Genomic DNA, 57,671 nt, shown 5'->3' with positions numbered 1-57,671 from the left:
CGCTTCGCCGCATTGCTCGATACCGGCAACGGCAGACTGGACCTGTCAGGCGGAACACACCGATCCCGCACTGGCACCTCCATCTCCGCCTACGACGCTCCGGTTGCACTCTACTTTGGTCATTACGACGGATCGCTGATGGGTACCAGCACGCTCGCTCATGAGGGCGGCCACGCTATTCACCGTGAACTAATGAATGTGAGCGGCATTCCTGTTTATGAACGGACGGGCCCGCATTATCTCTTTGAGGGCTTCGCTATCTTCAACGAATTGCTTCTCCTGGACCACGCGATCCAAATCGCAAAGACACCCACAGAACACGAGTATGCTCTGGAGCGATTGCTATGGAAACTCTCAGCTGAACTTTTTATGTCGGCTGAGGAGACTACGTTTGAGAAAAGTCTTTATACACAAGCTAACGGACATCCTTTACTCGACAGAGACAGCATCGACACGATTTACCGAAAGTCCATCGCACCGTACGAGTATTGGCCCATCGAAGAGGTAGGGATATCACGCGAGTGGATGCGCAAATCCCTCCTATTTGACGATCCGCTTTACCTCGTCAACTATCTATATGCGGCAGTGGTCGCAGTCGCGCTGTACGATCGAGCGCACACCGACCCGGATTTCGCTTCAAAGTACGAAGCTCTGCTCCGTCGAGGATTCGATGCAGACCCGCAAGCGATGCTTGCGCGAATGGGTATCCAGCTCGATGATCCGTCGCTGGTCAAAGCAGCAGCCCGGCTCCTACAGACGAAGACGGACGAACTACAGCGGCTTTACCAGGCCGAAGGCCAACCGTCCCAATAAAGGCTCGGGCGGAGCTGACTCCGCTTAGCAAGACGTCTTATGACAGGCGTCATTACGGATGAATGACGGGCAAATCGGAAGTTGAATCGCAGTTGTCCATCATCCGGCGTGAGCGTTGAAAAACTCACCCTCAGCCAATGCTTCGGCACTACTCCGTTTTGTCAGAGTTCGTGCTGGTCCTGAGGTGTTCGTCGATGACTGGTAGGGTAGACGCGCTGGTTGGGGTTGCACCGAGTATCTGCACCAGCGGAGCGGGCTTGGCTGCGGCAGCCTCTTCCATCGCGGTGTGTGCTGCAGGTGGTGCGACCACTACCGCATAGGCTGCGGGAACAATGGGCGCATGCGTGTACTCCCAGGCATAGTCGCGGGTCATGCGATAGAGTACGGCCATTCCAACTGCCAGGACGACAACGGTGAACAAGGCACCTTCAGGGCCGTAGGCTCCGCCGGTCAGCCAGTTCGGCCCGCTGCTGTCCGTGGTTACGAAACTCGTGTAGGTTGCCAGCCCGGCAACAGGCAGCCCCAGAAGAACGGCCGTCGCTGCATTCCAGGCGAAGTGCAGCCCCCAGCCCAGCCATACGGCATGCGTGCGGAGATAGGCGAGCGAGAACAGAATGCCCAGGAGGAAGGTGATGCAGAAGCTGAGGCCCGTTGCGTTGGGATGGAAGCTCGAAAGCACGGCGTAGATCAAAGACAGCAGGAGCGTTGCCAGCACCGGCCCGATGGCGGCGATGAGTTTGATATAGAGGTAGCCACGGAATGCGACCTCCAGGACGAGAGCACCTGCGGCGAGAGCGGCGAGCGAAAGCAGCGTAAGACCCCAGGCTCTCGGGGCAAACCAGAACTGCGGATGCAGCTCGCCGGCGATCACCATGGGAAGCACAGCGACGAGCAGCATGGCCCAGCCTAGCGCCACGCCCAGTTGACCTTCGCGAAGAGCTGTCGCTCGCTTCGGCAGAGCGTTATCTTCGCGGAGGTTTCCGCTTCGCGTGGCGATCCAGCTCAGCGTTGTGAACCCAACCAGCAGCAGAAACAGGCAAAAAACTTCGCTCAGAAGCGATTCAATCGAAGGGAGGTTCAGGCGATTCGCAATTCCCTGCGCAGAATGTTCCGCGACCGAGTGCGAGGCCAGGAGCCAGAGCAGTCCTGTAATGAAGAGAACGAATTGCATGGAGCGCGGAAGCGGACGCTGAGGTTGGGTGGACTGCAACAGAGACGGGCTCCTTCTGAACGGCCGCGTTCAGGCGGTCGTGTAAAACTGCGCGATATTGCGGAACTTTGTGTACCGTGCAGCGAGTAGATCGTCGATCGAAAGACGTTTCAGGTCGGCGAGATGCCGCTCCAACCGTTCATTGACCAGTTCCATCGCATAGGCCGGATCGTTCTGGGTGCCACCTTCAGGCTCACGGATCACATCATCCACGCAGCCTAGCCGTTGGACGCTATCGGCGGTGTATCGGAGAGCTTCAGCGGCCAGCTGTTTCTTGCTGGAATCTTTCCAGGTGATGGCGGCACAGCTCTCCGGCGTGATGACACTGTAGATCGCGTTTTCCAGCATCAACACGCGGTCGGCGACGGCCAGAGCCAGAGCTCCGCCGGAGCCTCCTTCGCCGGTGATCGTGGCGATGGTGGGGACCCGAAGGCGGGACATCTCGCGGATGTTGCGCGCGATGGCTTCGCCCTGTCCGCGCTCCTCGGCGCTGAGACCAGGATAGGCGCCGGCAAGATCGATGAAGGTGAAGACGGGGTGACCAAACTTTTCCGCTATCTTCATGGCGCGCAAGGCCTTACGGTATCCCTCAGGGTCGGGCATGCCGAATTTGCGAGCGGTGCGCTCTTTGAGGGTTCGGCCCTTGAGATTGCCGACCACCAGCACAGGTTCGCCGTGGAAGCGGGCCATGCCCGCAGTCATCGCGGCGTCGTCGGCGAACTGCCGGTCGCCGTGGATCTCACTGAAATCGGTGAAGAGCGCTTCGATATAGTCCATGGGATAAGGACGCTGTGGGTGCCGCGCGAGCTCGGTCTTGATCCAGGCCTCGGGCGGTGGTGTGGATGTACTGACAGACTTCTGCTGAATATTTTCGGCCATCTTTGTACCTTATCGATTGTATGCGATGGCGCGCCGTTAGAACTAGGAGCTGTTCCGGCGACTGAGAAGCGCAGGCCAGGAAAGATCGTAGCGCTCTCGAGCAAAGAGCAGGATGAAAAGCACGAGGCCGTACATCAGTTGTTGCGTCGCCACATTCCAGTCCTGCTTGAGGGTGATCCCGAACAACAACACGAACATGAGCAGAAAAGCGAGTGTAAGAGCCAAGCGGGTGAAGAGGCCCAGCAGAAGCAAGACTCCGATGACCAGTTCAACACATGGAACAACATAGCCAGTGGCGAGAGTGAGCGAGGCCGGCAGCGGGGTCGAGGCCATGTTTTTGACCATGCCCTGTGCGAAGCCCGGGAGGTGCGAACCGGTGAAGATTCGCGCAAACCCGTGGCCGAAGAAATCCAGGCCCGTGAGAAGACGGAAGAGGACGTATGCCTGATGTTGTTCGCGAGTTACAGCCGGATCGTTCATGAATGGTTGGACGATGAATTACTGATCCGGGATACTACAACTTCTACGGATATTGCAGGATCACACGCAGGCACTGTGCTCCTGCACTCAGCTGCACTGAGCCATTCTCATTGGCAGGCAGCCAGATCGTGTCTCCCGAAGCAAGGGTGTGTTCGTTCCCGGGAGTCTGGACCTTGGTCGTTCCAATGGAGACCAGCAGCGAGCGCTGGCTGGAGGCCGGTATCGTGCAAGGCGCGGTCGCAGGACACTGTGTCCGCTCGATCTTCAGAGCAGCGTCCTGAAACTCGGCTTTAGTGCCGGGTGTTGAGGGTTGAGCTGGAGCTTCGCTGCGAAAGACCTCTTTGAGATCGTCCGATGGAATGCGTTTCAGCTCGATGCGCAGAAAGTCGGAGGGGACATCGCCCTGGTTGGTGACACTATGGCGCTCCGCCATGCCAGGGCTAATGCGAAAGGCTCCCGTGTGCGTGGGCGGACGATGAGCCGTGAAACCATCTGCCCCCTCGTGCTTAAGATCGACTACTCCGGAGTCGTTCAGATACACATATACCGTCGGATAGGCAGAGTGGTCATGCATCGGCACGAACTCGTGCGGTGCGTAGTGCACGTGCATCACGATGATGTCGGGATTCTCAAAGGTCGTCTTGTAGTTTGGCGGCAGGGACTGAGTCTGCGCGAACCCACTACTGACGACCAGACACGCTGTGAGGGACGTCAGTATCTTCATCTTCATCAGATTACCTGTACCGCGCCGCGGCCGACGAGCGCTTCGACGCCTTCAATAAAGGCCACGTCAGCGGCGACATGGAAACCACCCGGTTCGAGCACAGCACAGAACTGGCCGGGCTCTTCCAGGTTGAGCAACAGCTTTCCGTTGCCCGGAGAACTAAGAAAGAGCGTGTGGAGCTTGTCCAACAGAGTCTCATCGTGGCTGTGCAGAGGAATCCGGATGCGAAGAGCATCCGGGAGCTTGATCTTGACGTCTTCAAGCGCCTGGATGCTGGAGATGGCTAGCTTCGGCGCAGAGTCCTCTTCGCCGCGCAGCGAGCCGCGGACGAGGACCGGGACGTCGATGCGGAGTTTTTCTGCGAGCTTCTCGTAGCTCTGCGGGAAAGCGATGAGGTCGATCTTGCCGACAGTGTCTTCTAGGAAGGCCTGCGCATACATCTCGCCAGAGCGTTTGGACTTTGCGACCTTCAGCCCGGTAATGACGCCGGCAATCTGTATCTCGTTTCCCTGCTCCGCCTGTCCGCGGCGGAAGACTTGGGGTTCAGGCTTCATCTCGCAAGCGGTCGCGGTGTCGACGACCTTCATGTTGCGGAGCTTCTCGCGGTACTTGTCCATGGGGTGACCGGAGACGAAGAAGCCGAGTACATCCTTCTCATTCTGCAGGCGAGTGTGCTCATCCCAGTCGGGTGCGGGCGGAAGCGCGTCTTCGCCACCAGCGGCGGAGGCGGGGCCGGGGTCGTCGAACATGCCGAAGAGACCGGACTGTCCGGCAGCAGCATCACGCTGCGACTTCTGCGCGCGCTCCATGGCTTTGTCGATCGCGGCGTAGACCCGGGCACGAGGGCCAAAGGTGTCCAGCGCTCCCGCTTTGCATAGCGACTCCAGAACACGCTTGTTCATCAGGCGCAGGTCGACCTTGGCGCAGAACTCCCACAACGACGCGAAGCCCTGATTCCCTGCCGCCTGCAGCTCTTCGCGAGCCTTGATGATCGAATCGATGGCGTTGTGGCCGACGTTCTTGATCGCGGCGAGGCCGAAGCGGATGCTGTCGCCTGCAGGAGTGAAGTTAGCGGCGGAGATCTGCACGTCAGGCGGAACGACCGGGATGTTGATCTCGCGGCACTCGCCGATGTACTTGACTACGTTCTCCGGCTTAGAGGTTTCCGAGGTCAACAGCGCAGCCATGAACTCAACCGGATAGTGAGTCTTGAGCCAGGCCGTGTGATACGCGAGCAAGGCGTAGGCCGCGGAGTGCGACTTGTTGAAGCCGTAGCCTGCGAACTGCTCCATCAGGTCGAAGAGCTGACCGGCACGATCCTTGGGGAACTTGCGCTGAGCAGCGCCGGCCATGAATAAGTCGCGCTGCTTGGCCATCTCCTCGGCGTTCTTCTTACCCATGGCGCGGCGCAGCAGATCGGCGCCGCCCAGCGAGTAGCCGGCGATGACGCTGGAGATCTGCATGACCTGCTCCTGATACACGATGACGCCCAGCGTCTCGCGCAGCAGAGGCTCAAGCTCCGGCAGAAGGTACTCAACTGCGCGGCGGCCCCACTTGCGTTCGATGAAGTCGTCAATCATGCCGCCCTGGATAGGGCCGGGACGATAGAGGGCGTTGAGCGCGGTGAGATCTTCGACCGTGGTGGGCTTGTAGCGGCGCAGAACGTCGCGCATGCCGCCCGATTCAAACTGGAAGACGCCGCTGGTGAGTGCGCGATGGAAGACCTTCTCGTAGGTCTCGACGTCGTCCAGCGCTATGGTCGCCATATCGACATCGACGCCGCGGTTGGATTTGATCAGCTTGAGCGCGTCGTCGATGACGGTGAGCGTCGTCAGGCCGAGGAAGTCCATCTTCAGCAGGCCCATTTTCTCGACGGCCTTCATGTCGTAGCTGGTGACGATGGCGTCGTCCTTGGTGCGCGTAACGGGGACGAGTTCGGTGAGCGGCTGGGGCGCGATCACAACACCGGCAGCGTGAACGCCCGCTCCGCGCACGAGGCCTTCGAGGCGCAGGGCGGTGTCGATCAACTCCTTGATCTTGGGATCTTCATAGGCCTGTGCCAGAGGAGGCGAGTCCTTCAGCGCCTGCTCGATGGTGATGCCGATGGTGGCGGGGATCAGCTTGGCGATGCGATCGACTTCGCCGTAGGGCATGTCGAGTGCGCGACCGACGTCCTTGATGGCGGCCTTCGCCGCCATCGTGTTGAACGTGATGATCTGCGCGACCTGGCCTTCGCCGTACTTCTCACGTACGTACTTGATGACCTCGCCGCGGCGATTCATGCAGAAGTCGATATCGACGTCAGGCATGGAGATGCGTTCGGGATTAAGGAAGCGCTCGAAGAGCAGATCGTTCTGCAGAGGGTCGATGTCGGTGATCTCCATCACGTAAGCGACCAGCGACCCTGCAGCGGAACCACGGCCAGGGCCTACAGGGATGCCCTGCTGCTTGGCATAACGGATAAAGTCCCAGACGATCATGAAGTAGCCGGGAAACTTCATCTGCTTGATGCAGTCAATCTCGCGATTCAGGCGCTCTTCATACTCGGCCAATGTCTTGCGCAGCTTGCCGGTGTTTTCAAGGTGCTTGATGGCCGTATCACGACGATGGCGCCAGCCGGCGCGGCAGACCTGCTCGAAGTAGCTGTCAAGATCTTCGCCTTCAGGAACGTCGAACTTCGGGAACGGGTTCTTAACGGCCTTGAGCTCAAGCTGGCAGCGTTCCGGAAACTGCATCGTCCGGGTGCAAACCTCAGGAGCGTGCGCGAAGAGACGGTGCATCTCGTCGGCCGACTTGATGTAGAACTCCTGCGTGTCGAACTTGAACCGCTTGGGATCGTTCATGGATCCAGCGGTCTGCACGCAGAGCAGCACCTCGTGGGCGCGCGAGTCCTGGTCCTCGATGTAGTGCGAGTCGTTGGTCGCAATGAGTGGGATGTCGAGGTCTTTTTCGAGACGGAACATGGCCTCGGTGACAGCCTTGTCGGGTTCGAGACCGTGGTCCTGGATCTCAAGGAAGAAGTTGCCGCGACCGAACATCGTCTCGTAGTCGCCGGCGGCCTTCTTGGCCTTCTCGTAGTCCCCTTCCATCAGGTGCTGGCTGACCTCGCCGGCGAGGCAGCCGGAGAAGCCGATAAGGCCTTCCGTATGTTTGGCGAGGAAGTTTTTGCTGACGCGCGGCTTCTTGTAGAAGCCATGCAGCGCGGCTTCACTGGTCAAGCGGACGAGGTTGCGGTAGCCAGCTTCGTTTTCCGCCAGGATCAGCAGGTGGTTGTACTTGGAATTGGGATCGGCGAACTCGCGGCGATGGTCCTCTTCTTTGCAGACGTAGAGTTCACAGCCGAGGATAGGCTTGAGGTTCTTCTTCTTCATCGCGTCGAAGAAGTGAACCGCGCCATAGATGTTGCCGTGGTCGGTCATGGCAGCCGACGTTTGGCCGATCTTAGTGAGGTGTTTGGCCAGCTTGTCGACGTCGCAGGCTCCATCGAGGAGGGAGTAATCGGTATGAAGGTGGAGGTGCGTAAACTCAGCGGCCATAGGGCTAGTTTACTGCTTAGTCAATGCCCAGCTAACTGAGGAAAAGGTAGCCAATTCTTTCAAGAGGTTATCGAGCTTCGTTATGACAGCAAGTTTCAAGCAGCAATAGCGGAAGATTCTTGATGTTTCGGACGGCCTCCCTTGCGACCGTTCGCGCGTGAAGACCTCCTCTTTGCGATGCTAGTTGCGGCGCCCCCTTTGGCCCCAATTTCTGCCATCCACTTTCGGGTTCCATAGATGCCTTGCAGAAGTGCGGGAACATAGAGGTCTACATCGAGAGCCGACCAATGCAGCCCCGTGCCATTACCGAGAATCTCAATCTGCGAAAGCTGCTGTCGTGTCGCTCCCTGCAATCCTTGCAGGTCTTCGCGCGGGAGAACGCAGCGATGCCCGTCACTCATCTGCAGTATCAACAGATCGAGTCCTGGCCCTGGCCGATAAACCACACTGATTACTCGCGGTTCATTCGCCAACGCTTTCGCGCGCGAGATCGCCTGATCGATTTGAGTGTCCGTGGTAACTACCCTATGCGTTGTCATGATTCTTCTCCCAGAGTTCCACCAACTCGTCAAAGTATGCTGCTGCTGCGGACAATATCTTTTTCACATCCGAGCGCTTAGCATTTGGCGGGCGAACCGCGTCTGCACGCTCCGCCAATGCCGCATTCCCATCGAGCAACAAGTCTACGATTACCTCAATCCCACCCGTAAATCCATGCACGTGGCGTGGCAGATGGTCGTTTGGATATGCCACGAAGAGGACACCGCCAAACTTGGTGGAACCCATGAATATATCCTAACCTAAGCAGCTTGGGTATTGCCGTACTTTAGCTAGACAAGGCGTTTCGCAAGCTGGACATAAAGATCCACGCATTCCAATAGCTCTTTCTTGCTGATCTTCTCGTCCGGCGTATGCGCGACATGGATGCTTCCCGGCCCCAACAGGAACGGCTCACCCCAGTTGGTCAACGAGGGGATGTCAGTGGTGAACTTCGCGACCATTGTCTCGAAGCCTTCGAGGGTACGCATCTGGATGAACGGCAGCTTCAGTGAGAAGTTCACCTCGCAGCGGCCAGCAGCAGCCTTGAGGATTGCAGCCTGAGTCTCTTCCGCTGGACCGACAAGACGGATCAGCAGGTGCGCTTCGGCTTTGTCGGCAATGACGTTGGGAGCTACGCCGCCTTTGATAATGCCGACATTCATCGTCGAGTCACCAATGCCCTCGATCACGGGCAGCGGAAGCGCCTGAATGTCGTGCAGCGCCGCAAGCAGCTTGTCGATGGCGGAATCGCCGAGCTCCGGGTAGGCGGAGTGCGCCATCTTGCCGTGAGCATAGAGCTCGACGCGCAGGCAGCCCTTGGACGCAACGGCGAGACGGTTGTCAGTGGGCTCGCCGTTGATGAGGAAGCGCGAACCGCGCGGATTCTCGTTGGCGATCTTCGCGCCGGCTGAGTCGCGCTCTTCGCCGACGACGAAGAGTAGACCCACGCGGACACCCGCGGCACGGAGCTTCTCGGCAGCGGCAACCTGCGCGGCGATGATTCCCTTAGCATCACAGGTGCCACGGCCATAGAGAAAGTCGGCGTCCTCACGGCAGGGGCCGAGGAATGGCGGGACGGTGTCCATGTGGGTCGAAAGCACGATATCCGGGGTAATTCCCTGCTCAACGGCGTAGACGTTGAAACGCGGGCCATTGCCACCCCCGGGAGTTTTTGCAGGGTCGGGCTGGGGAACGGGTTGGCGTTCAACTGCGTAGCCCGGCTTCGCCAGGAAATCGGCGAGGAATTCGCCCGCCGGAGACTCATAATAGGTGGTCGATTCGATGTCGACGAGTTGCCGCGTAAGTTGGATAGGATCGATTGCCATGCGAGTTCAGAATACCCGAGGCGGCGTAAATGAAAGTGAATGCGGCGGGGATGGGCTGCAATGCTGCTGCCAGCACCTTTTTCTAACGCAGAGGGCGCGGAGGAAAACGCAAAGGACTCAGAGGATTCCGTGGCGGCCTCCGCGAAACCTCTGCGCCCTCTGCGTTAAGGATTTTGCGGTTGCTTGTTCTTCGTTCGTGTTTGCGTGGACGCCCGATAAACTAGTCGTATGTCTGAAGCCGTTCCGTTCCAATCCCATGTGAAAGCTGTCGAAGACCTGCGCGGACCAGCAGGTCGGCTTGAAGCCATCCTCAACACAGGTAGCGAGAACGCGCTGTATGCCGCAGTCGTGGCTCATCCGCATCCACTGGGCGGCGGTACGATGCACAACAAAGTTGTTTACCACGCCGCAAAGGCGTTCTCCAGCTTCGGTTTGCCTGTGCTGCGGTTCAACTTTCGTGGGACTGGCCTCAGCGAAGGGGTGCATGACGAGGGGCGTGGTGAAGTCGACGATGTGCGCGCAGCGCTCGACTGGATGGTCGATAGATATCGGCTACCCATACTGTTTGCGGGTTTTTCTTTTGGGTCGAACGTCGGCTTTCGCGCCTGCTGCGGGGATGCGCGTGTTCACGGGCTGGTAGGCCTGGGGCTTCCGGTAAGAGCGGAAGGGCGTGATTATAGCTATGGTTTTTTACCCGCGTGCGGCGCCGCGCCGAAGCTCTTCATCAGCGGCGACCACGATGAATACGGCCCTAAAGACGTGCTGGAATCGGTATTAGCCTCGGCGCAGGAACCTAAGCGTGTGATTTGGGTAGAGGGGGCGGACCACTTCTTTGCGGGGACTGCTCAGTCGCCAGCTTCCAAGCTGGGCACCATGAACGCCGGAATCCGGCTCTGGCTCGCGGAGGAGTTTGGCTTGTAGTGCGGGGCCGGTGTTTCGGTCCGCGACATCCAGGCGGCAATCAAGCCTGCGGTAAGCTCGGGCTGCTCTTCGGCGGGACGATGTCCGACTCCCGGCATGACATGCAGCTCCGACTGCCGCAAGTGCTCACGGAGCTTTGAAGCTGTGCCCACCGGAACAGCCCGGTCGCAGTCCCCCCAAAGAATAAGCGTGGGTTGCTTGACCGGCTTGTGCAGCAAACGGCGAAGGTCTGCCATATCTTCCTGCCACGTACCGAGGAGGCGCAGTAGATGCGACATGGTGCCGCGGGTGCGCAGGTTTTCGCGATAGGGCTTCAGGCGCTCGGGAGTATCCCAGCTCTGCGGTCCCGCCATGCGGCGCAGGCCCATCATCTGGAACCACTCTGGGAACCAGGGCATGGTGTAGGCAAAGAGTTTGCCCGGAAGCGTGAGATAAAACCGAATCAATGGGTTGGCGTCTTCGAAGTACGGATGCGCCGGGCCGAGAAGGACCAGCGACTGAACCCGATTAGGAGACGTGCGTGCGAGGCGCAGCGCGACGGCTCCACCGTGTGAATGTCCTACCAGGCAGGGCTTCTTGAGGTCGAGCGCATCGAGAAATCTTTCGATGAAGGCGGCTGTTGCAGGCATGCTGGCAGCAAGGTCGTCGCGGCGTTCGGAGAGCCCGGAGCCGGGCATATCGAGCGCGATAACGTGCCAGTCACGCGGCATTTCGGCGAGCAATGGCTGGAAGGTTTCGGCCGACCCCATAAGCCCATGCAAGAGGACAAAGGTCTGCGTCCCCTCCGTCGCTGCACCCTGTTCGAGGTACGAAAGACGTAGGCCGTCCAGATGTAGATGGCGGCGTTCCAGCATGCGGCTTACGATCTTTGGATTGAACTGCGACGGGAACCAGCACTTCGGCGTTGGCCGTACTTTGTTTCTGCGCAGACGGCGAATGTAAATTTCCATCGCTCGTTATGTTAAGAATACGTGAAATTAATTCAGTCGCCAAGTACATATATTCACCCTTCCGATGCAGCAGGAGAGCGGAGTTGGGGTCAAGCGGTTTTGGGAGGTGCAGAATCACATCGGATTCTGCAAAATAAAGACGACAAAATACGGCAAAATAGAAGAAGAAGTGGAACTTAGGCTACCGAAAACCGTATTTGCTTATGAATCCACGAATATCGTTATTCAAAAACCTCGTAAGTATTCGCCATTGCAACAAAAAGGCATTTGGCCCCTTGGTTGCTATAAAGAAATTGATGTTCGTTGTCGGTTAAGAGTGTCCGTGTGAAAAGTGGGTCCCAAACTCGTCTGTTGGCCATACTGCTCGCGGTGGTTACGCTCGCCGCGATTGGGCTGTCAGTTGCCAATCTGATGCAGTGGCGCAGCTACGATCCGCCCACAGATGGGGTTCACTGGACAGAGACAGACGGCGGTTTGCGGGCATACATTGTTCCGACCGGCACACCGGGAGACCGTGCTGGTATCCGCAAGGGAGATATGCTTGTCTCCATTCGTGGTGACGATGTCCCCACCAACGCCCCAGGAACCAATCTTCCTCTACCAAGATTTGGCACCAGCTTTCGTCATGGTGAGGACATCACTGCTACTAGCGGGACTGACCTTCCTACCCCCAAACTTGGCAGCTTTCGCGGCGGCGATGTTCTTCCTACCGAAGCCGACGTGCCTACCCCCAGGCTTGCCCCCTATGAGCGAGAGATCGAGCACATAGGCGTCTGGAGAAATGCGACCTACTCTCTGCTGAGAAAGACGAGCAAAGACGGCAGGCCGGTGATCCAAACGATTGCTTTGACCTTCACCCTAGAACCAACCGATCAAATCGACGGTTATGTTCTACGGTTTATCGCGCTGGTGTATCTCGCTATTGGTCTTTACGTTCTGTTCCGGCGCTGGACAGCTCCGAAGTCCACTCATTTTTATGTCTTCTGCCTGGTCTCATTCATCCTTTACGCCTTCCAGTACAGCGGCGTTTTTGATGGCCTGGACCATGTGATTTTGTGGACGAAGTATCTGGCCACGGCGCTGCAGCCAGCGCTATTCCTGCATTTCGCAGTCAGTTTTACGGGGGAGGGTTCACGGCGAAGAAAGTGGCGGCTTTTCTATGCGCTGCTCTATCTGCCGGGTGCAGCGTTGTTGGTGTTGCGCTACCTGTCCTTTTACAGGTGGTCGGCGACCGAGCAATTACAGCATCGTCTCGACCAGATCGATTACGGCTACCTTGCCGCCTATTACATCATTGCGGCCTTCGTTTTCTGGATACGCTATCGGCGTGAACAGCAGCCACTGTCGCGGCAGCAGCTGAAGTGGCTCTCCCGTGGAACCTTGATGATGGTGGTTCCCTTCACCGCCTTCTACGTGATTCCGTTCCTGTGGAATGCGAATGTTCCCAGCGCGCTCGCGAAGGTCGCGATGCTGTCGATCATCCTGCTGCCGCTGACGTTCAGCTGGGCGATCGTGCGGTATCGCTTGATGGACGTTGACCTGATCTTCAAGCGCGGCGTCACCTATACGCTGGCGACCGCCGCGCTGGTAGGCCTTTACTTCGGGGTCGTGGGCATTACGGCGAAGATGGCGTCCGCCATGGCAGCCGATCGTATCCCGCAGAGCCTTCGGGAATGGGGTCTCGTGGCTGCCATCATCATCGCAGCGTTGATCTTCGATCCACTCAAGCGGGCCATCCAGGGGCATGTCGACCGCATCTTCGACCAGAAGCGTCTTGATTACCGCGAGACACTGGTTGCGTTTGGCCGCGAATTGAACGCCCAGACAGATCTCGGTACGCTCGTAGGGTCCATCGTCGAGCGTCTGCCGCAGACACTACTGCTGACGAGAGTCGCCGTATTCCTGGCCGACGACGATCTGCCGGGAATACGTACGAACTTCAAGCTGATTGCCTCGCACGGTCTGTCGACCGCAATCCGTGGCGCCAGCGGCCAGTTCGACCTGGAGTTTCTTGACTTCGATCGTCGTGACGCGGACAGTCACATCTTCTTTGAGAGCCCGCAGGCGGTACTCCGGCTGCCCGAGACACAACGCCAGACCGCAGCGACGCTCGATCTCAATTACTACGTTCCCTGTCGGGCCGCGAGGCACGAAGGCAGCGGACTCAGCACCATCGCAGTGCTTGGCCTGGGGCGTACGGGCGAAGGTGATTTTCTTTCCAGCGAGGATGTTGAACTGCTCGAATCGCTGGCCGGCTACATCGGTATCGCGATTCAGAACGCGCAGCTCTACCGGCGGCTGGAACAGAAGATCTTTGACTTTGAACGCCTGCGCGACTTCAACGAGAACATCGTCGAATCCATCAACATCGGTGTGTTTGCCGTCGATCTGGAGGACCGGATCGAGAGCTGGAACGCGCAGATGGAAGTGATGTACGCAACGCCACGGGCCGATGCGTTGCGCCGGCCGCTGAACGATGTCTTCCCTGCCGAGTTCCTGCAGGAGTTCGATCGTCTGCGGGCCGAGCAGGGCGTCTGTACGCTCTACAAGTTTCGGCTTCCAACACCAACCGGCGAGTCCCGCACAGCGAACATTACGATCGCTCCACTGCTCAATCGCGACTTCCATGCCGTAGGCCGCATCATCATCATCGATGACATCACCGACTCCATCAACATGGAGAAGCAGCTCACGCAGTCGGAGAAGTTGTCCTCCATTGGCCTGCTGGCGGCGGGTGTCGCGCACGAAGTGAATACGCCCTTGGCGGTTATCTCCAGCTACACCCAGATGCTCGGCAAGCAGCTTCGCGGCGACGAAGCCAACCATGCTCGCTTACAGCCGGTGCTGGAGAAGATTACGCAACAGACCTTCCGTGCCTCCGAGATCGTGAATGGTCTATTGAACTTCGCACGCATGGGGACCGTGGACTTCGCGCGTGTCGATCTCAATGCCATGCTGCGCGATACGTCGCTACTGCTTGAGCACCAGTTGCGCTCAAGCCGCGTTGTCGTCGAGATGAACCTCGACCCGCAGCTGCCGGCCATCTCCGGCAATCTGGGTAAGCTGCAGCAGGTCGCCGTCAACATGATCATGAACGCGAAGGATGCCCTGCAGGACAAAGGCGCGGGCCGCATCAAGATTTCTACCGCGCGAACGTCTGATGGAATAGAAGTCCTCTTTGAGGACGACGGCCCGGGGATGCCTCCTGAGGTATTGCGCAAGATCTACGATCCGTTCTTCACCACCAAGAACAATCCCAAGGAAGGCCAGCGCAAAGGCACAGGACTTGGACTCGCAGTGACCTATGGCATTGTGCAGGAGCATGGCGGAACGATTGAAGCAGTCAGCACGGTTGGCGAAGGTACGGTCTTCAAGTTGTTGTTTCCCGCCATCGATAACGAGGGTCCGCGCCCCAATGGGACCACCGCCGGTCTGGAAGGAAAAATAGTACATGTCTAATGCCGCTGTACCAGAACGAATCGCACCTGAGTCTACTTATGCAGGAGGTGGTGCGCGCAGTCAGCGGATTCTCATCATCGATGACGAAGCGGGTATTCGCGACTCGCTGGAGACCCTTCTGACGCTGGAAGGTTTTACGGTCGAACTCGCCCCAGACGGTCCTTCGGGACTCGATCTTCTGGCGCGCCACGCGTATGACCTGTTGCTATTAGACCTTGCCTTGCCCGGCGATAGTGGCATCGACCTGCTGCCACGCATCAAGTCCCTGGTGCCAGAGCTCCCGGTCATCATGATTACGGCCTACGGCACGGTGGGCAATGTCGTTGACGCCATCCGTGCTGGAGCTTCCAACTTCGTCCAGAAGCCCTGGGACAATGAGAAGCTGCTGGCCGACATTCGTGCTGCGATCGGCCGCAACGTTGCCGAGCAGGAGGTAGTACAACTCAAGCGCACGCTGAAGCAGCGCTACTCCTTCCAGAACATTGTCGGCAAAAGTGATGTCATGCTGCGACTCTTCGACATGGTGGCGCAGGTGGCCCCCAGCCGTTCTACTGTGCTAATCCAAGGCGAGAGCGGTACGGGCAAAGAGCTTATCGCGAAGGCCATTCATGCGAATTCGCCACGCCGCGATCACGCTTTTATTCCGGTCAACACAGGTTCTGTGCCATCGGACCTGTTGGAGTCCACGTTGTTCGGCCATGAGCGTGGAGCCTTCACCTCCGCGGTCGCCGCGAAGAAGGGCCTCTTCGAAGTCGCCGATGGTGGAACGCTCTTCCTCGACGAGATCGGCACGATGAGCATGGACATGCAGGCCAAACTGCTGCGTGTGCTCCAGGACCGCCGCTTCATGCATCTGGGCGGAACGCATGAGATACAGGTGGACGTTCGCATCGTCGCTGCCACGAACGTGAACCTGCAGAACGCGGTAAAGGAAGGCCGTTTCCGCGAAGACCTCTTCTATCGCTTGAACGTCATCTGTCTTGACCTACCGCCACTTCGCGCTCGGAAAGAAGACATCCCTTTGCTCGCGGTGCACTACCTGAAGTTCTATGCGGAAGAGAACGGCTTCCCTGCACGCGTGCTTTCGCCTGAAGCTCTGCGCGTGATGATGGACTACGAATGGCCCGGCAATGTGCGCGAACTAGAGAACGCAATGGAGCGTGGGGTCGTGCTCTCGAGCAGCACAGAGATCACGCCAGAGCTGTTGCCCGCACAACTCCGCGGCACAAGCTACTCGACGAGCCTGCTGGAACAGAAGCCCGACACATCGCTGTTCGATGTGATGGAAGAGATCGAGCGTCGCATTATTGCCGACCGTCTTGAGCGCTGTAACTGGAACCAGACCGAGGCAGCGGAGTACTTCCGCATTCCACTCTCGACGTTGAACCAGAAGATCAAGCGACTCAATGTAGAGGTCAAGAAGCGCGTCCGGGATTAATGGTGGGCTGCACTCGATGACGCACCGCTAGAGCGGAATCCCTATAGATGTACCCAGTGACGATCATTTGATGGGCACTTTTCCCCTCGGAAAGTGCCACTTCTAAGCTCTTTCCGAGGGGATAGGAATAGGGATTCTGCTCTAGTTCAATACCCAATGCTGTGGTGCCAATCCATTATCAGTCCATATCTCTAACTGTGTTCCTGGAGTGGACGAGCCGCCTGTGTCGTCCAGGGGCAAACCGCCTGCGCTGTTCTGGAGCTTGTACTGGCCGTCTCCGAGATCCATGAATAACCAGCTTTGATTATTGTTCCCCACGCAACCCCACAAGCTGACCAGATTGCCGGGCGTAGTACTGCCACCCGTATCGTCCACGCACAAACCTGTGTACTGGTTCTGAATGCTGAAGTAGCCGTTACCTTGGGCATGCACAACCCAGTTCTGGATGGTTGAACCTGTGCATGTCCAGAGGTCAGCCGATGTGTTGTTTGTCGTGCCCCATCCATAGTCATCGAGGCATAAGCCTGCCTGCTGGTTCACAAAGGAATGAGTAGAACCGTCAACCGGCTGTTGATTCCAGGCTTCGCTACCGAAATAACTTACGCACTGGTTGCTGCTGTTGTAGGCGCTTGCCAACTCGAGGATGCTTGATCCGTCGGTAGCCGGCAGAAGAGCTGAGGAGTAGTTCGGGCAATAGTTGTCGTAAGCGTTAGGAACCTGGACCGGCGCAGCAATCGTATACCAGGGGCCCGAGCCATCACTGCTGAGATTTGCAAACAGTACCTGGCCATTTTCAGCAGACTGGGCGCCAGTTGACTCAAACATTACCTGGCCCACCAGCAGGAGTGCCCCATTGCTTGAAATGACGGATGGGCTCCATGCATTTGTGGGCGCGTGTTCGAAGTACTGGCCTGAAGCTGTCTGGACCTTCGTTCCTGTGTTTGAAGCTGTCCCAAAGTTCCAGCCATCTGTCGAAGTTCGATAGAAGACCGTGCATGCCGCCGGGCCGCATAGTTCATAGCTCATAAAGTAGGTGCCACTTGGCAGCTTCGTCACAACTGCCATTCCTGGCCGGTCGGACGATACGGTGCTTGCAACTGTGTTTGTTTGATCTTGCCACGAGGTACCGTTATACGTACGAATCTGGGCCAGCTTCTGACTGCAGCAGCTATCTGTTTCGTCGGACCAGAACATCGCCAGGGCACCATCATCCGCAATCTCGAACTGCGGCTCCCACAATCCATGGGAAGAGTCACCGCCTTCAACAGGCATAGAGGAATAGGCCCAGCTATTTCCCTGGTCGGTGCTGGTGTACACCTCAATTGCCGGTGTTGAGCCCGCAAAATAAGAGGCTGCATACAGCAGCGTTCCTGCCTGCAGGCTTCCCACGGTTTGCGGCACCTCATATAGAGTTCCGCAGCATCGTTCCGTGCTACCGCTCTGCGTGGGCACAGTTCCCAGGAAATTGAAACTACTTCCCCCGTTCGTACTCAGGAAGATATTTCCGTTGGTGCTAGCCACAATCTCACCGTTCACAGCGGGAGAGCCATGCGCCAATCGCACCAATCGAGGATACAAAGTGCTGTTCGGAAGGAAAGTTCCTGTTGCAGCCTGAGCATGCGCCAGCTTCATTGGAAGCAGACTGAAGAGGATTACAGCAAACAAGGTTTTTAAGAAGCTGGTACAAGCGTTGTGTCCCATGGTCGGCATCGTCTCTCCGGGTTCAAAATGTCCGAAGCGCTCGCAGCCCTCAAAAGAATTCAGGATGCATTACTGGGAGCGCCTACTTTGACCTGACAAGTTAACGCCGCGATTTCGCCACTGACAATAGGGCATGTGTACTGTATTGCTGTAGGAGGGGTCACTACACCAAACGTCAAAAATCGTACGCTAAGGAAATCGGATCACTCGTTGGAGGCTGCAAAGGGTCGCAACGGTCTGAAGGCACCTTTCCTGAGCCGTCCTGTAGCCTGCCAGGTGTAGTCACCGATCAGGTTGGACGTGCTCCCAGCCGATGGGTGAGAGATGGGCCAGGGCCTCGTCGATGGCAATCCCATGGCCTTTCAGGGCTGCAATAGCGCGTTCCAGATAGACCGTGTTCCAGAGGATGATGGCAGCGACCATTAGATTGAGTCCACTCGCCCGATAGCGCTGGTTCTCGAAGCTGCGGTCGCGCAGGTCGCCTTGGCGATTAAAGAAAACCGCGCGGGCAAGCGCATCCCTCGCCTCGCCCTTGTTGAGGCCAACCTGGACACGCCTGCAACTCGAAATGTTGGGCTTTGAGCCTGCCCTGAGATCATTGCGTAAATGATCGTTTGCGCAACACCCGGGATGTATTCCTGTGGCTAGCCTTTCAGTTCCAGGTGTTCTAGCTCCTGCAGTTGATGTGCATACCGTTTCGCAAAGCGCAAATTATTCGGTATTGCGAGCAGGGCGAAGAAGAAAAAGAGCGCTAGCTGAATGGTCTGGCTGCGAATTGCGGATGGGTCAGCAACCATGCCACCGATGCAAAGTAGGATAAAGCCAGGCATTACGACGGCTAGACGTGACCAGAATGAACGACCGCGATGAAAGTCACGCTCGCGCTTTAGCTCGGACCTGTAAAGGTTGGTTTGAGCGGCCAGGTCCGCATTCGGTGCGATGTGCTTCGGCCTCCCGGTCACAAGCTGAAACAGCATGTAGAGCATAGCGACAACGAGCAGAGCGCACCCTGTTTGCTGCAGAGCATTTGGTGCATGTAGGAAAAACCTCCCGAAGAAGAGCGCCATCCCCACAACCATTACGCAGCCTAACCGAGTTCTCTGATTCATTCTGTCGGCAAGCACCTTTGCCGCAGCAGGAATATCGGAAAGACTTGCAGGTCGAATCGTCTGGCGTACAAAGAGCACTCGTACACTTCCGATTGCCCAAAAGAACGCTTTCCACTCACTGCTAATGGAATCCAGTTCGGCTAGCATTGCCTTCGCCCAGCTCTGCGTAGCGGGTGAAGATAGCCAGACCACAGTTCTTAGCGTGTTCACAGCCAGCCGTCGAAGAATGGTCATTAGGCTATTACCTCGTTGTACCCCAGATCACGCCCAGGAGCACCCTGAGAAATTATCTGCTCTTGCGCATAGCGCAAACCGTCTTCTGTGAGCTTGTAGAGATGACGAGGAGGTTTGCCAGTCTCTGCCATCTCCCAGCTCGTTTGCAATAGTCCATGGTCCGCCAATCGCATCAGGATGGGATATAAGGTGCCGGACTTCAATCCGGTGTTCCGGCTGATGTCGTAGCCGTATTTCCAGCCCCGAGGATCTTCCAGAAAACCACTCAAGACGATCAACGTCTGTGGTGACTTGCGTATCTTCATAACTGTAACTCTACATATGTAGACTTACAGCTGTCAACTGTCGGGGATGTGCTCAGTTCAACCGAAGGGTTAGCGTACGATTTTTGACGTTTGTTGTGGTGCCCCCTAGGACCACCTCACAAACACTCTATGGCTAGCACTGTAAGCTGCTGCAAAAAAGATGCCCCTTCAGAAGTCTGTCTATGCGCCAGACTCCTGAGAGGGCATCCGTATTGGTCAAAGCTTTTGGTAAGGCCACCGGCTCTTCTGCTATGAGGTTGCCACCGTATGCTCGAGGACGGCTGTAGCGGAGTCGTTCTTGTAGAGTGATCCTTCCTTCATGATCACGTGGAGGTTTTTTGTATGCACCACAAGATCGATATCCTTTAGCGGGTCGCCATCGAGCAGAAGCAGATCGGCGATATAGCCTTCCTTCACCTCACCGAGCTCTTTGCCCAGGCCCATTACCTGCCCACCGATGCGCGTGCCGCACTGCAGAGCTTCGTTGGGGGAGAAGCCGAGCAGATCGACGAAATGCTTGAGGTCTCGCGCATTGTCGCCCTGCGGTGACTGCGCGAATCCATAGTCGCCTCCGATGAGAATGCGCACTCCCCGCTTGCGGAGTTCCGTATAAACTTCCGCCGTGGTGTCGATTACGCGCTGCATCTGCCGGCCAACTTCGGAGTCGCGGTGGAAGCCGAACTTCTCGCCCTCATAGAGCGTGCTGTAGATAATCCCTATCGCCGGTCCCACGAAGATCCTATCCTTCGCAGACTCCAACAGGTCGATCGCTTCCTTGTCCGCCGACTCGCAGTGATAGATCACGTCCACGCCGCAGCGAACGGCACGCTTCACGGATTCCGCCGACCGCGCATGGCAGTTCACCTTCTTGCCGAAGTCGCGTGCCACATCGACGGCCATTTGTATCTCGTCTTCGCGCATCACGGTAAGGCCGCCATGCGCTGCTGGACTGAGATCGTCCCCTGAGATGTTCACCTTGATGTTGTCTACTCCCTCACGACAACACAGGCGAACGACCTTCTTGATGTCTTCGACGCCGTCGGCGATCATGCCAAAGCTTTCGTAGTACATATGCGCTTTGCGTTCGTCGCCTAAGCCTCCGGTGACGGTGATCTCCGGGCTTCCCGCGCGGATGCGTGGGCCAGGAAACTCTCCCGCATTGACGGCATTGCGGATGACGACATCAAGCCGCAGCTTTGAGGTAGCCGCGCTATAGGCGCTGGTAAAGCCATGGTCCAGCAGGGTCTTCGCATTCCGTGCCGTCAGCAGCATATGCTCTTCCGGCGGGATGTTCCCCAGATCGGAATCATTCACAGCGCCGCCGAATGAGATGTGCGCATGGCCTTCGACGAGGCCTGGCATCAGCGTTCTGCCGCGAGCTTCGATCACGGTAGCGCCATCTGTGGCAAGCCGCTCAGGCGCGCGGGCGATGGTCTTGATCCTGGAACCTTCAACAAGGACGTCTGCCAGAAATGCGGGAGCGCCGCTCCCATCCCATACACTGGCACCGCGAAAAAGAACTCGATTCATACTATGTACCTCCTGCGACTGTGATGATTGACGTTACTGATCTGCGACATAAGCGCCGATACGATGTGCGAGGCCCGGTGATAGCCGTGCGATCACCAGGCCATAGATGAGGGAGAGCGCGAGAACTCCCAATACGATCCAGGGCAAGACATTGAAAGGCCACGCCTGGCCGGGCTGGACAAAGCCCCAGAGCGGAAACAACATGACCAGCGTACCGACGATCGGCATAACGATATGGCGAACAACATTGAGTTCGCTCCGGCGATACCGCACGATGTAGACCGGAAGCGCGAGGTTGGTGAGCATGTAGGTGAGGATGACCGGGATCATGCCGAGCGTGCCGGCGAAGCCGAAATATTCCATGGGTGCGACTCCGCCCAATAAGCCAAAGCCGAGAATAAGAGCAACAGCGAGGATGAGGAACACCCACATCGCACTATGTGGCGTCTGATGCCGCGGATGAATCTTGCCAAGAAACTCTGGCAGCAGGCCTTCGCGGCCGGAGTTGAAAAGAATACGCGCCTGGGAGTTCACAAGGCCAATCAGTGAACCCAGAATACTGGTGACACCAGCGAGATAGGCCACTGCCAGCAAGGCCGGCGCGGACGTTTTTAGCCCATCAATAAAGGGCAGTTGCGAGGCGCCAAGGGCATGCGCATCCATTTTGAATCCGACCGCTGTTGCATAGGCGAGGAAGATATAAAACAGGCCGATCGACAATGTACCGGTAACCAAGGCCCGCGGAATGTTGCGACGTGGGTTCTCCGTCTCTTCCGCGAGGGAGGCAGAGTTCTCCCAACCGATGAAGAGATAGATGGCCAGCGGGAATCCCGCTCCAAGACCCGCGAGACCTCCGGTCAGGCTTGAAAGCCTGAAGGGCGCGAAGGTCAGGGAGTGGGGATGGGCAACCATCATAAGCACGCTCCCCAAGACCAGAAGGCCAGCCTCGAAGTAGAAAAAAATGCCGGACCAGCGCGTTGAGAGACCAATGCCCCGCATGACCAACCAACCCGTTGCAGCCGATAGAGACACGGTAAGAATGGCCCAGTTGACCGATAGGTGAAGAAAGAGCCTCAGCGTCTCGGAGATCCAGACGCCGGCAACGGAGACGATCGTCGATGCGGCTACGATATAGCCGAATATGACGAACACCGAGACAGCAGCGCCAATCGAAGGACCAAACGCCTTCCCGGTAAAGGTGACGAACGATCCCGCGGAGGGGATGAATTGGGAGAACTGCGCGATGGTGTTGGTTAGAAACAGAATCCCCACCATAGCGGTAAGGATAGTCAGCGGCGCTGCAAGTCCGGCTCCTTGCACGATCACCGCAAAGCCGAAGAAGAAGCTCATCGCAGGCGCGATGCCGGCAAGGGTGGTTGCCACGATGTGGCTCAGGGAAAGAGTATTGCGCCTGAGCCGCGTCTCGTCACCGACTTGTAGGGTAGATACCGTTTCACTAACCGACATAGTGCCCCTTGACTAGGTGGTTGGCGTTTATGCAGCGCTGGCTTCGCTGCGGGGGGACCATTCGTCTTCGATTTTATTGCGCAGTATGCCGATTCCTTCGATCTCAACCTCGCACACGTCGCCATGCTTCATGAACAGCGGTGGTTTTCTCGCTGCGCCAACACCGGACGGGGTGCCTGTCACAAGGATGTCACCGGGAGAGAGTGTGATCGCCTCGCTCAGAATCGAGATCAGCCGCGCCACGCTGAACACCATGTCATCCGTCGAGCCATTCTGGACGACGACACCGTTGAGGCGAGTCTGGAGGCTCAATCCTTTCGCGCCGGGCGAAAGCTCATCGGCTGTTACCAGATACGGGCCGAACGCGCCGGTATCGTCGAAATTCTTTCCGATGGTCCATTGCGGAGATTTTTTCTGAAAGTCGCGAACGGAGGCATCGTTGAAGATGGAATAGCCAATGACATGGTTCAGCGCATCCTGCTCGGCAATGTGTCGTCCGCCAACGCCGATGACGGCAACCATCTCCCCTTCATAATCCAGCTGGGTCGAGACGGTGGGACGAATGATCGATGCACCGGCTCCGATCAGGCTGGACGTAAAACGCGTGAAGATGGTGGGATAGTCCGGAACGACGAAGCCGCTCTCAATCGAATGATCGACGTAGTTAAGTCCTACGCAGATGATCTTTCCAGGAGCCGACAGTGGCGGGTTTAGCGTAACCCGATCGAGATCGACGACAGGTCCCTTCTCCAGTACAGCCGCTGCCTCATCGAGAGCGTGGCTGCCCTTCCGGACAAGAATATCCAGAGATCCTGGGAAACCTGGGTCTCCGCTCAACAAGCCGTGGAAGTCTCCATTCGGAGCTGCAACTGCCAGCCCTTCCTGTTCTCCGCTGCTGAATGCAGCAAATCTCATGAGTGTCGCCTTTCTTTGTTTGGCAGCGGGGTGGAGGTGATCGAGTTGGCGTCGATGTCCCCGCTCCCTCCAACATCGCTTAGTAATTTATATTTGTCAACGGATAATATATTTTATAGGCATTGCGGGTATCCTAGCAGGGTGAGTATTTGAAAGCTGGGCAGCTTGGGATTGGAAAAGCACTGATGAGCAAAGGGTTGTCCGCGAACATGACCCAGGGAGCCTATGAGGGCTTGCGCGCCGATCTGCTCGCTTGCCGCATTCTGCCAGGGAAAAAGTTGAAGATCAACGAGCTCTGCGAGCGGTTTTCAGTGAGCCTGGGAGCCATTCGCGAGGCTTTGTCACGCCTTACTTCCGAAGGCCTGGTGGTAGCCGAACCACAGCGGGGCTTTCGTGCAGCCCCCATCTCGGCGTCTGATCTCGTGGATCTGACGATGGTGCGCATTGAGGTCGACAGCCTCTGTCTCACGCGCGCCATCTCCTACGGCGATGTGGACTGGGAGACTCAACTGGTCGCAGCAGCACACCGGCTGGAGCGGACGCCCGAACGAGTTCCCGATGATCCTGCGCGCTCCAACGAAGACTGGGCTGAAGCACATGCCGCGTTTCATCTCGCTCTCGTGCAGGGGTGCGATAGCCATTGGCTGCTTCATCTGCACACTCTTCTCTACGCGCAGAGCGAACGCTACCGGCGGCTATCTGTACCGTTCGCGATCACAGGACGCAACGTAAACGAGGAACACCGGGCCATCGTAGCCGCGACACTTGCGCGCGATGCGGCACTCGCGGTGCAGCTGCTCACAACCCATCTGGAGGCTACGTCACGTATTTTGCTGAATGCGGTGGTGGAGGGGAAAAAACTATTGGAGGACGTACAGGACTCGGCAGCATAGACACTGCCTCGGGATCGGTGCAGCGGAGATCAGCAGACAAAAATGTCCGCAGGCATTCTCCTGTCGGTCTTTCCCTTGATAGCTACTCGTTTAGCGCCGAGACTTTTTCTTCGCAGCCTTAGCAGGAGCCTTCCGCACCGGAACCTTGGCTTTCACAGGAGTCTTGGCTTTTGGCTTGGGGGCTGCCTTCTTCGGCGCGACCTTCTTTACTGGAGCTTTGACCACCTTCTTAGCAGGAGCTTTCACGGCCTTCGGTTTGGGCTTGGAGGTCTTGGCGGCCGGCTTCGAAGCCGTCTTGACCGCTTTCTTAGCAGGAACGGACTTCGAGACAGCTTTTTTAGCGACGACAGCTTTAGCTTCAACCTTCTTCGCCGGAGCTTTGCTCGGAGCCTTGGCAGCTGCAGCCTTCGGAGCTTCGACTTTCGGAGCCAGGGGCTTTCCCTTTGCCGGAACAGCCGCCGAGTCTTTTGTAGCGACGGCTGTGGTCTCAGCTTCTGTATCGACGGAATCATCCGAGCTGACTGCCGCCTTCTTGCTGCGCGACTTGGGTGGCTTCGTCTCGCGCTTTACCGCGCGGCGGCGCACATGTACCGGCGGCGGAGGTGCTGGAGGAGAGAACGGCTCCAGATAGGCCTTCGCCGTCTCAGGGGTGTCGAGCTTGCCATCCATGATGGCAAAGAAGAGCTCCTCGAGTAGGTCATTGTAGCCCGGCAGGTCGGGAGTAATGCGCATCTCCTGCATCAGCTGATAAGGAATGCGCTGACGAGCTTGCGGCCATTCTTCAAAGAAAGCCTTGAAGCGTGCCTGGACCGAAGAACCCTTGGCAGTGTGAGCCAGCCACAGCACCTGTTCGGGCACCGCAGATAGCAGCATCTTCCAGGCGTCGGACGGAGCAGCTGCAGCCTTGCTCGTAAACTGCGCGGCAAAAGTCTTCGTCTCCCCATCAAGCGCCGCGATCTGCTCGACGAATCCCGGCCGCGCGAAGCTCTTTTTGAGAGCATCGACTTCCTTGGGCGCAAGCTTTGCGGTCAACAACGGGAAGTATGCAGCCGAGGGATCAGGATGGATGCCCATCGACTCGAGCTGGCCGACGGTATCGCGGAGGCGGTTCAGTTCAGCCTCATTGGCCTTTGCCGAGGTCCATGCCGGGAACAGGAATTTGTTCCAACCCTCAGATTCCAAACGGCGCAGCACGCGGAGCGGGTCCTCTTCGTGAAAGATCTCCTCCGTCTCATAACCGCGCTCGGTGTCGCCCAAGGCAGAGATATAGCCTTCGGTCTTGCCCGTGTCGTAACGCTGCTGGGTCTTCTCTTCCATGTGCCAGCCCAGACGTGCGCCAAATCGGGCTGCCCGGATCATGCGGGCCGGGTCTTCGATAAATCCGTAGTTGGATACCAGCCGCAACTCGCGGTTATCGATGTCGGCGACGCCGTTGAGCGGATCCATCAACAGACCGTAAGACCCCTCATTCAGTGAGATGGCCATGGCATTCGCGGTAAAGTCGCGGCGGCGCAGGTCGTCAAGAATGGTGGCTGGCCTAACCACCGGCTTGCCTGGCTTCGGGAAGGAGACGGACAGAGTCGAACCGACCTCAATACGGATACCCCCCGGAAACGTGAAGTAAAGGGCCTGCATCAGGTCGGACTCGCCGACTAGCGTACCGCCAGCATGCTGCAAGTCTTTTCTTAGCTTTAGCGCATTTCCTTGAACCGTGACATCAAGATCGCGGATCGGTGAACCGCTGGTGAGGTCGCGAACGGCCCCTCCAACGAGAAAGACGGTCATGCCATGCGCACGCGCGGCGTCACGTACCTTTGTCAGTGCTTGTCGTTGTGCGCCTGTCAATCGGGTTTGCAGCAGATAGATGTAGTCAGCCATCGGTTTGTGCTCTCGCTCCGGACGGTTCTGAGGCGCTTCTGAACCGTGGTGTAACTTGCGGCGAATCAACTATTTGGAGAGCCCCGGAGGCTCGACGCAAAGCTAGATTGTACACGAGCAATATTACTTTTACCAGTTTTTTGCACTACTTTTGCAACGTTTCGTAAACGGGTCATCCTCCTTTCACGTCGATCAGCTATTAGCGCTGCTGGAAGACGCCACGTTTTTGTCCGTTTGCAGCGCTTATGCGACAATCCGACCAACCAGCAATACCGCCTATGGCAATCGCGCAGAAGAAAACCGTGGTTCGTCAGTTTGATGGCTCGCTCACCTGGGGATATCTGCCGCAGAGCGGTTTTGTTGCAGGCGAGACGGTCGAGGTCCTCGACCCTGCCGGTCGTGTCATCCCTCTTCTTCTAACCCAGATCAAAACCATCGCGTACGTGAAGGACTTCAATCTCGATCAGGCAGTCGATCCTGAGCAGATTGGACGCCGCAGCTTTCTGAGCAGACCCCGTAGCGATGGCCTCTGGTTAAAGCTCGGATTTCGAGATAACGATGTCCTTGAAGGCTTAGCGAACTTCGATCTCGGGTTTATCGAGTCCCTTCTGGACGACCGCGGGCTCTCCATTTCACCTCCCGATGCCAGATCGAACACGCAGCGCATCTTCGTTCCGCGTGCAGCACTCGTTTCCGTTCAGGTGCTGGGTTTTATCGGCTCCACGCCCAAACAGAAGACCATACAGCGCGCTTCGGCCACCATCCAGACCCAACTCTTCGACGAGTAGAGCCGTCCCACCTTCGATACAATCGCGAGCATGAAGCTGAAGGACTTGGCAGAGCGCCTTGGTGCGGAACTAGTAACGGGCGATGGGCAGGAAACGCTGGGTGACGTGGAGATCACGGGCGTAGCAGGCATAGAAGACGCCAGCTCTAGCCACGTGACCTTTGTCGCCAATCCGAAGTATGCGGGATTGGCCCGCTCGACCCGAGCTGCGGCAGTCATCGTGGAACCCGAGTTCGCGGCTATCGGCGTGCCCACTCTGCGGGTCAAAAACCCCTATCTGGCCTTTGCCCGGGCCATTGAAGTGTTCTATCAGCCGCCGGTATATGCGCCGGGCATTCATCCGACAGCCGTAATCGATCCCAGCGCCAGGATTGGCTCTGGAGCGCATGTCGGTGCTTACGTCGTGATCTCGGCCAGCTGCGTCGTGGGCGATGATGCTGTAGTGCTTCCCCACGTCGTGCTCTATCCGGGCGTAACGATTGGAGACCGGTTCTTTGCGCACGCGCATGCAGTCGTTCGCGAGGGCTGCCGGTTAGGCGACGACGTTGTGCTCCAGAACGGCGCGATCATCGGGGCTGATGGATTCGGGTTCGCGAAGGATTCGACCCGGCGCTGGGTCAAGATTGTGCAGTCGGGACCTGCCGTACTGGAAGACGCCGTCGAGGTACAGGCCAATGCCTGCATCGACCGCGCCTCCATCGGTGAGACACGAATTGCACGCGGAGCGAAGGTCGACAACCTGGTGCAGGTTGGCCATGGTTCGACCGTGGGAGAAAATACCCTGCTCTGCTCGCAGGTAGGTCTGGCGGGATCAACGACGGTGGGCAAAAACGTCATCCTTGCAGGCCAGGTGGGCGTTGCCGGGCATCTGACGGTAGGCGATGGCGCCATTGCAACGGCTCAGAGCGGAATCCCCTCGGATGTTGCACCGGGAGCTGTTGTGAGCGGATACCCAGCGATGGACAACCGGGCATGGCTTCGTACCGTTGCGGCAGTGAACCGCCTGCCGGAGCTGCTGCGGAAGTTACGCGAGCGCTGATAGGCTTGCAGGATGAAGTCAGCAACTCTCTTCGGCCATCGGTTTCTGGGCCTGACCTTCGTCGCGTCCTCTCTGCTGCTCCTTGCAGGATGCCACTCAGCCTACATAGAAGCCACCGTGCATAACTCCACCGGAGGGCCGGTTTCGGTGGTCGAAGTGGACTATCCGAGCGCGAGCTTTGGGACGCAATCGTTGGCGGATGGTGCGGACTTTCACTACCGGTTCAAAGTGCTAGGCAGTGGCTCCACAAAGGTGCTGTGGACGGATGCGACGCATCACGACCATACCGTTGCCGGACCGTCGCTGCAGGAGGGCGCAGAGGGTCGCCTGCTCGTGACCCTGACTTCCAGCAGCGCTAGCTGGGATGTGAATATCCATCCAGTGCGGTAGGCCACCTCGTGCAGTAGACTCAGCTTCGTGAGCCGAGGTTTTTTCATTACGTTCGAGGGTCTTGATGGGTCGGGAAAAACGACTCAGCTACGTCGTTTAGCAACAGCACTAGAGGCAGAGGGTTTGCGCATCGTTACATTGCGTCAGCCGGGTGGAACGCCCCTGGGCGACCGCATCCGCGGCGTCCTGCTGGACTCGCGCACGGAAGCCGAGCTAGGCGGGATTGCTCCGGCAGCCGAGATGGCGCTGATGTTCGCCGATCGCGCGCAATCGCTCGAGCATGTAATTCATCCTGCGCTGGCGGAAGGCGCAGTCGTTCTCTGCGACCGCTATACGGACTCTTCCGAGGCCTATCAAGGCGCAGGCCGAGGCCTGGGAAGCGAGCGAGTGCGGGCGATGCACGCAGCGGTCTGCAATGGTTTCCAGCCTGGCCTGACGATTCTTCTGCTGCCGCCACTGGAAGGCTCCTTGATCCGGGCGAGACGCCGCAATGAACGCCATACCAAAACTCGCGGCACAGATGAAAGTCGCTTCGAACGCGAAGGCGACGAATTTTATGGGCGAGTCTATGAGCAGTACCGCGAGATTGCACGGCGAGACTCGACACGAGTGGTTGCGATTGAAGACGAGGCCAGCATTGAAGCTATCGCAGAACGCATCCTTACAATCGTTCACGAACGCATGGCAGATTAATGTCTGAAAAGGGTGACTACGTTCAGGCGAAGGAGGTGGGCGGTTGGCGTCTGCCCCCCGGCCTGCGCAAGGTGCTTCCCTTCTATATGCGGCGAGCCTGGGTTAGTTTTGGCGAGCCCATTCCTCTGTTCGAGCACTTGCACAAGACCTTCGGACCGATCGCGCACTACCGGTTTATGGGAACCTTGATCGTCTTTGTGAATGATCCTGCCTGGATTCAGGAGATCCTCATCAACCAGGCGGGCAGCTTCATCAAGGAACGAACGCTGCAGCGGATGAAGATTCTGCTGGGTGAAGGACTGATCACATCCGACGATCCGATCCATATGCGACAGCGGCGAATAGCAGCGCCGGCCTTTCATCGTCAACGCATTGCAGGCTATGCCGAACAAATTACCGCCAGCGCGGCTGCTACGCGTGAAGCGTGGACGAAAGACGTGGAGTTCGACGTTGCCGATGCGATGATGCAGCTCAGCCTGCGTATCGTGGCGCGGACTCTGTTCGATACAGAGGTAACGCCAGAGGTCCTGTCCGTAGCCGACGAGGTCAATACGATCATGGGACTCTACAACTACCTTGTTGCCTTTCCAAAACTAGAGAGCGTACTGCACTGGCCGATTCCAGGTGTCATGAAGTTTCGCCGCTCCAGGGCACGGTTGGATGTGATCGTTGAGCGAATGATCGCCAGTCGCAGAGCGTTGTCGCGAGAAGAGCTGGAAAGCCGAGGCGATCTGCTTTCGGAGCTGGTAGCTGCGCGGGACGAGGCGGCTGCTGAAGGCGATCCCGACGGGATGAGCGATAAGCAACTCCGGGATGAGACGCTGACGATCTTTCTTGCCGGATATGAAACCGTTGCCAATGCGTTGAGTTGGACCTGGTATCTGCTGAGCCAGAATCCCGACGCCGCCGCTCGCATGGAGGCAGAGGTCGATGAGGTACTTGGCGGCCGCGCTGCAACGCTGCAGGATTACCCCAACCTGCGCTTTACGGAGATGGTCTTTGCGGAGTCCATGCGACTCTACCCGCCTGCCTGGGCGATGGGACGAAGATCGACGAAGGCTGTTGAACTTGGCGAGTACAGGATTCCTCCGGGAGCGCATTTTTTCTTCAGCCAGTATGTCCTGCACCGCTCTGCTGAGTTTTGGGAGGAACCGGAAGCATTTCGGCCTGAACGTCATACCCCGGAAGCGAAGGCGGAACGGCCACGATTCGTCTATTTTCCGTTTGGTGGCGGTCGGCGGCAATGCATCGGAGAAAGCTTTGCGTGGATGGAGGGAGTATTTTCTCTAGCGACCATTGCGCAAAAGTGGCGACTGGAGTTTGTACCGCGCTATCCCGTTGTGGCCCAGGCAAAGATCACGTTGCGGCCCAAATTTCCCATGATGATGATCCCGCGCGCGCGGTTTCCACGGGGTGAGCAAGACCCCATGAGCCGGGTGCGATAGGCTGAGGAGATGGCACTTCCTTCCAGCTTCGCGGAGTTTCTCGGCAATCCATCGACGGTCGAAAGCCTGCGTGCGGCGATTGCAGCCGGGCGGCTGCCGCACTCGATGATTGTGGCCGGACCGCGCGGAGCGGGCAAATACACCCTTGCACTCATGCTGACGATGGCGCTGCAGTGCGAGCGACAGCCTCGTGAGATTGCAGCCGATGGCCGTTCGTTGGCAAGCTTCTGCAGTATCTGCCGGAACTGCACCCGCATCGCGGAGAGCGCGGAGCTTGAGACGAAGGTCGAAGAGGCGGTTGCTGCGCGCGAAGAGATGCGCGAGACCGACAAAAAAGACACGCGTGTACTCGTGCAGACGCATCCGGATGTATTGATTCTGCCGCCGGATCCACCGCAGTTGCTCATCAAGCTGGGACAAGTAAGAACGCTGATCGGGCGCTCCCAGCGCACACCTTCCGAGGCTCCGGCGAAGGTCTTTGTCATCACTTCAGCTGCGTTCATGAAGGAGGCGGCGAATTCCCTGCTGAAGGTTCTGGAAGAGCCGCCGACCTATGTACACATTCTGATTCTGGCGGAGAATCTTGGCGAGTTGCTCCCGACGATCCGGTCACGCTGCGCTGTTGTGCGGCTGGGAGCGCTTCCGTCGGAAGAGATCGAAGCTCTGCTGACGCGGCTTCGGCCAGAGAGCAACAAGACGGAGCGTGCGTTGCTGGCGCGGTTGAGCGAGGGTGCGGTTGGACGCGCACTGGGGTTCAATCTTGCCGAGTACGTTACTGCGCGTGCGGATGCTCTGGTAATCCTGCGCAGTGCCATGCAGTCTGGAGATCATTCTGTACTGTTCCGTATGACCGAGACCTACCGCGCTGGGGCTGAGGGACAGGCGAAGACGACAGCGCTTTTGCGGGCATTGGCGAGCGTACTGGAGGACATCCTGCTGTTGCAGGGTGGCGCTCCCGATCGGGTGCGAAATGCAGATATCGACAAAGAATTGCGGCAGTTCGCCGAGAGCGTTGATTTTGCATGGCTTGAAGCGGCTGTTCGAGGCCTGGATGCGGTGCAGAGCGGACTGCGGCGAAATCTGCTGCGAAGCCTGAGCCTGGATGCGTTTGCAGCAGAACTTGGAACCGCTGCCCGGTAATAGAACGGTTCTGCATCGCCTGTGCAGTTTTCTAGCAACCAATCGCTGTCGCAGAGCGTCTCTTTTGCAACGCTTGCACTACAACGTTATTTTGGACGGTCATCAGCCGTACATGAGATATGCCTCCTCACGCCTCTTCAGGCGGCGGAAGGCCTTGGAGCGGAGAGGATGTTGAACGAATTGACCGAGATCGCACGCAAGGCTGATGCAAATGCCTTCAATGGAACACGCAAGCTGGTTCGACCCCATCTACCCGCCAGCGACCGCCGGCGCGATACGTTGCACAACGATGATCCGTTGACCCACGCGATGTCTGAGACCCACACCGTTCCAGAGAGTTCACATGCTGAGGTCTTCTACTTTCAGAAACAGGTACAGCAGCACACAGAGATGACTGTGGTGCTCGAAGACGGCGAAGAGATCAACGGTGTCATCGAGTGGTATGACAAGTGTGTTGTGAAGTTAAAGGCTGGACGGCGGCGGGTAATGATCTACAAAACCGGCATCAAGTACATGTACAAAGCCAGCGAAGCTGCAGCTGGCAAAAGCGTTATGAAGTAAGCTTCAGGACGGCCTGGCGGCTTTCTCAAGCCGATCGCGAATGGCGTCATTGAGACCGCCAGATGGCGGCATCGGGCAGAGAATGAGGTTGACGCCGCGATCATCGAGCGCGCGTAAACCGGCAAAGAGCGCCGCTGCCAGCGCGACGTGATCGTTCCAAGCAGCCCACGGTTCAACCAAAACTAACTCATCGAGATGCCAGTCGCTGGGCAGAAGAACGCCGATCTGTTTTGTCCCTTTGGCGAGCATGTCGCGCAGCGACTGATTCAGTGCTTGCTCAGAGCCTTCGACGAGCACCAGACGAGCTCGCGGGGCGTAGTGGCGGATGCCGACGCCTGGAGATGGCAACGATTCCTGTGGCAGGCCTGTAGATGCTTCTGACGGGCGGAAGACTTCGACAGCTACGCCGGTAGCGGCAGTGATCTGTTCTGCCGTAACGGCGCCAGGACGATAGAGCATCATCGGCGTCTGAGCCGGATCGAGCACGGTAGATTCCAGGCCCACCGTCGTGGGACCGGCATCGAGTACAGCATCGATGCGGCCAGCAAGATCGGCGAGGACATGGGCTGCGGTGGTGGGACTGGTGTGTCCAAAGGTGTTAGCACTAGGCGCAGCAATCGGCAGCGCGACGGCTCGCAGCAGGGCGAGGGCCGCAGGATGTGACGGAACACGAACCCCTACAAGCGGACGGCCTGCGGTGACGACGCTCGGTACGGACATATTGCGTGGCAGCAGGAGCGTTAGCGGGCCGGGCCAGAAGGACGCGGCAAGGAGCTCTACGCGACGCTTCAGTTCCCCCTCTACGCTGGTGATGGAACCGATCTCGGCTGGCGACGCGAGGTGCACGATCAGCGGGTCCCATGAAGGACGTTGTTTGGCCTCGAAGATCTTTGCCACAGCAGTTTCGGAGAGCGCATTGGCGCCGAGGCCGTAGACCGTCTCCGTGGCGAAGGCGACCGTTCCGCCGGAACGCAGGAGATCGGCGGCACGAGAGATATCTTCGAGTTTTCCCGCGTCGAGATGAAGCGTCGTCGGCATGAGGGCTCTTGTTATCGTATCGGGCCTGAGGCAGTTCCTCTATACCGTTCTTTTCCCAGGTATATCCAGAGCCTCGGGGCATTCGCACCGTTTTTCCTCAGGAAAAGACATGCGGAGAGTTATCTCAGTTGCAAAAAAGAGGAGAGAGGCGTCTGTCGAACGTATACTTGCCGCATGCACGGTGCGGAAATCGAACTGAAGTTTCCTGTGACGGATGAGCGGACGTTCCGGTCTCTGGCGAGCGAACTAGGCTTTCGGCTCGAGACAGAACGCACCTTCGAAAGCAATACCCTCTACGACACGCCAGAGCGCCGATTGCGCGCGAGCAAACAGCTTCTGCGGCTACGACAGTACGGCACACGCAGCACTGTGACGCACAAACGACAGGCGACGGATGTCGACGCGGGAGCACGCTACAAGACGCGGATCGAAACCGAGAGCATCGTTGAAGACGCCGAAGCGCTTGCAGAGATCTTCACCCAACTGGGCTTCGTTCCGGTGTTTCGTTATGAGAAGTACCGAACCGAGTGGGTCGCTGAAAACGGCGGGCATCTTGTGCTCGACGAAACGCCAATTGGCGTGTGGGCCGAACTGGAAGGTGAGCCGGCCTGGATTGACGCCATGCTGAAGCAACTGGGTGTTGCCCCGGAATCCTGCTCAACCGCAAGCTATGGCACGCTCTTCACGGAGTGGAAAGCCGCGACGGGCAGTCCCGCTGCGAATCTGACCTTTGCGGAAGCAGACGCGCTGGCAGCGCATTAAAGAGCAGGAAACAGCAAACAGGAAGTAGGAATAACAGCGCTGTTTGCTGTTTCCTACTTCCTGTTTCCTGCCTTTAGAAGATCTGGAAGTTTACTTCGATATAGAGATCGACCTTAACGGGTTTGCCATTCTGCATCGCGGGTTTGAACTTGTACTGGCGAACAGCCTCGACGGCTTTCTCATCCAATCCCATGCCTACCCCACGAGCGACCTTGATATGCGAGGGGTTTCCCTGCTCGTCGACCCACAGATAGACCTCGACGTTGCCGGAGAATTTGGCCTTGCGGGCCTCCTCCGAGAACTCAGGATCGGGGGTAAAGATCGGCACGGGAGGCTTTACTGCGCCGCCGACATGCATCACCCCGCCGCCGGTATTGCCACCGGAACCAGGTCCGATACCACTCCCGTTGCCTGAACCAATGCCTGTGCCGTTGCCGTTCCCCATCGAGAAGCCCTTGAGGGACGAGTTGGGCGCGCCGATGTTCGGCATCGTGTTGTTGGCCATCTTCAGGTCCGGCTGGACGACGACGGTCGGTTCGATGGCAAGTTTAGGAGCGATCGTCGGCGGAGCTTTGGGAGGAACGATCTGCTGCTGAGCCAGCTTGGGCAGATGCCCCTGCGTGACCGGAGCGAGATCGTGCTGCCCGCCACCGCCACCGATCGCGGTCTGTTTCGGCGCGACAGGGGGAGGCGGTGGGATCACATCGGTCAACACCATGGTCTTTTTTACCGGCTGCGCAACCTGAACATGATGTGCTATCAGGAACACAATCAACAAGATAACGAGCACATGAAGGCCCACCGCAAATGCGGTCGAGGCTGGGCTGCGCTTGGTCGCCATGGGGTCCGGCACGGCAATCGGCGTGGACTCCAAGACCAGCGGAGGGAGTTTGACCGGGAAAAACACGTCGCGAAAGCTGGACCAGAGGGAGGTAAAGACACCCTCTTCCTGAATCTCGCCGGTAATATGCGGCTCTTCATCGGCTGGACGAAACGCCGCAGCAACGTGTTGTGGGTCATCGGGGGGGAGGATGTGGGTATCGGCCATAGATAACAAACGAGAACTGAAGTGATAGCGTGCTGTACTGCGGTCAGCCACACCGCACCGAAAAGGTGTTCTGTGCTCCGGGAATCATTCTACAAACTCTGTTCCCGTTCGTGCTCTCTTTTAGACGCAAAGTAACGGCAAGAGGTCTCGTCTGAGATAACCACCCTCTTCTGACTTTACAATAAGGGTTTGCGCCTTGGGTTCCACGGTTCTGTTCTGTGGTTGCCTCGGAATGCGCGAATGATGGAGAGCTGGATGCCGGAAGTTCCTGAAGCGAAGACCTTGAAGAGCACGCTCAACCTGCCCAAGACAGAGTTCGCCATGAAGGCGAACCTGCCACAGAATGAGCCAACACGGCTGGCACAGTGGGATGCCAGTGACCTGTATGCGAAGATCCGGGCCGCCCGTAAGGGGTCGCCCAAGTACATCCTGCACGATGGCCCTCCCTACGCCAATGGTGCGATTCACCTGGGCCATGCGCTCAATAAGTGCATCAAAGACTTCGTCGTAAAGACCAAGACGATGGCGGGCTTCGATGCTCCGTATGTTCCCGGCTGGGACTGCCACGGCCTGCCGATCGAGATCAAGGTTGACGAGAAGCTGGGCGGCAAGAAGCTGCAGATGGATGCCGTAACGGTCCGCAGGGCCTGCCGCGAGTATGCGGCGAAGTTTATCGACCTGCAGCGCTCGCAGTTCAAGCGGCTGGGCGTCTTCGGGCGTTGGGATAAACCCTATGCCACCATGGACTTCCCCTATGAAGCCAGCATCCTTGAGACATTCTACGGATTTTACGAAAAAGGTTTCGTCTACAAAGGGCTGAAGCCGGTCTACTGGTGTTCGCACGACCACACGGCGCTGGCTGAGGCTGAGGTGGAGTACGAGATGCACACCTCGCCCAGCATCTATGTGCGCTACAAGCTGACGAGTGATCCGGAAAAGATCGATTCTCGGCTTGCGGGCAAAGAGGTTTACACCATCATCTGGACGACGACACCGTGGACGATGCCTGCGTCCATGGCAGTCGCGTTCAATCCTGAGATTGAGTACGTCGCTCTCGAAGATGGTGCTGTTGTATATATCGTCGCCAAGGAGCTGGTTCAGCAGGTCCGCGAGGCCTGCAACCTCATCGGCGACCTGAAGGCGGCGGTTGAGATTGCCAGCTTCCCCGGATCGAAGCTCGACCGTGTGACCTTCGCGCATCCCTTTCTTGATCGCGAGATTCTTGGGGTCAACGCGGACTATGTCACCATCGAGCAAGGAACGGGTGCGGTGCATACCGCTCCAGCGCATGGGCCGGATGATTTCGCCACAGGCCAGCGTTACGATCTGCGGTTGACCTGCGATGTCGATGCCCAGGGCAAACTGCGCAACGGTTTGCCGGAGTACGACGGCCTGTATGTGCATAAAGCCAACGCTCCTATCATCGAGTTGCTGGCGACAAAGAACGCGCTGATGGGCCGTCACAACCTGGAGCACAAGTATCCGCACTGCTGGCGTTGCCACAACCCGCTGATCTTCCGCGCTACGGAGCAGTGGTTCATCCGCATGGAGACGCCCGTACTCTCGCCAGGAGAAGGCACGACGTTCCGTGAACGCACGCTGGAAGAGGTCAAGCGCGTCACGTGGGACCCGGCATGGGGCGAAGAGCGTATCTCCAACATGATCGCGACACGGCCCGACTGGTGCATCTCGCGGCAACGCATTTGGGGCGTGCCCATCGCCGTGTTTCTGTGCGAAAAATGCCACGAGCCGCTGAATGACCCAAAGATCAACGCGAGCGTGGTCAAGGTATTTACACGCGAAGGCGCCGATGCCTGGTATACACGCTCGGTCGACCAGTTGCTCCCGGTTGGAACGACTTGCCGGAACTGCAATGCGATCATGCAGTTCCGCAAGGAGATGGACATTCTCGATGTGTGGTTCGAGAGCGGCTCGAGCTGGAAGGCAGTGCTCGAACATGAGCCTGAGCTGGCGTTTCCATGCGACCTCTACGCTGAAGGCGGAGACCAGCACCGCGGATGGTTCCAGTCGTCCCTTCTCAACGCTGTAGGGCTGCGCGACATGTCGCCTTTCCGCAGGGCCACCACCATTGGCTGGACGCTCGGGGAAGACGGAAGTGCTCTCTCGAAGTCTCTGGGCAACGGCGTCGATCCGGTAGATGTGGCCAAGCGGCTCGGTGGCGAGATCATTCGTCTGTGGGTCGCGAGCGTCGACTTCCGCGAAGACGTAGTCGCCAGCGAAAACATCATGCAGCGCGTAAGCGAGAACTATCGCAAGCTGCGCAACACGCTGCGCTTCCTGCTTTCCAACCTGTCCGACTTCGAGCCTGCGAAGGACGCGGTGGAGTGGGCAGCGCTGCAGCCGCTCGACCAGTACATCCTGGCACGCACAGCGGAACTCGACGCGAAGATCCGCAATGCCTATGACGACTTTGAATTCCATCGGGCGTATCAGGCACTGAATGAGTTCATCAATACCGACCTGAGTGCGCTTTATCTGGATGTGATCAAAGACCGGCTATATACGCTGGCGCCGAACAGCCCTGCGCGACGGAGTGCGCAGACTGCCCAGTGGCGTATCGCTGAAGCTTTGACGCGGCTCATCGCGCCAATCCTTTCATTTACCGCCGATGAGGTCTGGGAGCATCTGCCGAAGGTCGAGGATCGTGCGGCCAGTGTTCATCTGGCGCTGTTCCCTGCCATGCAGGAGATTGTTCCTGGCACCGTCTCCGGTCTGGAAGACGATTGGGAGCGGCTGCTGGCCATTCGCTCGACCGTGATGATCGAACTCGAAGCTTTAAGACTGTCGAAGACTATCGGCAAGTCGCTCGAGGCGAGCATACAGGTGATTGCGACAGAGGGCTCCGCGGACGCTGCACTGCTGGTGAAATACGAGACGGCTTTGGCAGAGTTCTTCAATGTTTCGCAGGCGAGCGTGCAGGTTGTGGGAGCGACGAACGAGAGCTCCGCATTTCTGATACGCGCCACCGTTGCCGAAGGCAGCAAGTGTGGCCGCTGCTGGCGTGTGGTTCCCGATGTGGGTGCCGATGCCCGCTGGCCTGCGGTATGCACGCGCTGTGCTGAAGCGCTTGAAGCAATTGGATTTCCACCCATGAAAGAAGAGGCAGCGTAATGGCGGCTCGTAGTGCAGGGCGCGATTGGCGCTGGCTGATGTTTGTGATTGCGGCGATTGTGATTGTTCTCGATCGCTTGTCAAAGCTCTGGATCGTGGCGCATATCAAGGCAGGCCATGCGATCGTGGTTATCCCTAGGGTCTTTCGGTTGACGCATGTGTTGAATACGGGCGCGGCTTTCAGCCTGTTTGAAAGCATCAAGTCTCCGCTGTTGGTGCGGAACATGCTCGTCGGTTTTTCTGTTCTCGCGATCCTGGTTGTCATCGTGCTTTTGTGGCGCATGGGACGTGCCTTTACCCTTACGGCGTTTGCGTTGGCGCTAATCCTCGGTGGTGCCACCGGGAACCTCTACGACCGTATTCGTTACGCTCACGTTGTGGATTTTCTCGAGGTCCGCATCGTTCACTATCACTGGCCAGATTTCAATGTGGCCGATTCAGCGATCGTGGTAGGCGCGTGCCTGTTGCTGCTTGAGATCTTGCGACCGCAGAAGGCAAACTGATCTATGGCAACACCAACAGTCAACGACAAGATCGTGATTCGCGGCGCGCGAACACACAATCTGAAGAGCATAGATGTCGATATACCGCACAACTCACTGACGGTGGTCAGTGGCGTTTCAGGTTCGGGGAAATCTTCGCTCGCGTTCGACACGGTGTATGCCGAAGGCCAGCGCCGCTATGTCGAGAGCCTGTCGGCGTACGCGCGGCAGTTTCTGGAGCGCATCGAGAAGCCCGATGTCGATCACATGGATGGCCTCGCGCCGGCGATTGCAATCAAGCAGAAGAACCAGACGCGCAATCCGCGTTCGACCGTTGCGACTGCCACCGAGATCTACGACTATCTGCGCCTGCTCTACGCCCGCTGTGGAACAGTAACCTGCCTGCACTGCGGCGGTATCGTTCGCCACGACACCGTCGATGAGATCGTGGCCCGAGTGCTCGCACAACCCGAGGGTACGCGCGTCTATGCCCTCTTCCCTGTCGTGCGGCGCGAGATCAAATTTGAGCCGATGCAGGGACCGTCCGTGGATGCCGAAGCGGTTGTTGCCGCGCCCGCGAAGAAGGCTCCCAAGCAAAGCGCCAAAGCGAAGAAAGAAGCCGCGCCTGTTGCGGTCAATGTGACCGACGCGATCAAGGAGCGGCTGGGCGAGCTTCGCCGGCGCGGTTACAACAGGCTGTGGCAGGCTTCGGCAGAGGGTAACGATGCGGGCCGTATCGTTGAGTTTTCTACCCCCGAGTCCTTGCTCGAACTCGACTTTGCAGCACCCGAGACGCGGCCTATCTACGTCCTCACGGACAGGCTTGCGCTCTCCAGCGATATACGCAGCCGTCTGGTCGACGCGATCGAGACCGGCTATCGCGAGGCAGGCGAGATCGTCTTTCGGACGGTTCCACGAGAGGAATCCGAACGAGCTGAATCTCTGCGGTTTTCAGCCGCGTTTGAGTGCTCCACCTGTCATCGCGCCTATCGCGAACCGGAGCCGAGGCTGTTCAGCTTCAACAATCCGTTTGGCGCTTGCCCGCGCTGCCAGGGTTTTGGCAACACCATCGACTTCGACCCAGGCCTCATCATTCCCGACAAGTCGAAGACGCTCGATCAGGGCGCCGTCGATCCATGGACCAAGCCGAAGTATCGCGCGCTCCACGGAGAGATGAAGCGTGCGGCAAAGACTGCCGGGGTTCCAATCGATGTTCCCTGGTATGACCTGACAGAGGCGCAGCAGCGCTTTATCGAAGACGGACAAGGCAGCTGGCCCGGCATTCGCGGCTTCTTTGCCGAGCTCGAACGCAAGAAGTACAAGCTGCATGTGCGTGTCTTCCTGTCGAAGTATCGCGGCTACGCGACCTGCCCCGACTGCCGAGGCCAGCGGCTGCGCGCTGAAGCTCGCGCCGTGTTGCTGGAAGGCCGAAACATCTGCGAGGTCAGCTCGCTGACGATCACAGCGGCTGAAGATTTCTTCGACACGCTGACGCTTACTCCGGCACAGACCGAGATCGCCGGAAAGATCCTCGAAGAGGTGCGGCAGCGTGTGCACTTTCTCGAGCAGGTGGGACTTGAATACCTGACGCTCGATCGACTGAGTTCCACGTTGAGCGGTGGTGAATCGCAGCGCATTCAACTGGCGACGAGCCTGGGCTCACGGCTGGTCGGCGCGCTGTATGTGCTCGACGAGCCTTCGATCGGCTTGCATGCACGCGATACCGCGAAGCTGGTGACGATCATGGAAGAGCTCCGCGATCTCGGCAACACGATCCTGGTGGTAGAGCACGATCCTGATGTGATTCGCGCAGCCGACTACCTGCTTGATCTCGGACCGGGAGCCGGAGAATTAGGCGGCCGGCTGCTGGCTGCGGGAACGGTTGCGGAGGTTCGTGAGAACCCTGCATCGCTGACGGGCAAGTATTTGAGCGGCCGCGCGAAGATTGCGATACCGAAGCTGCGCCGCGAACCAGGCCGAGAGAAGCTCGTGTTGAAGGGCGCACGCATTCATAACCTGCGCGGCGTCGATCTGGAGGTCCCGCTAGGTCTCCTGTGCTGCGTGACAGGTGTCTCAGGCTCAGGAAAGTCGACCATTGTGCATCAGGTGCTGTACCAAGCACTGATGCAGGCGTTGGGCCAGGGCGAAGGCAGTGGGCTTTCAAATTCATCCAGCCTGGCGAACCTGTATCGTGAGCTTTCGGGCGTGCAGTATTTGAACGACGTCGTTCTGGTAGATCAGTCGCCGATCGGACGGACGCCACGCTCGAACCCAGTGACGTATATCAAAGCCTTCGATGCCATTCGCGAACTCTTCGCGGCGCAGCCGGATTCAAAACGCAAAGGCTTGTCAGCGGGGTCGTTCTCCTTCAACGTGCCTGGCGGACGCTGCGACGTCTGCGAGGGTGACGGCACAGTCACGGTCGAGATGCAGTTCCTGGCCGATGTCGAGCTTCCCTGCGAGGAGTGCAACGGCACGCGTTACAAGGCTTCTCTGCTTGAGGTCAAATACAAGGGCAAGAATATTCACGATGTGCTCGGCATGACGGTGAGGGAGGCGCTTGGGTACTTCGCAGGCAATCCCAAGATCGTCGATAAGCTGGCTGTGCTTGATGAGATTGGGTTGGGCTATGTGCGGCTTGGTCAAAGTGCGACGACGCTCAGCGGCGGTGAGGCCCAGCGCGTGAAGCTGGCGCAGCATCTGGCATCGGCACGTTCTGGTGCCTCCGGGGGTGCGGGGAGCGTCAAAGGCGAAGCCAAGCGAGCGGCGAGCCGCGTTCTCTACATTCTCGACGAGCCGACGACTGGCCTGCACTTCGAAGATGTAGCCACGTTGCTAGCCGCGTTTCGCAAGCTGATCGATGGCGGTGGATCGTTGCTGGTCATCGAGCATAATCTCGATGTCATCAAGAATGCGGACTGGGTGATCGACATGGGGCCGGAGGGCGGTTCGGGTGGAGGACAGGTGGTCGCGACAGGTACCCCCGAGGAGATTGCCAGGGTGAAGGGTTCGCACACAGGAAAGTGGCTCGCAACAGTGCTGGGCGACGGAAACGAGAAAGCATGATTCGACCTTCGGTACGCTTTGCAGTAGCGTTTTGCGTGGTATTGGGTACAGCCCAGGCGCAACAACTTCCGGCCGGGACTCATGCAGCCGACGCACCCTCACAAGCGGATGCCGCGAGCGGGCGCATTCAGGAGGCGGAGACGGCGCTCGAACACCAGGACTACAAGAATGCCGAAGCCAAACTCAAGGTACTGGCGACGGAGCGTCCTAAGGATGGGCGCGTGCTCTACGATCTTGGCTTTGCGGAAGAGCGAACCGGCGAAGAAGACGCCGCAGCACAGGCCTATGCCAGCGCCATAGCCGCGGATGCGACGCTGGGCGAGCCTCGAGTGGCTCTGGGACTTCTGGATGCGCGTGCTAACCGCTTTCAGAAGGCGCATCAGGAGTTGCAGGGTGCAGCCGCGCTAACGTCGGCGACACCTGAGCTACGCGGTCGTGCGCTGCGAGCCCTGGCAACCATGGATGCTGCCAGTGATCCGCCACATTCGGCTCTGGCCAGCGATGAATTACTGGCTGCGGTGAAGCTGACGGGTGAAACCCCCAACGACATCATGATGTCGGCTGACCTAGCTGCCCAGTTAGGGGACGATGCCGACTCCGAGGCGGCATATCGTCGTGCCCTTGCTGCCGATCCGCAGAATGTCGACGCCATCGCCGGGCTTGCGCATGCTTTGGTACAAGACAAGAAACAGCAGGAAGCCGAGCCGATTCTGGCCGAAGCCCTGAAGGCGCATCCCAATGACCCGCGCCTCGTAGCACAGCTGGCGTCAGCCTATGCCTCCGAAGACAAAGCGCAACAGGCGATTCCGCTGGTAGAGCAAATGCGCGCGTCCGATCCTCAATTAGCCAATGATGACAACACAACGATACTGCTCGCCCGGCTATACGGCATGAACGGCCAATACCCGGAGAGCGAGAAGCTCTACAAGGCTTTGATCGCGGACAATCAGGACGACCCGGCGCTGCTGGACGATCTCGCCGATGCCTTCATCAAGGAACAGCATTATGCCGACGCTCAGCCGCTGCTGGTGAAGGCGGTTGCGATGCGCTCGGACTTTGACAGCGATGAAGAGTGGGCCGAAGCGGCCGGACATCTTGCGTTTGTAGCTTCGAAGAACCACGATCCACATACTACCTTGCAGGCGCTCGCGTCACGCGCAACGGTTCTGCCCAACTCACCATCTTCCCTTTTCCTGGAAGCAACCGCCCATGACACCCTGCGTGAGACGAAAGAGGCTGTAAAGGCCTACCGCGCGTTTCTTGCGGTAGCCGATGGCAAGTTTCCCGATCAGGAGTTCCAGGCACGCCATCGTCTGGTAGCTCTGCAGAATATGAAGTAGCGCCGACAAGCGTGTTAGGCTGACGAAAGCCGTGTCTGTTACCGCTCTGCCAACTGTTTCGTCCGAACTCATCTCGATCTTCGAGCAGGAGTATCGTGAGCTTCGTCCACGGGCTCCTATGCCGTTGCTGGAGATCAAGTTTCGTCGCTTTACCAGTCTGAATACAACGATTCGGCTGCGCGACGGGAAGTTGATTGTCCGGCTCTCCGACCTGCTGGTGTATGCGCCCGAGCCGATACACCATGCCATTGCGCACATTCTGCTGGCCAAGCTGTACCGGAAGCCGATCGCACCGATCTATGCCGACCGCTACCGCCGCTATACGCAGTCGGAAGCAGTATCCAAACAGGCGGAGCGTATCCGGCAGGACCGCGGACGCAAGCGTATCAGCACGGCGCAGGGACATCTCTACAATCTTGACGAGGTCTTTGAGGCGGTTAATCTGCGCTTCTTCCACGGCCTGTTGGGACGCCCTACCCTGACGTGGAGCGCGCATGTCGCCAAGCGGATGCTCGGCCACTACGACGCCGCGCACAACACCATCGTCGTCAGCCGTGTCTTCGATAGGCCCGGGACGCCACGCTACGCCATCGAATACCTGCTGTACCACGAGATGCTGCACCTGAAGCATCCCGTGCGGGTGCGTGCGGGACGGCGCTGTGTGCACTCCAAGGAGTTTCAGGCTGAGGAACGGCTGTTTCCGGAGCTTGAGCTGGCGCGTGAGTATCTGAAGCGGTTGTAGAGAAAATCCTTAACGCAGAGATCGCAGAGGTTTCGCGGAGGTCGCGACGGAATCCATGGCGACCTCCAAATTAGGAACCTAGCGGTATCCGCTTCAGGCCTCTGCCGGACTGGCCTGAACCTTTTTCGGCAACGGCGTGGACACAATCGCTTCGTTGTTGCGTGTCGCAAACATGAGGAGAGCACCCACTACGATGGTTCCGAGCGCTGCGAGCTGCGCATTCGACATGGTGTGCCCGAAGTAGAGCTTCGGGTTGATGCGGACGAACTCCACCAGGAAACGACCGATTCCGCTGAGAACGAGATACTCCCCTGTGAGGAAGCCAAGAGGACGAGGCTTCGAGGCCTGCTTCCACAGCCACCAGCCGATGGCCAGTGAAAACAGCAACTCATAGACCGGGGTTGGCTGTACCAGGGCATCCGGCGGATTCGTTGGAACCAGGGCGTTCCAGGCCATATGGACACCCCACGGCAACGTGGTGTTGATGCCATAGTCTCCATCTCCCGAGGTCAGGCAGCCGATGCGGCCAACGCCGTAACCGATGGCTGCCGCCGGGGCAGCAAAGTCCATCAACCTCAGGCCTGCGCGAAGTCCGCGAAGTCCGTTCGGCCTGGCGAGATGGCCTTGATAGATCAGCATGGCCACACCGGCCAGCAAGCCTCCGAACCAGGCAAAACCCGCCTGGAACCAACGCAGGAAGCCGAAAATAATACCTAGAGGATGATGCCATCCCGGGAGCATGATCTGACGCCAGGCGAGGACGAGCTCGCGCGGATTCTGCAGCTCGTGCCAGGCCTTTGCGCCAAACACGCCGGAGAGTGTGACGACAGCAACGATCGTGAGCGCATCGGCGTCTACGCCGTTGCGAATGAAGTTCTTATGCAACACCACAGTGGCACAGACGGCCGCCAGCCAAAGGAGCAGCCCAAACGTCCCGATGTGCAGGGATCCAATATTGATAAAAGGGTACATGTCTCCTTCGAGTATATCGGGAGGAGCGCCGGAGCCTTGTTCGGATAGCGTCAAGCTGGAGATAGTCACATGTTTTCCTCAGCGTGCTTTCGCGCTAACCTACGCCCATGTCTACGAATGTGCCCGAGTTTGTGTCCCCTGGAACCATGGATATCCTCTTCTCCAAAGAACAGATAGCTGAGCGCGTACACGCGCTGGGCAAGGAAATCTCCGAAGAGTATGCCGGACAATCGATTGTGCTTATTGGGGTGCTCAAGGGCGCCGCCATCTTTCTCGCCGACCTCGCAAGGTCTATCGAAGTGGACAATACCTTCGATTTCGTTGCTGTCTCCAGCTATGGCCGTGCGCGCGTGTCGTCAGGCGCCGTCAAGCTGATCAAGGACATTGATAACCCCATTGAAGGCAAGCACGTCATTCTGGTCGAGGACATCCTCGATACCGGCCTGACCTTGAGCTACCTGCGCGGCCTGATGCTGCAGCACAAGCCTGCCTCCCTGAAGATCGCCACCTGCCTGGACAAGCCTGAGCGTCGCCTGGTGCCCATCGAAGCCGACTACGTGTGCTTCAAGATCCCCAACCGCTTTGTGATCGGCTATGGCATGGACTATGCCGAGCGCTATCGCGGCGTGGAAGACATTCGCCTGATGCCGGAGACCCCTCCCGGGCACTAAAAACAGGAAGCATGAAACAGGAAACAGGAACGGCAAACTTTCGCTTTTCCTGTTTCCTGTTTGCTGATTCCTGTTTCCTTGCTGCTCTAAGATAGAAGCATATGTCTTCTGCATCACACGCTTCAGCCTCTACGACTCAGATCGTTCGTCCGGCGCGCAGCCTGCGCGGTTCCCTTACCCTGCCTGGCGATAAATCGATCTCGCATCGCTACGCCATGCTCGCCGGATTCGCCAGCGGAACCTCGCGGCTGACGAACTTTTCCACAGGGGCCGATCCGCACAGCTCACTGGCCTGCATGAAGGGCATGGGAGCGAAGGTCTCTCTCGAAGACCGGGCCATTTCTGTAACCGGTACGGGCGGCGTGCTGCATCAGCCGAAGCACGATCTCGATTGCGGCAACTCCGGCTCGACGATGCGCATGCTCGCGGGACTCGTTGCCCCACAGCAGGGTGTGTACAGGTTTGTCGGCGATGAGTCTTTGACGGTGCGGCCGATGGAGCGCATTCGCAAGCCTCTGGAGGCTATGGGCGCGCGTATCGAGCTGACCGAAGGCCACGCGCCGATGACCGTTCACGGTGCGGCCCTGAAGGCTATTGATTTTGAGGCCCCGATCGCCAGTGCGCAGGTCAAGACGGCTGTGCTGTTCGCGGGCCTGCAGGCGCAGGGGGTTACGTCGTTTGCCGAGTCTGTGCGCACTCGTGATCACACCGAGCATGCGTTGCGAGCCTTCGGTGCGGAGCTCGAACGGCGCGAAGAGCGTGTGTTTATCCGCGGCGGCCAACAGCTACAGGCCATCGACGCAACGGTGCCGGGCGATATGTCTTCAGCTGCATTCTTTCTGTGTGCAGCACTGCTCTTTGAGGACTCCAATCTCGTGCTCGACGCGCTGGGCATGAATCCGACACGCTCGGCGCTGCTGGATGTCATCACCTCACTGGGCGGCACCATCAAGGTGCTGGACGTGCAGGAGCAGTATGGAGAGATGGCTGGAACTATCCAGGTGAATCGCGGACACGCGGGCCTGAAGGGAGTCGATATTTCGGGTTCTCTTTCCGCACAGTTGATCGACGAACTCCCTGTCATCGCCGCCATAGGGCCCTATACGAAGGACGGCATCCGCATCCGTGATGCGAAGGAGCTGCGCGTGAAGGAGTCGGACCGCATCGCCCTTGTCGTCAAGAATCTTCGCGCGATGGGCGCTGAGGTCACGGAGCATGAGGATGGGATGGATATCCCCGGCGGCCAGCGTTTGCGCGGTGGTGTGGTCGACTCCGGCCAGGACCATCGCATCGCAATGGCCTTCTCCATCGCGGCACTGCGGGCTGAAGGAGAGACGGAGATTCACGGTGCGGAGGCAGCGAGCATCTCGTTTCCGGAGTTCTTTACCTATCTCGATGAGTTAGCCGTTCGTTAGAGGGGGAGGACGATGAGCCGGGAGATATCGATGAACTCGCGTGCCATCGTCCTGACGGAGATTGAGGCGATGGGAGGCGCGGAACGCAGCGTCCTTGCGCTATCGCGCTGGCTGATGCAGCACGACCTTCCACATCACTTCGTTACCTATGTCGATCACATCGACATGGCCGCGCATGCGGACCATCCCATAGAAGTTGTACAGTTCAAGCCCCAGATGCGTGCCACAAAAAAAGTAGCCGCGTTGCGCCGCTACTTCTCCTCGCGCCCCAAAGCGCCTGCACCTCTGATGTCGGGCTTTCAACCGGCGCTGCATGCCTCGCTCGCGGGGATGCGCGGCTTCCACTGCCTGATGCACGACACTCCGAGCCTCTTTGAAGATCCGAACACGCTCACGGCGAAACGTCGCCTCGCACGCTGGATTTCGGACAAGATCGCTGCACGCGGCCTGCGCAGCGGTGGGCACACCATCGTTACCAGCGAATATCTTCGGGATGAGACGAGACGCGTCTTTGGCGTCGAAGCCGATATTGCGCGCATGGGAGGGCTGAGCGATCCTGAGGCCTTTCGCTTGCGACCGGTGAGCAACACCCTGCGGTTGTTGAGCGTATCGCGCATCGAAGCCAACAAGCGAATCGACTGGATACTACGCGCTTTGGCAGCGTTGGAACGGGATGCTGTACCTTTGTCTGCCCGCTTGGATTGGATGCTTGATATTGCCGGACGAGGTTCACAGATAGAAGCTATGCAGGCGCTCGCGTCCGAACTCGGGTTGAAGGATCGTGTCCACTTTTGGGGCTATGTAAGCGACGCCGAGCTGCAACAGATCTATGCCCAGGCTCACCTGTTTCTTATGCCAGCCGTTCAAGGGTACGGCATCCCCGCGATTGAAGCGTTGCAGCGCGGGTTACCGGTGCTGCTGCATCGCGAGTCTGGCGTAAGCGATATTTTGGGTACGACGCCGTGGGCTACAGTCATCGAAGGCGGCGAAGAAGGTATGCTGCCGGGACTTCGAGGGGCTATCGACAGAGTTGTCGAAGGGATACAGCTCAACGTTCCGCTGCCACCGCTCCCAACTGAGGACACATGGGCAGAGCGCGTGGCAACTCTTTGTAATTGGCTTTAGGACAGGCTACATCTTGTAGCGGCCCATCTCATCGTCGTTCAGATTTTCCAACCAGCGACGGAGATCGTCAGGTGCGAGCGAGGTCGACCCTCCCGAGGCGATTCGAGCATGCTCCAGCAGCTGCCTGCTGACAAAGATGGGGCAATCGGAGCGTAGCGCTAGCGCAATGGCATCGGAGGGACGCGCATCCAGCGCAACGACTTCCCCGCCCTGGTCCATCCAAATGGTTGCGTGGAAGGTGTCCTCGCGCAGCGAGCCGACGACAACACGGGTCACCCGCGCATTCAGGCCGTGGATGGTATTGCGCAGTAGATCGTGCGTCATCGGTCGCGGTGTTGTGGCCTTTTCGATCTCCAGCGCAATGGCGTTGGCCTCAAACAGTCCGACCCAAATAGGAAGCACTACCTCACCGCTGAGATCGTTGAGCACGACGATAGGCATCTTCGTCGAGGGGTCCATCATGAGCCCGCGAATACGGACCTCGACGTCAGACTCCGAGGTCTCTTGAGCGTCGGGCTCGGGTTTGAAGCCAGGCAGGTGCATGAATGCCAGTGTACAGCGTTCCAGAAGTTGTCAGCTTACTGCCGGCAGGCGTGCATTCAGCGCCTGTTGTGCCATCAGCGCTGCTGACGGTGCTGTGGGAACCGAGATCGCTTCGCCGACAAGCGAGCTGGGAAAGACCTGTGTGATGCGCACGTCGATGTAGCTTCCGGGCGGCGGTGTTGTGTCGCACATGAAGTTAACCGTCTTATTTTGGGTAGAGCGCCCTGTAATCTGGCCGCGCGAGTTGGCGCCGTGCTCCACCATGACTTCAACAGTCTGGTCGAGGTGGCGGCCATAGTTTTCGCGCTGGATCTCGCGCTGGCGAGCGTTCAGAATCGCCAGCCGCTGAACCTTGACTTCCTCGGAGATGGAGTCGTGCATGTGGATCGCAGGCGTATTCGGCCGTGGCGAGTACTTGAAGCCGTAGATCGCGTCGTAACCGACCCCTTCCAACAGCGTAATGGTGTCCTCGAAGTCGCGGTCTGTCTCCCCCGGGAAGCCGACGATGATGTCGGAGGTCAATGAGATATCGCGCTGGGCAGCTTTGGTCCAGGCGATACGCTCCAGATACCAGTCGCGCGTGTAGTCACGCTGCATGGCGCGCAGAACGTCGGTAGAACCCGATTGAACGGGCAGATGAACGTGATCGCAAAGTGTCGGGACGGCATCGATGGCGTCCACGATATCTTTTGTGAAGTCGCGCGGGTGCGAGGTAGTGAAGCGCACGCGCTTGATGCCATTGACCTCGCCAACGGCAGCCAGAAGCTCGGCAAAGCTGCGTTTGCTGCTCGGATCGCGATAGCTATTGACGTTCTGGCCGAGCAGCTGAATCTCGGTGAAACCCATCTGCGCGATGCGCTGGGCTTCAGCCAGTACCGACGCGGAGGTTCGCGAACGTTCCTTGCCGCGCGTGTACGGAACCACGCAGTAGGAGCAGAACTTGTCGCAGCCTTCGATGATGGTGATATAGCCGCGATGCGGGTTGGTGCGAGCGGTGAACTCGGTGTCGAAGGTCTCGTCGGTCTGCCGATCGTCCAGGCCGGTGATGCGGGTTTCGCCGGCCTCAAGGCGGGCGAGCATATCCGGCAGGTTGCGATAGGACGCTGACCCGGCAACCAGCGAGACATACGGCGCTCGCTCGAAGATCTTGTTGCCCTCCTGCTGGGCGACACAGCCAAGGACGGCAAACTTCTTGCCTTCACCCTGCATGCGCTTGTACTCGTTCAGGCGGTGGAAGACCTTCTGCTCGGCCTTATCGCGGATGGAACAGGTGTTGTAGAGGATGAGGCCCGCGTCAGCCTCGTCGACGACCTGGCTGTAGCCTTCGCGCAGCAGTGTGCCGACAACTTTCTCGGAGTCGTGCGCGTTCATCTGACAGCCAAAGGTTTCGATGTAGAAAGTTTTCAAACTGAGTTCCTAGGAGGAGTAAGCCGTTATCCCACATATCAGTATAAATGGTGCGCTGAAAGGGTTAGTTGCCGGACGCTCTCTTCGAGCCTCGCTGTCAGCTCCGCTGGGGTCAGACTCTCATCGACTGGAATGGCTGCGCCCACATGTATCTCCAGATGCCCAGAACGGAACCAGCGAGTCTTTCTCATCTCATCCAGCCCGATCAGTGCCACCGGCACGATCGGAACACGTGACTGCTGTGCCAGAAGACCGATTCCCGGCCGGAACGAATGCAGCTTCCCATCGTGGCTTCGTGTCCCTTCCGGAAAAATCAGCACGGAGTATCCCTGATCCATGGCTTCGCCCGCGTGCTCAAAGCTTCTTCGGAAACCACGCAGACGAGGCAGTGGAAAGACGTTGAACAGCGCGGTCACCAGCCAATACCCCGCAGGTGCGAGCAAGTTGTAGAGCGCGCGCTGCTGATTTCGGCCTTGCTTGAGATCGAACAATGTCTCGCCCGACATCGCAATCGCTATCCGACGCCGCAACCTCCCCGGCAGAGCCTGCAGAACCAGCGCGCCATCGTAGGCGGTTACATGATTGGCAACGATCAGCAGCGGTCCCCGCGGCAATTCGGCCGTGGGGCGCACCACACGCGGCGCTGCCAGTATCGCAATCAGGGGCCGCATCACGAGCTCGATAAATCCCATACGCACTACCTTGATCGGCCAACTCCATGGCCACCGTGGGTAGACGTGTCCCGAAGCTTCCCTTTTCTGCGTTGCTCCGCTCTCGATTCGAGTTACCTCTGGCTTTGGCTCGGGCGTCATTGAATGAGGGAGATTTACGCCGGACTCCTTTGTCAGGAGTGCCCGCAGGTCGCCCAGCGTTTCCACAGTGGCAATGGCATCATCCTCCAACTCCAGACCAAGCCGCTGTTCCAGTGCCGACTGCAGTTGAACCCGCCCCAGGCTGTCCAGATGCAAATCTTCCGATAAGCGCTGGTCGTCGGAGCTGGAGACAGGCTCTCCTGTCACCTCCTCGATTAAGCTCGCTAACATGTCTTGCTCTGGCGAAGTGGATTGCGACTCCCACTGCTGGTTCGTCAGTGTCTCGCCAACCCACCGCTCGACCTTTCTTCTTAGCAGCTTTCCAGTCGAGGTAAACGGAAACTGCAACTCAGGCCACTTCAGCACTCGGCGAATCTGCTGATAGCCCGCCAGCTCCCCATTCGCACGACGGACTGCTGCCTGAAGAGCCTCATCGTCGCCAGAGAAGATCACGGCTGCAACCGGTTCTGCCCCACCTATCGTCTTGTACGGAACCACCACACATCCACATACGCCGGGCTGCCTGCTCATCGCTTCTTCCAGATCGACGGGATGCACGTTCATCCCTGCGCCCGTGACGATTACATCGCCTTTTCTGCCGAGAAATCGCAACTCACCGGATTCGTTCTCCGCTGCCAGATCCCCAGTCGCCAACCACTCGTCCTCACGCGGCCGCATCTGGCCACCTTGCCATGTCGCTGCAGACAGCATGTCACCGCGAACCAGGATCTCGCCGTCTCCGCTGATGCGCACCTCGCGCCCAGGAAGTGCCTTCCCTATCGTCCCCTGCCCAATCTTGAAGGGGTGATTCAGAGTCACCAGCGCGGCCGTCTCTGTCATCCCATAGCCCTGGATCAGCGCAAACCCGAGACGGCTCCAGAAACCTTCCAGCTCCGCTGGTAAGGTCGCTCCACCCGAGATCACTGCCCAGAACTTCCATCCCAACGCGCGATGTACCTGTCGAAACCTCCACCACCGCTTCCAGATCGACAGTCTCTTCGCAGGCTCCAACTCTTGTTCCAGCGAATCAAAGCGCTCCAGCAGATGGGCACGCAGCAACTGCAGTACGCGCGGCACCGCTACAAGCACGGAGATGCGTTCGCGCCGAAGAATCCCCGTTATCCGCCTTGCTTCGAACTGATCCACGAAGTGGATCTCAGCAGCCAGAAGAGGAGGAACCCACAACCCCATGAACTGCCCGAAGACATGGCTTAGCGGCAACGTATGCAGAAATCGCAGGGGATGGACCCAGCGTTCATATCTTCGGTACTTCGCGATCTCATTCTCGATGGGCTGTAGGCTCGCGAGCACGTTGCGGTGCGTGTGGACGATCCCTTTGGGAGCCGAAGTCGTACCGGAGGTGAAGACGATCTGAAAGGGCGTCTGCGCGTTGACAGTCTCACTCACGTCGAATATCGGTTCCGCGGGTAACTGAGTCGCCAGTTCGGAGAACAGCAGCCGTGGCACATCCGTTTGTATGGTGTTCAGGAGATTCTGGTCGCCCACAATCAGTTTTGGCGCGACATCCTTCACCACGCGTTCGACAAACTCGCTGGAACCAGCCGCATCCAACGGCACTGCGATCACACCACGCATCAGGCAGCCGAAGAAAACACTCACCCATGCTGCGGAGTTCTCACCCCACAGCACCACTCGTTCTCCCGCCGTAACGCCGCGACGCTCAAGCTCGGCAGCAAACCGGCCTGCAAACTGCGCCAGTTCGCCATAAGTCGTTCTATAGCGCCTGTTGCCGCGATGAACCACCACCGCCGTCTCCGCGGAGTGCTGGCGATACACCTCCACGAGGCTGGCCAGATGGGCGCGCACACCTCCATCATAGTGACCGATCCAAAGGTAAACCCATCGAATCGGCCTTGGGCCGCCGCTTGACAATGGATATCTGGCTCCGGCAGTATCGTTGGCGGACTTTAAAAACAGCTAAGACAAACGCTTGTCTTTAGATGGAAAACACTACTGAACACCTTAGTAAAGCGGTTTTTTGGAGGCATTATGAAGATATTCAGGTCAGCAGTAAGGACCTTCACGTTCGTTGCGCTTTGTATTCTGGGGCTGGGCAGTGCCCATGCGCAGGCGACCAACTCCGGCGATATACGCGGTACCGTAACCGACTCGACTGGTGCGTTATTGCCTGGTGTGACGGTAATCGTCACGAACAACGATACCGGCGTTACCAACACCTTTACCACCAACGGATCAGGACTTTATGACACCTCGTCCATTGTTGTAGGCAATTACAGGGTCACCTTTACCAAAGATGGATTTGCAACATTCGAACGTTCATCCGTCTCACTCCAGGTGGGCATATCGACAGTCAACGCAGCTCTTAAGATTGGTTCGACGAAGGACTCCGTTGTCGTCACGACCGACATCCCGCTGTTGAGCACCGAGAGCGGCGAGCAATCAACGACGATGGATTCCAAGTCCATGCAGGTGCTTCCGAACGTCGGACAGGATTGGCAGAACTTCGCGATTCTGATCCCTGGAGCCACGGGCACATCTAACTCAAATCCGGGGGCACAGATCTCCGCTAACGGAAACCTTCCCTATAGCAATGTGCTTGCAGACGGCGCTTCAACGACGCTCTCTCACAGCCAGAACTCTGATGTTTCCACCTTTGAGACCGTATCCGAACTCCAGGTCTCCACATCTGCATTTTCGGCCCAGTACGGTATCGGCGGTATCATCTTCAACCAGATCAGCAAGGGCGGAACAAGTCAGTTTCACGGAACCGCATACGACTACTTCCAAAATGATGCGTTGAATGCCGCCACGTTCAACTTTGACAATCCTGGTTCGGTTCCCAAGCTCCGTTACAACAACTTTGGTGGATCGATCGGTGGGCCTATCCTGAAAAAGAAGTTGTTCTTCTTTTTCAATTACGACCAGCGTATCGATAATTCGCAAGGCATCAATCTAAACAGCATTCCTACGACGGCTGTCATGAGCGGTGACTTTACAGGCACCAATCTACCTACGCTCTATGACCCCACAACTCAGGTCATCGCCCATGATTCCAAAGGCAATCCGTATCCGGTTAGGAAGTCGTTTCAGAGCGAGTACGGCAGCAACGCGATTCCGGCGGCCATGTTTGATTCGATAGCCGCCAAATTCCAGCAGTTCTATCCCACCCCGTCCAACCATATCCCGGGAAGCCAATTTGTCTCTGTCGCCCCAGGCAGCAACGGAGTTTACTCCAATAACTTCCGCTCAGTTGTTCCAGGAAACAACCCCGATAAGAAATACTTTGGACGCCTGGATTACGACATCACGGAGCGCAACAGGCTCACCATTTCGATCACCCAGGGCGACATTCCACAGTCCTTTCCCAGTGCAGTCACAGCGTGCCCCATTGGCTGTTCGGAGCTCGATGTTGAACGGTGGAATCCGCAGATTACCGATGTCTGGACCATCAACTCCAGAACAGTCAATGAAGCCAGGCTTGGCTATACGTATCAGGGAAACTTCTGGGACGATCTGGAAAAGAACCACGGGTATGCCGCTCAACTTGGCTGGACCTACGCAAAGGCCGATCAGATTCCTGCCATCCAGTTCTACAAAGACTATCCCTATGCCTGGATCGAGCCGGAGGTCAATAGCTTCTACAAAGAGAACACCTTCGATCCATCGGACGTCGTGACGATGATCTATGGAAAGCATGTCCTTCACTTCGGCGGCGAATTTCAGTTTTATCGTGAAAACTCTACGCAGTATGGAAGCAATCTCAATGCTGGCACCTTTCAGTTCAATGGCTCCTACACCGCACAGTGGACACTCAATAACGGAGTCGCATCGCCCGTCTCTTCTACTGGAGCGGACTATGCGGACTTCCTGCTCGGCTATGTGAATAGCTGGAGCGCTGCCGTAACCCCCGAATATGGAGCACGGCTGAAGAGTCCTCAAATGTTCGTTCAGGACGACTACAAGATCAGACCGAATCTCACGCTCAACCTCGGCCTACGCTATCAGATCCAGCATGGATGGAATGAGATCAAGGGCAATGAGACGGTCTTCGATCCAACTGTAGCCAACCCTGCAAGCGGAAATCTGGGGGCGTCCTGGTTCGGCAGCACGGCAGCGAACGGTCGGAAATCCCTTGAAGCAAACGTCTGGAACACCGTACTTCCTCGGGTCGGTTTCTCCTGGTTGCCTTATTCGACGATGACAGTTCGCGGCGGATTTGGAATGTATGCCTATAACTGGAGTATTGATACCTACGGGGGCGGCCTCGGGGCTGCATCGGGAGCCTCAGGAAGTCAAGGCGATCAGACCAACGGCATTACACCAGAGGTCCTGCTCGACAGCAATGGAGCGAATCTTCCCTACTCGGCTTTTTCGACCAATCCCTCCAGGTTCAATGGCCAAGGCGTAAGCTATACCGCGTTCCACACGCCCATGCCTGAGATCTATCAATGGAATCTATCCATTCAGAATCAGCTTGGAACAAATATGGTCTTTGAGCTTGCCTATGTGGCAAGCCATGCCAAAAACCTCAACTTCAATGTCGATATCAACCAGGTTCCAGTTACATTGCTAAGCTCGAACGACACTGCTAACCAACCCTATCCACAGTATCAAGGGATTACGGGTAGCACGAATAACGCTACCTCTAACTACAACTCATTACAGGCTTCCGTAACACGACGTCTCTCCCAAGGTCTCAGCTTCAACTTCAACTATGTCTGGTCGCACTTTCTCGACGACTATGACTCCTCGGGTTGGGGCAGCCATGCGGGTCCACAAACGTACCAGAATGCTCATGACCCCTCGGCTAGCTATGGCAACTCGAACTTTGACGTTCGAAATGCGTTCAAGGGCAATATTCTTTACGAGTTGCCGTTTGGCCATGGCAAACAATTCCTGAACAAGAACTGGTTGTTGGATGAGGTTGTGGGCGGATGGCAGCTTAGCAGCACCATCCAACTGACAACGGGCAATCCTTTCACGGTCTCTGATGGACACTCTACCTATGCACAGGGTGGAGGAGCCTTCCCCAATGTAACGGGAATCAGCACCAAACCCGTTGGAGGGCGTACGTGGCAGGAGTGGTTCAATCCCGCAGCATTCTCTCTGGCAGCACCTGGAACTTTCGGGGATGAGAGACGGAACCAGCTCTACGGGCCCGGCATTGAGTTAGTAAATCTTTCCGCCGGCAAGAAGTTCACGCTACACAACCAGGTCAAACTGCAGATCCGCGCTGATGCTACGAATGCCTTCAATCGTCCGAGTTTTGGCCAGCCGAACGTCAATTTGCAGACGTTCAATGGACAACTCCCGGGACAAGCATTCCAGTACGCTCCTGGCACGTATCAAATCTCTGGCACAACTGTAGGAGGGCGTAACGTTCAGCTTGGCGCCCGCGTAGAGTTCTAACCCCTTACATCACGATGAGAAGAGACGGCCACATCGGCCGTCTCTTCTCATTTAAGCGCCAGCACTTGTCATTTCGCTCCGTTTCTTTGTCTTGAACGGAACTTTTGAAATTGTTTCATCGTAAGGTAGACATTGAGACAAACGCTTGTCTACAATTGCTGTGCCTACTAGCCACCACTCGTTTCCCTTTCCGAAGATGCGACTGATGTACCTTGTGCCTCCTGGAGATACGCCGTGCGAACCAAAATAGTTCCTGTCCCGAAGCTGTCTTTTACGCTTGCACCTTTCCTGGTGTTAGCTTCGGGCTTACTGTTCGCTGCCCCCAACGCAGCCGTTGCTCGACAATCTGCACCTTCTGCCCATGTCTCTTCCGATCAGGACGCAACGGCCTTTGTAAACGCTCTGCTCGGCAAGATGACGCTGGAAGAGAAGATTGGGCAGATGAGCCAGGTGGCGCTCAACACCAAATTAGACGAGCCGGCTGACGAGATGGCTCGCAAGGGGCAGGTAGGCTCGTTCCTCTTTATTACAGACGCAGCGGAGATCAATCGGCTACAACATGTCGCCGTCGACCAGAGCCGTCTGCATATTCCGCTCATCTTCGGCTTCGACGTAATCCACGGCTTCCGTACCATCTATCCCGTTCCCCTGGCGATGGCGGCAAGCTGGGACCCCGCAGTCGTCGAACACGCCCAGAGCATGGCCGCCAAAGAGGCCAGTGCGACCGGCATCCAGTGGACGTTCGCTCCAATGGTTGACATCGCACGCGATCCTCGCTGGGGCCGCATCATGGAGGGCGCTGGGGAAGATCCCTTCCTTGGCTCCCGAATTGCAGAGGCGCAGGTGCGCGGCTTCCAGGGCGAGTCGCTCGGGGCGCCGGGCCACATTATGGCCTGCGTCAAGCACTTTGCAGGTTACGGTGCAGTCTCAGGAGGTCGTGACTACGAGGAGTCGAACATCTCCGACGAGCAACTCTGGAATGTCTACTTCCCACCCTTCCAGGCGGCGATCAACGCAGGTGCGGGATCGCTGATGAGTGCCTACATGGACCTGAACGGCGTTCCAGCCACCGGCAATCGCTTTCTGCTGCATGACGTACTGCGTGACGATTGGAAGTTTCAAGGCCTTGTCGTGAGCGACTGGAATTCTGTCGAGAGCCTGACCACCCATGGCTTTGCAAGCGATGAGGAAGACGCTGCCGCGCGTGCCGTCAATGCTGGCGTGGACATGGAGATGACCAGCTCTACCTTTCAGCATAAGCTGGCCGCTGCAGTCCATCAGGGCGTCGTGACACAAGCAACCCTCGACGCGGCTGTACGTCAGATACTGCTGACGAAATACCGATTGGGACTGTTCCGCAACC

Annotated in this window: 45 protein-coding genes and 1 pseudogene (2 of these 46 cut by a window edge); 23 read left to right on the top strand and 23 right to left on the bottom strand. The window is 57.9% G+C overall.

All coding sequences use genetic code 11. The features are described 5' to 3' along the window. Nucleotides 1–813, top strand: partial view of a M3 family metallopeptidase gene (locus GSQ91_RS15315; RefSeq protein WP_158822633.1) — the 3' portion only. The gene continues 753 nt to the left of window position 1, outside the view; the window shows 813 of its 1,566 coding nt (coding positions 754–1,566); the start codon falls outside the window, past its left edge; its stop codon occupies nucleotides 811–813. A 148-nt stretch (nucleotides 814–961) separates the two neighbouring features. Here GSQ91_RS15315 and GSQ91_RS15310 read toward each other — a convergent pair whose 3' ends face one another. The 8 genes from GSQ91_RS15310 to GSQ91_RS15275 all read right to left on the bottom strand — a co-directional run bounded on the left by GSQ91_RS15310 (nucleotide 962) and on the right by GSQ91_RS15275 (nucleotide 9,507). After that, a complete protein-coding gene (locus tag GSQ91_RS15310; protein WP_158822632.1) occupies nucleotides 962–2,023 on the bottom strand; it encodes a CPBP family intramembrane glutamic endopeptidase in 1,062 nt (353 codons plus the stop codon). Between the two features lie 30 nt (nucleotides 2,024–2,053). After that, a complete protein-coding gene (locus GSQ91_RS15305; RefSeq protein WP_158822631.1) occupies nucleotides 2,054–2,902 on the bottom strand; it encodes an acetyl-CoA carboxylase carboxyltransferase subunit alpha in 849 nt (282 codons plus the stop codon). 42 nt (nucleotides 2,903–2,944) lie between these two features. Beyond that, nucleotides 2,945–3,382: a DoxX family membrane protein gene (locus GSQ91_RS15300; protein ID WP_158822630.1), complete on the bottom strand. Its 438-nt coding sequence runs from the start codon at nucleotides 3,380–3,382 to the stop codon at nucleotides 2,945–2,947. Between the two features lie 43 nt (nucleotides 3,383–3,425). Further along, nucleotides 3,426–4,112, bottom strand: a complete 687-nt coding sequence (locus GSQ91_RS15295) for a cupin domain-containing protein (protein WP_158822629.1) — start codon at nucleotides 4,110–4,112, stop codon at nucleotides 3,426–3,428. After that, nucleotides 4,112–7,642 (bottom strand): DNA polymerase III subunit alpha, encoded by a 3,531-nt coding sequence (gene dnaE, locus GSQ91_RS15290; protein WP_158822628.1) that lies wholly within the window; start codon nucleotides 7,640–7,642, stop codon nucleotides 4,112–4,114. Before dnaE ends, GSQ91_RS15295 begins: the two co-directional genes overlap by 1 nt. Before the next feature lie 95 nt (nucleotides 7,643–7,737). Next, nucleotides 7,738–8,181 (bottom strand): DUF2442 domain-containing protein, encoded by a 444-nt coding sequence (locus GSQ91_RS15285; protein WP_158822627.1) that lies wholly within the window; start codon nucleotides 8,179–8,181, stop codon nucleotides 7,738–7,740. After that, entirely contained in the window at nucleotides 8,168–8,428 is a 261-nt protein-coding gene (locus GSQ91_RS15280; RefSeq protein WP_158822626.1) for a DUF4160 domain-containing protein, read from the bottom strand. Before GSQ91_RS15280 ends, GSQ91_RS15285 begins: the two co-directional genes overlap by 14 nt. A 44-nt stretch (nucleotides 8,429–8,472) precedes the next feature. Continuing rightward, the gene (locus GSQ91_RS15275) at nucleotides 8,473–9,507 is read right to left on the bottom strand and encodes a M20/M25/M40 family metallo-hydrolase (RefSeq protein WP_158822625.1); all 1,035 of its coding nucleotides are present in this window, start codon (nucleotides 9,505–9,507) and stop codon (nucleotides 8,473–8,475) included. A gap of 228 nt (nucleotides 9,508–9,735) precedes the next feature. Here GSQ91_RS15275 and GSQ91_RS15270 point away from each other — a divergent pair, with 228 nt between their 5' ends. Next, nucleotides 9,736–10,428, top strand: a complete 693-nt coding sequence (locus GSQ91_RS15270) for an alpha/beta hydrolase (RefSeq protein WP_158822624.1) — start codon at nucleotides 9,736–9,738, stop codon at nucleotides 10,426–10,428. Here the strand turns inward: GSQ91_RS15270 and GSQ91_RS15265 are convergent. Further along, nucleotides 10,353–11,378: an alpha/beta fold hydrolase gene (locus tag GSQ91_RS15265; RefSeq protein WP_158822623.1), complete on the bottom strand. Its 1,026-nt coding sequence runs from the start codon at nucleotides 11,376–11,378 to the stop codon at nucleotides 10,353–10,355. The two genes, GSQ91_RS15270 and GSQ91_RS15265, sit on opposite strands and share 76 nt — an antisense overlap. Nucleotides 11,379–11,702: 324 nt before the next feature. Between GSQ91_RS15265 and GSQ91_RS15260 the strand changes: the two genes are divergently transcribed. Together GSQ91_RS15260 and GSQ91_RS15255 are read left to right on the top strand one after the other, a co-directional pair. Further along, complete coding sequence (locus GSQ91_RS15260) at nucleotides 11,703–14,837, top strand: ATP-binding protein (RefSeq protein WP_158822622.1); 3,135 nt, start codon at nucleotides 11,703–11,705, stop codon at nucleotides 14,835–14,837. Continuing rightward, nucleotides 14,830–16,275 carry a sigma-54 dependent transcriptional regulator gene (locus GSQ91_RS15255; RefSeq protein WP_158822621.1) on the top strand — a complete coding sequence of 482 codons (1,446 nt, stop codon included), beginning with the start codon at nucleotides 14,830–14,832 and terminating at the stop codon, nucleotides 16,273–16,275. Before GSQ91_RS15260 ends, GSQ91_RS15255 begins: the two co-directional genes overlap by 8 nt. Nucleotides 16,276–16,416: 141 nt before the next feature. Here the strand turns inward: GSQ91_RS15255 and GSQ91_RS15250 are convergent, their stop codons facing one another. The 7 genes and pseudogenes from GSQ91_RS15250 to GSQ91_RS15220 all read right to left on the bottom strand — a co-directional run bounded on the left by GSQ91_RS15250 (nucleotide 16,417) and on the right by GSQ91_RS15220 (nucleotide 23,536). Then, on the bottom strand, nucleotides 16,417–17,985 hold the full coding sequence (locus GSQ91_RS15250; protein WP_158822620.1) for an RICIN domain-containing protein: 1,569 nt from the start codon (nucleotides 17,983–17,985) through the stop codon (nucleotides 16,417–16,419). Between the two features lie 194 nt (nucleotides 17,986–18,179). Further along, a pseudogene (locus tag GSQ91_RS15245) lies at nucleotides 18,180–18,534 on the bottom strand (Tn3 family transposase); the annotation flags it as partial. An 86-nt stretch (nucleotides 18,535–18,620) separates the two neighbouring features. After that, the gene (locus tag GSQ91_RS15240; protein ID WP_158822619.1) at nucleotides 18,621–19,319 is read right to left on the bottom strand and encodes a hypothetical protein; all 699 of its coding nucleotides are present in this window, start codon (nucleotides 19,317–19,319) and stop codon (nucleotides 18,621–18,623) included. After that, on the bottom strand, nucleotides 19,319–19,624 hold the full coding sequence (locus GSQ91_RS15235) for a PadR family transcriptional regulator (RefSeq protein ID WP_158822618.1): 306 nt from the start codon (nucleotides 19,622–19,624) through the stop codon (nucleotides 19,319–19,321). The genes GSQ91_RS15240 and GSQ91_RS15235 overlap by 1 nt, the downstream gene beginning before the upstream one ends. 249 nt (nucleotides 19,625–19,873) lie before the next feature. After that, on the bottom strand, nucleotides 19,874–21,154 hold the full coding sequence (locus GSQ91_RS15230; protein ID WP_158822617.1) for an amidohydrolase family protein: 1,281 nt from the start codon (nucleotides 21,152–21,154) through the stop codon (nucleotides 19,874–19,876). A gap of 33 nt (nucleotides 21,155–21,187) precedes the next feature. Further along, complete coding sequence (locus GSQ91_RS15225) at nucleotides 21,188–22,621, bottom strand: APC family permease (RefSeq protein ID WP_158822616.1); 1,434 nt, start codon at nucleotides 22,619–22,621, stop codon at nucleotides 21,188–21,190. A 27-nt stretch (nucleotides 22,622–22,648) separates the two neighbouring features. Then, entirely contained in the window at nucleotides 22,649–23,536 is an 888-nt protein-coding gene (locus GSQ91_RS15220) for a fumarylacetoacetate hydrolase family protein (RefSeq protein WP_158822615.1), read from the bottom strand. 185 nt (nucleotides 23,537–23,721) lie between these two features. On the opposite strand from GSQ91_RS15220, the gene GSQ91_RS15215 reads away from it, so the two are divergent. Next, nucleotides 23,722–24,429, top strand: a complete 708-nt coding sequence (locus GSQ91_RS15215) for a GntR family transcriptional regulator (RefSeq protein ID WP_158822614.1) — start codon at nucleotides 23,722–23,724, stop codon at nucleotides 24,427–24,429. Between the two features lie 90 nt (nucleotides 24,430–24,519). Here the strand turns inward: GSQ91_RS15215 and GSQ91_RS15210 are convergent, their stop codons facing one another. Beyond that, nucleotides 24,520–26,307, bottom strand: a complete 1,788-nt coding sequence (locus GSQ91_RS15210; RefSeq protein WP_158822613.1) for a CCA tRNA nucleotidyltransferase — start codon at nucleotides 26,305–26,307, stop codon at nucleotides 24,520–24,522. Nucleotides 26,308–26,585: 278 nt separating this feature from the next. Between GSQ91_RS15210 and GSQ91_RS15205 the strand changes: the two genes are divergently transcribed. From GSQ91_RS15205 to GSQ91_RS15175, 7 genes are all read left to right on the top strand, one after another. Then, nucleotides 26,586–27,095, top strand: a complete 510-nt coding sequence (locus GSQ91_RS15205; protein ID WP_158822612.1) for a hypothetical protein — start codon at nucleotides 26,586–26,588, stop codon at nucleotides 27,093–27,095. 30 nt (nucleotides 27,096–27,125) lie between these two features. Continuing rightward, the gene (lpxD, locus tag GSQ91_RS15200; protein WP_158822611.1) at nucleotides 27,126–28,133 is read left to right on the top strand and encodes a UDP-3-O-(3-hydroxymyristoyl)glucosamine N-acyltransferase; all 1,008 of its coding nucleotides are present in this window, start codon (nucleotides 27,126–27,128) and stop codon (nucleotides 28,131–28,133) included. Between the two features lie 12 nt (nucleotides 28,134–28,145). Then, nucleotides 28,146–28,523 (top strand): hypothetical protein, encoded by a 378-nt coding sequence (locus GSQ91_RS15195; protein WP_158822610.1) that lies wholly within the window; start codon nucleotides 28,146–28,148, stop codon nucleotides 28,521–28,523. 27 nt (nucleotides 28,524–28,550) lie between these two features. Further along, on the top strand, nucleotides 28,551–29,216 hold the full coding sequence (gene tmk / locus GSQ91_RS15190) for a dTMP kinase (RefSeq protein WP_158822609.1): 666 nt from the start codon (nucleotides 28,551–28,553) through the stop codon (nucleotides 29,214–29,216). Next, nucleotides 29,216–30,661, top strand: coding sequence for a cytochrome P450 (locus GSQ91_RS15185; RefSeq protein WP_158822608.1), 1,446 nt, complete (start codon nucleotides 29,216–29,218; stop codon nucleotides 30,659–30,661). The genes tmk and GSQ91_RS15185 overlap by 1 nt, the downstream gene beginning before the upstream one ends. Nucleotides 30,662–30,670: 9 nt before the next feature. Continuing rightward, complete coding sequence (locus GSQ91_RS15180) at nucleotides 30,671–31,801, top strand: ATP-binding protein (RefSeq protein ID WP_158822607.1); 1,131 nt, start codon at nucleotides 30,671–30,673, stop codon at nucleotides 31,799–31,801. Between the two features lie 168 nt (nucleotides 31,802–31,969). Next, the gene (locus GSQ91_RS15175; protein WP_158822606.1) at nucleotides 31,970–32,362 is read left to right on the top strand and encodes an RNA chaperone Hfq; all 393 of its coding nucleotides are present in this window, start codon (nucleotides 31,970–31,972) and stop codon (nucleotides 32,360–32,362) included. Nucleotides 32,363–32,365: 3 nt separating this feature from the next. Here GSQ91_RS15175 and GSQ91_RS15170 read toward each other — a convergent pair whose 3' ends face one another. Further along, the gene (locus tag GSQ91_RS15170; protein ID WP_158822605.1) at nucleotides 32,366–33,400 is read right to left on the bottom strand and encodes an L-threonylcarbamoyladenylate synthase; all 1,035 of its coding nucleotides are present in this window, start codon (nucleotides 33,398–33,400) and stop codon (nucleotides 32,366–32,368) included. A 174-nt stretch (nucleotides 33,401–33,574) separates the two neighbouring features. Between GSQ91_RS15170 and GSQ91_RS15165 the strand changes: the two genes are divergently transcribed. Then, nucleotides 33,575–34,162, top strand: a complete 588-nt coding sequence (locus GSQ91_RS15165) for a class IV adenylate cyclase (RefSeq protein WP_158822604.1) — start codon at nucleotides 33,575–33,577, stop codon at nucleotides 34,160–34,162. A 73-nt stretch (nucleotides 34,163–34,235) separates the two neighbouring features. Here the strand turns inward: GSQ91_RS15165 and GSQ91_RS15160 are convergent, their stop codons facing one another. After that, complete coding sequence (locus GSQ91_RS15160) at nucleotides 34,236–35,210, bottom strand: energy transducer TonB (protein ID WP_158822603.1); 975 nt, start codon at nucleotides 35,208–35,210, stop codon at nucleotides 34,236–34,238. A gap of 255 nt (nucleotides 35,211–35,465) precedes the next feature. On the opposite strand from GSQ91_RS15160, the gene ileS reads away from it, so the two are divergent. From ileS to GSQ91_RS15135, 5 genes are read left to right on the top strand one after another with little or no spacing between them, the layout of a single operon-like run. After that, nucleotides 35,466–38,342 carry an isoleucine--tRNA ligase gene (ileS, locus tag GSQ91_RS15155; protein ID WP_158822602.1) on the top strand — a complete coding sequence of 959 codons (2,877 nt, stop codon included), beginning with the start codon at nucleotides 35,466–35,468 and terminating at the stop codon, nucleotides 38,340–38,342. After that, on the top strand, nucleotides 38,342–38,845 hold the full coding sequence (gene lspA / locus GSQ91_RS15150) for a signal peptidase II (RefSeq protein WP_158822601.1): 504 nt from the start codon (nucleotides 38,342–38,344) through the stop codon (nucleotides 38,843–38,845). The genes ileS and lspA overlap by 1 nt, the downstream gene beginning before the upstream one ends. A gap of 3 nt (nucleotides 38,846–38,848) precedes the next feature. After that, complete coding sequence (gene uvrA, locus GSQ91_RS15145; RefSeq protein WP_158822600.1) at nucleotides 38,849–41,890, top strand: excinuclease ABC subunit UvrA; 3,042 nt, start codon at nucleotides 38,849–38,851, stop codon at nucleotides 41,888–41,890. Further along, a complete protein-coding gene (locus GSQ91_RS15140) occupies nucleotides 41,887–43,230 on the top strand; it encodes a lipopolysaccharide assembly protein LapB (RefSeq protein ID WP_158822599.1) in 1,344 nt (447 codons plus the stop codon). The genes uvrA and GSQ91_RS15140 overlap by 4 nt, the downstream gene beginning before the upstream one ends. 31 nt (nucleotides 43,231–43,261) lie before the next feature. Further along, complete coding sequence (locus GSQ91_RS15135; RefSeq protein ID WP_158822598.1) at nucleotides 43,262–43,972, top strand: M48 family peptidase; 711 nt, start codon at nucleotides 43,262–43,264, stop codon at nucleotides 43,970–43,972. 93 nt (nucleotides 43,973–44,065) lie between these two features. On the opposite strand, the gene GSQ91_RS15130 is transcribed toward GSQ91_RS15135, so the two are convergent. Next, entirely contained in the window at nucleotides 44,066–45,013 is a 948-nt protein-coding gene (locus tag GSQ91_RS15130) for a prolipoprotein diacylglyceryl transferase (protein WP_158822597.1), read from the bottom strand. Between the two features lie 38 nt (nucleotides 45,014–45,051). Between GSQ91_RS15130 and hpt the strand changes: the two genes are divergently transcribed. The 3 genes from hpt to GSQ91_RS15115 all read left to right on the top strand — a co-directional run bounded on the left by hpt (nucleotide 45,052) and on the right by GSQ91_RS15115 (nucleotide 48,155). After that, nucleotides 45,052–45,615, top strand: coding sequence for a hypoxanthine phosphoribosyltransferase (hpt, locus tag GSQ91_RS15125; RefSeq protein WP_158822596.1), 564 nt, complete (start codon nucleotides 45,052–45,054; stop codon nucleotides 45,613–45,615). Nucleotides 45,616–45,716: 101 nt separating this feature from the next. Then, nucleotides 45,717–47,030: a 3-phosphoshikimate 1-carboxyvinyltransferase gene (aroA, locus tag GSQ91_RS15120; RefSeq protein WP_158822595.1), complete on the top strand. Its 1,314-nt coding sequence runs from the start codon at nucleotides 45,717–45,719 to the stop codon at nucleotides 47,028–47,030. Nucleotides 47,031–47,060: 30 nt separating this feature from the next. Then, nucleotides 47,061–48,155 carry a glycosyltransferase family 4 protein gene (locus tag GSQ91_RS15115; protein ID WP_254064607.1) on the top strand — a complete coding sequence of 365 codons (1,095 nt, stop codon included), beginning with the start codon at nucleotides 47,061–47,063 and terminating at the stop codon, nucleotides 48,153–48,155. A 6-nt stretch (nucleotides 48,156–48,161) separates the two neighbouring features. Here the strand turns inward: GSQ91_RS15115 and GSQ91_RS15110 are convergent, their stop codons facing one another. From GSQ91_RS15110 to GSQ91_RS15100, 3 genes are read right to left on the bottom strand one after another with little or no spacing between them, the layout of a single operon-like run. Next, nucleotides 48,162–48,698, bottom strand: a complete 537-nt coding sequence (locus GSQ91_RS15110) for a bifunctional nuclease family protein (RefSeq protein ID WP_158822593.1) — start codon at nucleotides 48,696–48,698, stop codon at nucleotides 48,162–48,164. Nucleotides 48,699–48,728: 30 nt separating this feature from the next. After that, nucleotides 48,729–50,105 (bottom strand): tRNA (N6-isopentenyl adenosine(37)-C2)-methylthiotransferase MiaB, encoded by a 1,377-nt coding sequence (miaB, locus tag GSQ91_RS15105; RefSeq protein ID WP_158822592.1) that lies wholly within the window; start codon nucleotides 50,103–50,105, stop codon nucleotides 48,729–48,731. 38 nt (nucleotides 50,106–50,143) lie between these two features. After that, nucleotides 50,144–52,744, bottom strand: a complete 2,601-nt coding sequence (locus GSQ91_RS15100) for an AMP-binding protein (RefSeq protein ID WP_158822591.1) — start codon at nucleotides 52,742–52,744, stop codon at nucleotides 50,144–50,146. Between the two features lie 183 nt (nucleotides 52,745–52,927). Here GSQ91_RS15100 and GSQ91_RS15095 point away from each other — a divergent pair, with 183 nt between their 5' ends. Further along, nucleotides 52,928–56,308: a TonB-dependent receptor gene (locus GSQ91_RS15095; protein WP_158822590.1), complete on the top strand. Its 3,381-nt coding sequence runs from the start codon at nucleotides 52,928–52,930 to the stop codon at nucleotides 56,306–56,308. A 234-nt stretch (nucleotides 56,309–56,542) separates the two neighbouring features. After that, nucleotides 56,543–57,671: the beginning of a beta-glucosidase BglX gene (gene bglX / locus GSQ91_RS15090; RefSeq protein ID WP_254064606.1), read on the top strand. 1,193 nt of this gene lie beyond the right edge of the window; 1,129 of the gene's 2,322 nt are visible here — the first part of the coding sequence; the start codon lies at nucleotides 56,543–56,545; its stop codon lies beyond the right edge, outside the window.

It is taken from the genome of Granulicella sp. S156, from assembly GCF_009766105.1.
Lineage (GTDB): Bacteria > Acidobacteriota > Terriglobia > Terriglobales > Acidobacteriaceae > Granulicella.
This window is presented reverse-complemented; position numbering and strand designations above follow the sequence as displayed.

Excerpts from the sequence above, each read along its gene's own strand:
- GSQ91_RS15095 (WP_158822590.1), top strand. The coding sequence starts at position 52,928 with ATGAAGATATTCAGGTCAGCAGTAAGGACCTTCACGTTCGTTGCGCTT.
- GSQ91_RS15210 (WP_158822613.1), bottom strand. The coding sequence starts at position 26,307 with ATGGCTGACTACATCTATCTGCTGCAAACCCGATTGACAGGCGCACAA.
- aroA (WP_158822595.1), top strand. The coding sequence starts at position 45,717 with ATGTCTTCTGCATCACACGCTTCAGCCTCTACGACTCAGATCGTTCGT.
- GSQ91_RS15300 (WP_158822630.1), bottom strand. The coding sequence starts at position 3,382 with ATGAACGATCCGGCTGTAACTCGCGAACAACATCAGGCATACGTCCTC.
- GSQ91_RS15295 (WP_158822629.1), bottom strand. The coding sequence starts at position 4,112 with ATGAAGATGAAGATACTGACGTCCCTCACAGCGTGTCTGGTCGTCAGT.
- GSQ91_RS15170 (WP_158822605.1), bottom strand. The coding sequence starts at position 33,400 with ATGCCGACGACGCTTCATCTCGACGCGGGAAAACTCGAAGATATCTCT.
- GSQ91_RS15220 (WP_158822615.1), bottom strand. The coding sequence starts at position 23,536 with ATGAGATTTGCTGCATTCAGCAGCGGAGAACAGGAAGGGCTGGCAGTT.
- GSQ91_RS15195 (WP_158822610.1), top strand. The coding sequence starts at position 28,146 with ATGAAGTCAGCAACTCTCTTCGGCCATCGGTTTCTGGGCCTGACCTTC.
- GSQ91_RS15180 (WP_158822607.1), top strand. The coding sequence starts at position 30,671 with ATGGCACTTCCTTCCAGCTTCGCGGAGTTTCTCGGCAATCCATCGACG.
- lpxD (WP_158822611.1), top strand. The coding sequence starts at position 27,126 with ATGAAGCTGAAGGACTTGGCAGAGCGCCTTGGTGCGGAACTAGTAACG.
- GSQ91_RS15235 (WP_158822618.1), bottom strand. The coding sequence starts at position 19,624 with ATGAAGATACGCAAGTCACCACAGACGTTGATCGTCTTGAGTGGTTTT.
- GSQ91_RS15215 (WP_158822614.1), top strand. The coding sequence starts at position 23,722 with ATGAGCAAAGGGTTGTCCGCGAACATGACCCAGGGAGCCTATGAGGGC.
- GSQ91_RS15265 (WP_158822623.1), bottom strand. The coding sequence starts at position 11,378 with ATGGAAATTTACATTCGCCGTCTGCGCAGAAACAAAGTACGGCCAACG.
- GSQ91_RS15280 (WP_158822626.1), bottom strand. The coding sequence starts at position 8,428 with ATGGGTTCCACCAAGTTTGGCGGTGTCCTCTTCGTGGCATATCCAAAC.
- GSQ91_RS15140 (WP_158822599.1), top strand. The coding sequence starts at position 41,887 with ATGATTCGACCTTCGGTACGCTTTGCAGTAGCGTTTTGCGTGGTATTG.
- GSQ91_RS15305 (WP_158822631.1), bottom strand. The coding sequence starts at position 2,902 with ATGGCCGAAAATATTCAGCAGAAGTCTGTCAGTACATCCACACCACCG.
- GSQ91_RS15205 (WP_158822612.1), top strand. The coding sequence starts at position 26,586 with ATGGCAATCGCGCAGAAGAAAACCGTGGTTCGTCAGTTTGATGGCTCG.
- GSQ91_RS15160 (WP_158822603.1), bottom strand. The coding sequence starts at position 35,210 with ATGGCCGATACCCACATCCTCCCCCCCGATGACCCACAACACGTTGCT.
- GSQ91_RS15255 (WP_158822621.1), top strand. The coding sequence starts at position 14,830 with ATGTCTAATGCCGCTGTACCAGAACGAATCGCACCTGAGTCTACTTAT.
- ileS (WP_158822602.1), top strand. The coding sequence starts at position 35,466 with ATGCCGGAAGTTCCTGAAGCGAAGACCTTGAAGAGCACGCTCAACCTG.
- lspA (WP_158822601.1), top strand. The coding sequence starts at position 38,342 with ATGGCGGCTCGTAGTGCAGGGCGCGATTGGCGCTGGCTGATGTTTGTG.
- GSQ91_RS15275 (WP_158822625.1), bottom strand. The coding sequence starts at position 9,507 with ATGGCAATCGATCCTATCCAACTTACGCGGCAACTCGTCGACATCGAA.
- GSQ91_RS15225 (WP_158822616.1), bottom strand. The coding sequence starts at position 22,621 with ATGTCGGTTAGTGAAACGGTATCTACCCTACAAGTCGGTGACGAGACG.
- dnaE (WP_158822628.1), bottom strand. The coding sequence starts at position 7,642 with ATGGCCGCTGAGTTTACGCACCTCCACCTTCATACCGATTACTCCCTC.
- GSQ91_RS15270 (WP_158822624.1), top strand. The coding sequence starts at position 9,736 with ATGTCTGAAGCCGTTCCGTTCCAATCCCATGTGAAAGCTGTCGAAGAC.
- GSQ91_RS15175 (WP_158822606.1), top strand. The coding sequence starts at position 31,970 with ATGTTGAACGAATTGACCGAGATCGCACGCAAGGCTGATGCAAATGCC.
- GSQ91_RS15165 (WP_158822604.1), top strand. The coding sequence starts at position 33,575 with ATGCACGGTGCGGAAATCGAACTGAAGTTTCCTGTGACGGATGAGCGG.
- GSQ91_RS15285 (WP_158822627.1), bottom strand. The coding sequence starts at position 8,181 with ATGACAACGCATAGGGTAGTTACCACGGACACTCAAATCGATCAGGCG.
- GSQ91_RS15110 (WP_158822593.1), bottom strand. The coding sequence starts at position 48,698 with ATGCACCTGCCTGGCTTCAAACCCGAGCCCGACGCTCAAGAGACCTCG.
- GSQ91_RS15250 (WP_158822620.1), bottom strand. The coding sequence starts at position 17,985 with ATGCCGACCATGGGACACAACGCTTGTACCAGCTTCTTAAAAACCTTG.
- GSQ91_RS15240 (WP_158822619.1), bottom strand. The coding sequence starts at position 19,319 with ATGACCATTCTTCGACGGCTGGCTGTGAACACGCTAAGAACTGTGGTC.
- GSQ91_RS15185 (WP_158822608.1), top strand. The coding sequence starts at position 29,216 with ATGTCTGAAAAGGGTGACTACGTTCAGGCGAAGGAGGTGGGCGGTTGG.
- uvrA (WP_158822600.1), top strand. The coding sequence starts at position 38,849 with ATGGCAACACCAACAGTCAACGACAAGATCGTGATTCGCGGCGCGCGA.
- GSQ91_RS15115 (WP_254064607.1), top strand. The coding sequence starts at position 47,061 with ATGAACTCGCGTGCCATCGTCCTGACGGAGATTGAGGCGATGGGAGGC.
- GSQ91_RS15230 (WP_158822617.1), bottom strand. The coding sequence starts at position 21,154 with ATGAATCGAGTTCTTTTTCGCGGTGCCAGTGTATGGGATGGGAGCGGC.
- hpt (WP_158822596.1), top strand. The coding sequence starts at position 45,052 with ATGTCTACGAATGTGCCCGAGTTTGTGTCCCCTGGAACCATGGATATC.